At 71.8% G+C, this 56,193-nt stretch carries 52 protein-coding genes (1 of these 52 only partly in view); 32 read left to right on the top strand and 20 right to left on the bottom strand.

The features are described 5' to 3' along the window. Together ACIBUY_RS12740 and ACIBUY_RS12735 are read right to left on the bottom strand one after the other, a co-directional pair. Nucleotides 1-384 carry the start of a PH domain-containing protein gene (locus tag ACIBUY_RS12740; RefSeq protein WP_399152549.1) on the bottom strand. It extends 987 nt beyond the left edge of the window, so the window shows 384 of its 1,371 coding nt (coding positions 1-384); it begins with the start codon at nt 382-384; the stop codon falls past the left edge of the window. Beyond that, complete coding sequence (locus ACIBUY_RS12735) at nt 381-914, bottom strand: PH domain-containing protein (protein WP_365567547.1); 534 nt, start codon at nt 912-914, stop codon at nt 381-383. The genes ACIBUY_RS12740 and ACIBUY_RS12735 overlap by 4 nt, the downstream gene beginning before the upstream one ends. Nucleotides 915-945: 31 nt before the next feature. Between ACIBUY_RS12735 and ACIBUY_RS12730 the strand changes: the two genes are divergently transcribed. Next, nucleotides 946-2,097 carry an NADH-quinone oxidoreductase subunit D gene (locus ACIBUY_RS12730; RefSeq protein WP_399152548.1) on the top strand — a complete coding sequence of 384 codons (1,152 nt, stop codon included), beginning with the start codon at nt 946-948 and terminating at the stop codon, nt 2,095-2,097. Here the strand turns inward: ACIBUY_RS12730 and ACIBUY_RS12725 are convergent. After that, complete coding sequence (locus tag ACIBUY_RS12725) at nt 2,062-3,180, bottom strand: SAM-dependent methyltransferase (protein ID WP_399152866.1); 1,119 nt, start codon at nt 3,178-3,180, stop codon at nt 2,062-2,064. The two genes, ACIBUY_RS12730 and ACIBUY_RS12725, sit on opposite strands and share 36 nt — an antisense overlap. A gap of 142 nt (nt 3,181-3,322) precedes the next feature. On the opposite strand from ACIBUY_RS12725, the gene ACIBUY_RS12720 reads away from it, so the two are divergent. Together ACIBUY_RS12720 and ACIBUY_RS12715 are read left to right on the top strand one after the other, a co-directional pair. Then, the gene (locus tag ACIBUY_RS12720; RefSeq protein ID WP_365567543.1) at nt 3,323-4,522 is read left to right on the top strand and encodes a sensor histidine kinase; all 1,200 of its coding nucleotides are present in this window, start codon (nt 3,323-3,325) and stop codon (nt 4,520-4,522) included. Nucleotides 4,523-4,578: 56 nt separating this feature from the next. Continuing rightward, entirely contained in the window at nt 4,579-5,250 is a 672-nt protein-coding gene (locus ACIBUY_RS12715; RefSeq protein WP_365567541.1) for a response regulator transcription factor, read from the top strand. 16 nt (nt 5,251-5,266) lie between these two features. On the opposite strand, the gene ACIBUY_RS12710 is transcribed toward ACIBUY_RS12715, so the two are convergent. Beyond that, nucleotides 5,267-6,373 (bottom strand): DUF5937 family protein, encoded by a 1,107-nt coding sequence (locus tag ACIBUY_RS12710; RefSeq protein ID WP_365567539.1) that lies wholly within the window; start codon nt 6,371-6,373, stop codon nt 5,267-5,269. A 209-nt stretch (nt 6,374-6,582) separates the two neighbouring features. Between ACIBUY_RS12710 and ACIBUY_RS12705 the strand changes: the two genes are divergently transcribed. Beyond that, nucleotides 6,583-6,804: a hypothetical protein gene (locus ACIBUY_RS12705; protein WP_365567537.1), complete on the top strand. Its 222-nt coding sequence runs from the start codon at nt 6,583-6,585 to the stop codon at nt 6,802-6,804. Nucleotides 6,805-6,811: 7 nt separating this feature from the next. Here the strand turns inward: ACIBUY_RS12705 and ACIBUY_RS12700 are convergent, their stop codons facing one another. Next, complete coding sequence (locus ACIBUY_RS12700) at nt 6,812-7,960, bottom strand: threonine aldolase family protein (RefSeq protein WP_399152547.1); 1,149 nt, start codon at nt 7,958-7,960, stop codon at nt 6,812-6,814. Between the two features lie 134 nt (nt 7,961-8,094). Here ACIBUY_RS12700 and ACIBUY_RS12695 point away from each other — a divergent pair, with 134 nt between their 5' ends. From ACIBUY_RS12695 to ACIBUY_RS12650, 10 genes are all read left to right on the top strand, one after another. Then, nucleotides 8,095-9,024 (top strand): DUF2520 domain-containing protein, encoded by a 930-nt coding sequence (locus ACIBUY_RS12695; protein WP_365567533.1) that lies wholly within the window; start codon nt 8,095-8,097, stop codon nt 9,022-9,024. Continuing rightward, nucleotides 9,021-10,007, top strand: coding sequence for a pantoate--beta-alanine ligase (gene panC, locus ACIBUY_RS12690; RefSeq protein ID WP_365567531.1), 987 nt, complete (start codon nt 9,021-9,023; stop codon nt 10,005-10,007). Before ACIBUY_RS12695 ends, panC begins: the two co-directional genes overlap by 4 nt. Next, nucleotides 10,004-11,725: an L-aspartate oxidase gene (locus ACIBUY_RS12685; protein WP_365567529.1), complete on the top strand. Its 1,722-nt coding sequence runs from the start codon at nt 10,004-10,006 to the stop codon at nt 11,723-11,725. The genes panC and ACIBUY_RS12685 overlap by 4 nt, the downstream gene beginning before the upstream one ends. Further along, nucleotides 11,722-12,720, top strand: a complete 999-nt coding sequence (gene nadC / locus ACIBUY_RS12680) for a carboxylating nicotinate-nucleotide diphosphorylase (protein WP_365567527.1) — start codon at nt 11,722-11,724, stop codon at nt 12,718-12,720. The genes ACIBUY_RS12685 and nadC overlap by 4 nt, the downstream gene beginning before the upstream one ends. Then, a complete protein-coding gene (locus ACIBUY_RS12675) occupies nt 12,720-13,517 on the top strand; it encodes a type III pantothenate kinase (protein ID WP_365567525.1) in 798 nt (265 codons plus the stop codon). Before nadC ends, ACIBUY_RS12675 begins: the two co-directional genes overlap by 1 nt. Nucleotides 13,518-13,576: 59 nt before the next feature. Continuing rightward, complete coding sequence (locus tag ACIBUY_RS12670; RefSeq protein ID WP_365567523.1) at nt 13,577-14,182, top strand: hypothetical protein; 606 nt, start codon at nt 13,577-13,579, stop codon at nt 14,180-14,182. 13 nt (nt 14,183-14,195) lie between these two features. Continuing rightward, entirely contained in the window at nt 14,196-14,369 is a 174-nt protein-coding gene (locus tag ACIBUY_RS12665; protein ID WP_365567521.1) for a hypothetical protein, read from the top strand. Between the two features lie 129 nt (nt 14,370-14,498). Then, nucleotides 14,499-14,915 carry a BlaI/MecI/CopY family transcriptional regulator gene (locus ACIBUY_RS12660; RefSeq protein ID WP_365567519.1) on the top strand — a complete coding sequence of 139 codons (417 nt, stop codon included), beginning with the start codon at nt 14,499-14,501 and terminating at the stop codon, nt 14,913-14,915. Nucleotides 14,916-14,924: 9 nt separating this feature from the next. After that, nucleotides 14,925-15,485 (top strand): amino-acid N-acetyltransferase, encoded by a 561-nt coding sequence (locus ACIBUY_RS12655; protein ID WP_399152546.1) that lies wholly within the window; start codon nt 14,925-14,927, stop codon nt 15,483-15,485. Nucleotides 15,486-15,736: 251 nt separating this feature from the next. After that, nucleotides 15,737-16,072, top strand: coding sequence for an Lsr2 family protein (locus ACIBUY_RS12650; RefSeq protein WP_365567515.1), 336 nt, complete (start codon nt 15,737-15,739; stop codon nt 16,070-16,072). Here ACIBUY_RS12650 and ACIBUY_RS12645 read toward each other — a convergent pair. Beyond that, on the bottom strand, nt 16,051-16,692 hold the full coding sequence (locus tag ACIBUY_RS12645) for an SCO3374 family protein (RefSeq protein WP_365567513.1): 642 nt from the start codon (nt 16,690-16,692) through the stop codon (nt 16,051-16,053). The genes ACIBUY_RS12650 and ACIBUY_RS12645 overlap by 22 nt on opposite strands. A gap of 442 nt (nt 16,693-17,134) precedes the next feature. Between ACIBUY_RS12645 and ACIBUY_RS12640 the strand changes: the two genes are divergently transcribed. After that, nucleotides 17,135-19,666 (top strand): ATP-dependent Clp protease ATP-binding subunit, encoded by a 2,532-nt coding sequence (locus tag ACIBUY_RS12640; protein ID WP_365567511.1) that lies wholly within the window; start codon nt 17,135-17,137, stop codon nt 19,664-19,666. An 85-nt stretch (nt 19,667-19,751) separates the two neighbouring features. Here ACIBUY_RS12640 and ACIBUY_RS12635 read toward each other — a convergent pair whose 3' ends face one another. After that, nucleotides 19,752-22,820 carry an NACHT domain-containing protein gene (locus tag ACIBUY_RS12635; RefSeq protein ID WP_399152545.1) on the bottom strand — a complete coding sequence of 1,023 codons (3,069 nt, stop codon included), beginning with the start codon at nt 22,818-22,820 and terminating at the stop codon, nt 19,752-19,754. 500 nt (nt 22,821-23,320) lie between these two features. Between ACIBUY_RS12635 and ACIBUY_RS12630 the strand changes: the two genes are divergently transcribed. Continuing rightward, nucleotides 23,321-23,944 carry a M23 family metallopeptidase gene (locus ACIBUY_RS12630; protein WP_365567507.1) on the top strand — a complete coding sequence of 208 codons (624 nt, stop codon included), beginning with the start codon at nt 23,321-23,323 and terminating at the stop codon, nt 23,942-23,944. 28 nt (nt 23,945-23,972) lie between these two features. Here the strand turns inward: ACIBUY_RS12630 and ACIBUY_RS12625 are convergent, their stop codons facing one another. Next, nucleotides 23,973-24,557, bottom strand: coding sequence for a TetR/AcrR family transcriptional regulator (locus tag ACIBUY_RS12625; protein ID WP_365567504.1), 585 nt, complete (start codon nt 24,555-24,557; stop codon nt 23,973-23,975). A gap of 167 nt (nt 24,558-24,724) precedes the next feature. Here ACIBUY_RS12625 and ACIBUY_RS12620 point away from each other — a divergent pair, with 167 nt between their 5' ends. Next, entirely contained in the window at nt 24,725-26,413 is a 1,689-nt protein-coding gene (locus ACIBUY_RS12620; protein ID WP_365567502.1) for an MDR family MFS transporter, read from the top strand. 134 nt (nt 26,414-26,547) lie between these two features. On the opposite strand, the gene ACIBUY_RS12615 is transcribed toward ACIBUY_RS12620, so the two are convergent. Together ACIBUY_RS12615 and ACIBUY_RS12610 are read right to left on the bottom strand one after the other, a co-directional pair. Beyond that, nucleotides 26,548-27,708 (bottom strand): low temperature requirement protein A, encoded by a 1,161-nt coding sequence (locus ACIBUY_RS12615; protein WP_399152544.1) that lies wholly within the window; start codon nt 27,706-27,708, stop codon nt 26,548-26,550. 22 nt (nt 27,709-27,730) lie between these two features. Next, nucleotides 27,731-28,522 (bottom strand): SDR family oxidoreductase, encoded by a 792-nt coding sequence (locus ACIBUY_RS12610; RefSeq protein ID WP_365567498.1) that lies wholly within the window; start codon nt 28,520-28,522, stop codon nt 27,731-27,733. 148 nt (nt 28,523-28,670) lie between these two features. Between ACIBUY_RS12610 and ACIBUY_RS12605 the strand changes: the two genes are divergently transcribed. Beyond that, nucleotides 28,671-29,252 (top strand): TetR/AcrR family transcriptional regulator, encoded by a 582-nt coding sequence (locus tag ACIBUY_RS12605; protein WP_365567496.1) that lies wholly within the window; start codon nt 28,671-28,673, stop codon nt 29,250-29,252. A gap of 59 nt (nt 29,253-29,311) precedes the next feature. Here the strand turns inward: ACIBUY_RS12605 and cseC are convergent, their stop codons facing one another. The 5 genes from cseC to ACIBUY_RS12580 all read right to left on the bottom strand — a co-directional run bounded on the left by cseC (nt 29,312) and on the right by ACIBUY_RS12580 (nt 33,856). Continuing rightward, nucleotides 29,312-30,769: a two-component system sensor histidine kinase CseC gene (gene cseC, locus ACIBUY_RS12600; RefSeq protein ID WP_365567494.1), complete on the bottom strand. Its 1,458-nt coding sequence runs from the start codon at nt 30,767-30,769 to the stop codon at nt 29,312-29,314. Nucleotides 30,770-30,806: 37 nt separating this feature from the next. After that, entirely contained in the window at nt 30,807-31,523 is a 717-nt protein-coding gene (cseB, locus tag ACIBUY_RS12595) for a two-component system response regulator CseB (RefSeq protein ID WP_365567492.1), read from the bottom strand. 15 nt (nt 31,524-31,538) lie between these two features. Further along, nucleotides 31,539-32,177, bottom strand: a complete 639-nt coding sequence (locus ACIBUY_RS12590) for a hypothetical protein (protein ID WP_399152543.1) — start codon at nt 32,175-32,177, stop codon at nt 31,539-31,541. A 32-nt stretch (nt 32,178-32,209) separates the two neighbouring features. Next, nucleotides 32,210-32,752 (bottom strand): SigE family RNA polymerase sigma factor, encoded by a 543-nt coding sequence (locus ACIBUY_RS12585; RefSeq protein WP_365567490.1) that lies wholly within the window; start codon nt 32,750-32,752, stop codon nt 32,210-32,212. Between the two features lie 192 nt (nt 32,753-32,944). Further along, nucleotides 32,945-33,856, bottom strand: a complete 912-nt coding sequence (locus ACIBUY_RS12580) for an A/G-specific adenine glycosylase (RefSeq protein ID WP_365567488.1) — start codon at nt 33,854-33,856, stop codon at nt 32,945-32,947. A 578-nt stretch (nt 33,857-34,434) separates the two neighbouring features. Between ACIBUY_RS12580 and ACIBUY_RS12575 the strand changes: the two genes are divergently transcribed. Continuing rightward, nucleotides 34,435-36,012 carry a sensor histidine kinase gene (locus ACIBUY_RS12575; RefSeq protein ID WP_399152542.1) on the top strand — a complete coding sequence of 526 codons (1,578 nt, stop codon included), beginning with the start codon at nt 34,435-34,437 and terminating at the stop codon, nt 36,010-36,012. Nucleotides 36,013-36,088: 76 nt separating this feature from the next. Beyond that, complete coding sequence (locus ACIBUY_RS12570) at nt 36,089-36,739, top strand: response regulator transcription factor (protein ID WP_365567484.1); 651 nt, start codon at nt 36,089-36,091, stop codon at nt 36,737-36,739. A gap of 59 nt (nt 36,740-36,798) precedes the next feature. Here the strand turns inward: ACIBUY_RS12570 and ACIBUY_RS12565 are convergent, their stop codons facing one another. After that, nucleotides 36,799-37,428, bottom strand: coding sequence for a phosphatase PAP2 family protein (locus tag ACIBUY_RS12565; RefSeq protein WP_365567482.1), 630 nt, complete (start codon nt 37,426-37,428; stop codon nt 36,799-36,801). Nucleotides 37,429-37,635: 207 nt separating this feature from the next. Between ACIBUY_RS12565 and ACIBUY_RS12560 the strand changes: the two genes are divergently transcribed. Beyond that, a complete protein-coding gene (locus ACIBUY_RS12560; RefSeq protein WP_399152541.1) occupies nt 37,636-38,436 on the top strand; it encodes a hypothetical protein in 801 nt (266 codons plus the stop codon). A gap of 65 nt (nt 38,437-38,501) precedes the next feature. On the opposite strand, the gene disA is transcribed toward ACIBUY_RS12560, so the two are convergent. Together disA and radA are read right to left on the bottom strand one after the other, a co-directional pair. Beyond that, the gene (disA, locus tag ACIBUY_RS12555; protein WP_365567478.1) at nt 38,502-39,626 is read right to left on the bottom strand and encodes a DNA integrity scanning diadenylate cyclase DisA; all 1,125 of its coding nucleotides are present in this window, start codon (nt 39,624-39,626) and stop codon (nt 38,502-38,504) included. An 83-nt stretch (nt 39,627-39,709) separates the two neighbouring features. Further along, entirely contained in the window at nt 39,710-41,119 is a 1,410-nt protein-coding gene (gene radA / locus ACIBUY_RS12550) for a DNA repair protein RadA (protein ID WP_365567476.1), read from the bottom strand. A gap of 186 nt (nt 41,120-41,305) precedes the next feature. Here radA and ACIBUY_RS12545 point away from each other — a divergent pair, with 186 nt between their 5' ends. After that, nucleotides 41,306-43,033, top strand: a complete 1,728-nt coding sequence (locus ACIBUY_RS12545) for a hypothetical protein (protein ID WP_399152540.1) — start codon at nt 41,306-41,308, stop codon at nt 43,031-43,033. Nucleotides 43,034-43,048: 15 nt separating this feature from the next. Here ACIBUY_RS12545 and ACIBUY_RS12540 read toward each other — a convergent pair whose 3' ends face one another. After that, a complete protein-coding gene (locus tag ACIBUY_RS12540) occupies nt 43,049-43,966 on the bottom strand; it encodes a hypothetical protein (RefSeq protein WP_399152539.1) in 918 nt (305 codons plus the stop codon). Nucleotides 43,967-44,058: 92 nt separating this feature from the next. Here ACIBUY_RS12540 and ACIBUY_RS12535 point away from each other — a divergent pair, with 92 nt between their 5' ends. From ACIBUY_RS12535 to ilvD, 4 genes are all read left to right on the top strand, one after another. Next, on the top strand, nt 44,059-44,991 hold the full coding sequence (locus tag ACIBUY_RS12535; RefSeq protein WP_365567470.1) for a Ppx/GppA phosphatase family protein: 933 nt from the start codon (nt 44,059-44,061) through the stop codon (nt 44,989-44,991). Between the two features lie 797 nt (nt 44,992-45,788). Further along, nucleotides 45,789-46,613, top strand: coding sequence for a sugar phosphate isomerase/epimerase (locus ACIBUY_RS12530; protein WP_365567468.1), 825 nt, complete (start codon nt 45,789-45,791; stop codon nt 46,611-46,613). After that, nucleotides 46,610-47,230 carry a TetR family transcriptional regulator gene (locus ACIBUY_RS12525; protein WP_365567466.1) on the top strand — a complete coding sequence of 207 codons (621 nt, stop codon included), beginning with the start codon at nt 46,610-46,612 and terminating at the stop codon, nt 47,228-47,230. The genes ACIBUY_RS12530 and ACIBUY_RS12525 overlap by 4 nt, the downstream gene beginning before the upstream one ends. A 131-nt stretch (nt 47,231-47,361) precedes the next feature. Continuing rightward, entirely contained in the window at nt 47,362-49,215 is a 1,854-nt protein-coding gene (gene ilvD / locus ACIBUY_RS12520) for a dihydroxy-acid dehydratase (protein ID WP_365567464.1), read from the top strand. Between the two features lie 21 nt (nt 49,216-49,236). Here the strand turns inward: ilvD and ACIBUY_RS12515 are convergent, their stop codons facing one another. Continuing rightward, nucleotides 49,237-51,429 (bottom strand): serine/threonine-protein kinase, encoded by a 2,193-nt coding sequence (locus tag ACIBUY_RS12515; RefSeq protein WP_399152538.1) that lies wholly within the window; start codon nt 51,427-51,429, stop codon nt 49,237-49,239. Between the two features lie 186 nt (nt 51,430-51,615). Between ACIBUY_RS12515 and ACIBUY_RS12510 the strand changes: the two genes are divergently transcribed. From ACIBUY_RS12510 to proC, 6 genes are read left to right on the top strand one after another with little or no spacing between them, the layout of a single operon-like run. Continuing rightward, nucleotides 51,616-51,897: an SH3 domain-containing protein gene (locus tag ACIBUY_RS12510; protein WP_365567460.1), complete on the top strand. Its 282-nt coding sequence runs from the start codon at nt 51,616-51,618 to the stop codon at nt 51,895-51,897. A 55-nt stretch (nt 51,898-51,952) separates the two neighbouring features. Next, on the top strand, nt 51,953-52,474 hold the full coding sequence (locus tag ACIBUY_RS12505) for an EamA/RhaT family transporter (protein WP_365567458.1): 522 nt from the start codon (nt 51,953-51,955) through the stop codon (nt 52,472-52,474). Nucleotides 52,475-52,516: 42 nt separating this feature from the next. Next, nucleotides 52,517-53,293: a class I SAM-dependent methyltransferase gene (locus tag ACIBUY_RS12500; protein ID WP_365567456.1), complete on the top strand. Its 777-nt coding sequence runs from the start codon at nt 52,517-52,519 to the stop codon at nt 53,291-53,293. Nucleotides 53,294-53,328: 35 nt separating this feature from the next. Beyond that, nucleotides 53,329-54,153, top strand: coding sequence for an ABC transporter ATP-binding protein (locus ACIBUY_RS12495; protein ID WP_399152537.1), 825 nt, complete (start codon nt 53,329-53,331; stop codon nt 54,151-54,153). A gap of 34 nt (nt 54,154-54,187) precedes the next feature. Then, nucleotides 54,188-54,925 (top strand): ABC transporter permease, encoded by a 738-nt coding sequence (locus tag ACIBUY_RS12490; protein ID WP_365567452.1) that lies wholly within the window; start codon nt 54,188-54,190, stop codon nt 54,923-54,925. 60 nt (nt 54,926-54,985) lie between these two features. Then, nucleotides 54,986-55,819, top strand: coding sequence for a pyrroline-5-carboxylate reductase (gene proC, locus ACIBUY_RS12485; RefSeq protein ID WP_365567450.1), 834 nt, complete (start codon nt 54,986-54,988; stop codon nt 55,817-55,819). Nucleotides 55,820-56,193 lie beyond the last annotated feature (374 nt).

The following is a 56,193-nucleotide window of genomic DNA, read 5'->3' as shown; positions in this document are numbered from 1 at the left end:
AAGCGGCTGAGTGACGTCGACGGCCTGGATGCGGTCGAGCCGGATGTGGGCGGTGCGGCGGAACAACAGGCCGGTACGGATGCGCAGTTCGGTGTCCGTGACCGCGAAGTGCGTGAACCACCAGGTGAGGAAGCCGTACAGGGCGGCCGCCGGAACCAGCACGGCGAGCCCGATCGTCAGGGTGGTGGCGGTCAGCCTGGCCAGCTGGCGCTGCGCCTGGTCCATGTCGTGGACGGCCCAGCCGAGCAGCACGGCTATCGGCGCCCAGGCCCGGCGCAGCGGCGTCACGGGGTGCAGGCGCCGCTCTCGTACGCTCTCGGGGCCTGCCAGGTCCGTGACGTCCTCCGCGCCCTCTGCGTCCTCGGGGACGCGCGAGGCCGTCACAGGCCCGCCGATCGGGCCTCGCCGAGCTCGGTCAGCCGGTCGCGCAGCCGCTCCGCCTCGGCCGGTACGAGGCCGGGGATCGTCGCGTCGGAGGCGGCGGCCGCGGTGTGCAACTGCAGGCTGGCCAGGCCGAACTTCCGCTCCAGCGGGCCCGAGGTCACCTCGACCAGCTGCATGCGCCCGTACGGCACGATCGTTTCCTCACGCCACAGCACGCCGCGGCTGATCAGCAGGTCGTCGATGCGCTCCGCGTAGCGCCACGAGTGCCAGTTGCGCCCCAGCATCCGCCAGCCCCAGCCGAACGCGGCCAGCGGGACGAGCGCGAGGGCCGCCCACGCGGGACCGGCGAAGAGCCCCAGCAGGACGGCGAGCGCCAGCGCGGGCAGCAGCAGCCACAGCGCCAGCAGCAGCCTGCGCAGCTTCAGCAGACCCGGCGGCAGTCCCGTCCACTCCGGTCCGCCCCCGGACGCCGCGTCGCCGCTGTCCGTGGGCTCCGCGGCCCCCGCAGTCCCCGTTGCCCCTGTTCCCATGGACCCACCCTACGTAGGAGAGACTGTTCGCATGACGCCCACGACTCAGGCCACGGTCGGCATCGGTGGTGCCGCGGAGAGCACCGACATGGTGCTCAACATCGGTCCACAGCACCCCTCCACCCACGGTGTGCTGCGCCTGCGTCTCGTGCTCGACGGCGAGCGCATCCAGCACGCGGAGCCGGTCATCGGCTACATGCACCGCGGTGCGGAGAAGCTCTTCGAAGCGCGCGACTACCGGCAGATCGTGATGCTGGCCAACCGCCACGACTGGCTGTCCGCCTTCTCGAACGAGCTGGGGGTCGTGCTCGCCGTCGAGCGGATGCTGGGCATGGAGGTTCCCGAGCGGGCCGTCTGGCTGCGAACCCTGCTCGCCGAGCTGAACCGGGTGCTGAACCATCTGATGTTTCTGGGTTCGTACCCACTCGAACTGGGCGGAATCACTCCCGTCTTCCACGCCTTCCGTGAGCGCGAGGAACTCCAGAACGTCATGGAGGAGGTCTCCGGCGGGCGCATGCACTACATGTTCAACCGCGTCGGCGGCCTCAAGGAGGACCTGCCGCTGGGCTGGACCACGCGCGCGCGGGAGGCCGTCGCCTCCGTGCGCTCCCGGATGGACGTCTACGACAACCTCGTCCTCGGCAACGAGATCTTCCGGGGCCGCACGCGCGGCGTCGGAGTCCTGTCCGCCGAGGCCGCGCACGCCTACGGAGTCAGCGGCCCGATCGCCCGCGCCTCCGGCGTCGACTTCGACCTGCGGCGCGACGAGCCGTACCTCGCCTACGGGGAGCTGCAGGACACCCTGAAGGTCGTCACGCGGCAAGAAGGCGACTGCCTGGCCCGCTTCGAGTGCCTCCTGGAGCAGAGCCACAACGCGCTCGACCTCGCCGACGCCGCCCTCGACCGCCTCGCCGAACTCCCGCCGGGCCCGGTCAACCAGCGCCTCCCGAAGGTCCTCAAGGCGCCCGAGGGCCACACGTACGCGTGGACCGAGAACCCGCTCGGCATCAACGGCTACTACCTCGTCTCCAAGGGTGAGAAGACGCCGTACCGGCTCAAGCTGCGCTCCGCCTCCTACAACAACATCCAGGCGCTGACCGAGCTGCTCCCGGGCACCCTCGTCGCCGACATGGTGGCGATCCTCGGGTCACTGTTCTTCGTCGTCGGCGACATCGACAAGTAGGGCATCGACAAGTAGGGCATCGACACGTAGGGCATCGACACGTAGGGCATCGACACGTAGGGCGTCGACAAGCAGGGCATCGACAAGTGGGCCGTTCGCCGGGACGCCCACGGGTTCCAGCAGCCAGCCGAAGTCGCCGAGGCCGCCGCGCGCCGTCAGCTCCGCGGCCTCTCCCGCCCGCGCCAGCGCCCGCACGTACGCCGCCGGGTCCTGGGACGCCAGCGACAGCGGCGGGCGCCCCGCAGCGACGCCCAGGGCCCGCAGAGCGGCGCGCTGCGAAACGATCCGGGCCCCGGGTGTCACCGCGCACGCGTCCAGCGCCACATGGGCCGTGATGTCGCAGGAGCCGTCGGGCACCGGCGCCGTCTCGCGGCCCTTGCGGAAGCCGGTGAGCGTGCCGAACGGCGGGCGCGACCCGCGCGCGTGGGCGTAGTCCACGGCGACCGCGAGACCGCGCTCCAGCGTGCCGACCGCCGCCGCCCACGCCTCGTCGCGCGGCAGGCCGACCTCGGCGCGAAGGCCCGACCGGCCCGACCGGTCCGGCCGGCCCGACTCGTCCGGCAGCGGCCACCAGGCGTCCAGCCACTGCCGCAGCGGGGCGTCGAGCGGCCCGGGAGCGAGCGCCTCCGTGCCGTCCTCCTGGACGAGGACGAGGCGGGCGGCGCCGTCCTCGTCGGTCTCGACGACCTCCAGGGGCACGTTGTCGAGCCACTCGTTCGCGAAGAGGAGGCCCTGGATCCCGGCGGGCGGCTCGGCCCGCCACTCGATCCGGTGGTCGAGTCCGGCTGGAGGCCCGGCCACCTCCACCGCGTACGCACGCACGCGTGCCGCCACTCCTTCGGGCAGCACCTGAAGGACGCCGGAAACGAGTTCTCCGCGGCCCGCCGCCATGTCGACGAACGCCAGCTCCGCGGGGGCCCCGAGCGCAGCGTCGACCCGGCACAGCAACGCGGCCACGGCCTGCGTGAACAGCGCCGACGCGTGCACCGACGTACGGAAGTGACCGGCGGGTCCCTCGGGCCCGCGGTAGAAGCCGCGCGGGCCGTACAGCGCCTCTTGTGCGGCCTCGCGCCACCCGCGCATCTCGCCCTCTCGTACGTTCTCCACGGCCGAAGGCTATGCGTAGGGGGCGCAGGCGCCTCCACCTTGGGGAGTACGCGCGCCGGGCGCGGATCGGTCCTCCGGTTGACCCCTGCACGCTGCAGGCTTCCCTACTCTGGGTTACGTGCAGCGTCTCTACGACTTCCTCCGCAGACACCCGACATGGGTCGACGGCTTCTGGGCCGTGATCCTGTTCGGGATGTCCGTGGTGGGCGCGGCCGGAACCGGTGGCCCGCCGCGGGGGAACGCGGCGGCGACGCTCGTCTTCGCCGCCCTGCTCAGCGTGGTCGTCACGCTGCGCCGCCGGATGCCGGAGCGGATGCTGATCCTCGCGCTGGTCGCGGGCCTCGGCCAGCTGGTCCTCGACGCGGAGACCAACCCGTCGGACTTCGCGATGCTGGTCATCGTCTACACGTGCGCGGCGAACGGGGCGCGGTGGTCGTCCCGGCTCGCCCTCGCCGGCGGCCTGTGCGCGGCGCCGCTCGCGCAGCTGCGCTGGCCCGAGGAGCAGGCCGGCGGTGCGGGCCAGATCGCCATCACGGTCTTCACGATGGTGCCGTTCGTCCTCGCCTGGGTCCTCGGCGACTCGCTGCGCACCCGCCGCGCCTACCTGGCGCAGCTCGAGGAGCGCGCCGCCCGTCTGGAGCGCGAGCGCGAGGCCCAGTCGAAGGTCGCGGTCGCGGCCGAACGGGCGCGCATCGCCCGCGAGTTGCACGACGTCGTCGCGCACAACGTGTCGGTGATGGTGGTGCAGGCCGACGGCGCCGCCTACGTCCTCGACCAGGCGCCCGACCAGGCCAAGAAGGCCCTGGAGACCATCTCGGGCACCGGCCGGCAGGCGCTCGCCGAGATGCGCCGCCTGCTCGGCGTGCTGCGCACCGGCGAGCACGAGGAGGGCGGCGAGTACGTGCCGCAGCCCGACGTCGAGCAGATCGAGGACCTCGTCGAGCAGGTGCGCACCGCGGGCCTCCCGGTCGACTTCAAGGTCGAGGGCACCCCGCGCCCGCTGCCCAGCGGCGTCGAGCTGACCGCGTACCGCATCGTCCAGGAAGCCCTCACCAACACCCGCAAGCACGGCGGCGCGAACGCGGGCGCGAGCGTCCGCCTCGTCTACTTCGACGACGGCCTCGGCCTGCTCGTCGAGGACGACGGCAAGGGCGCCCCGCACGAGCTGTACGAGGACGGCGGAGCGGACGGCCGCGGCCACGGGCTCATCGGGATGCGCGAGCGCGTCGGTATGGTCGGCGGCACGCTGGACGCGGGCCCGCGCCCCGGCGGAGGCTTCCGCATCAGCGCCCTGCTGCCGCTCAAGCCCGCGCACTGACACGTTCCAGTGCACACAAAGCCACCAGCCGCCCACGAGATGTGAGGACCCGCCCGATGTCGATCAAGGTCATGCTCGTCGACGACCAGGTGCTGCTGCGCACCGGCTTCCGGATGGTGCTCGCCGCCCAGCCGGACATGGAGGTCGTCGCCGAGGCGGGCGACGGCGTCGAGGCCCTGGAGGTGCTGCGCGCGACCTCGGTGGACGTGGTCCTCATGGACGTACGCATGCCGAAGCTGGACGGCGTGGAGACGACCCGGCGCATCTGTCAGGACCCGAACGCGCCCAAGGTGCTGATCCTGACCACGTTCGACCTCGACGAGTACGCGTTCTCCGGGCTGAAGGCGGGCGCCTCCGGGTTCATGCTCAAGGACGTGCCGCCCGGCGAGCTGCTCACCGCGATCCGCGCCGTGCACAGCGGCGACGCGGTGGTCGCGCCGTCGACGACGCGGCGGCTGCTCGACCGGTTCGCGCCGATGCTGCCCTCCGGCACGAAGGAGCCGCAGCACAAGCAGTTGGAGCGGCTCACCGAGCGCGAGCGCGAGGTGATGATCCTGGTCGCCCAGGGCCTGTCGAACGGCGAGATCGCGGCCCGCCTCGTGCTGTCGGAGGCCACGGTGAAGACGCACGTCGGCCGCATCCTCACCAAGCTGGAACTGCGCGACCGCGTCCAGGTCGTCGTCCTCGCCTACGAGACGGGGCTCGTCCGCGCGGGCGGCCACGGCTGAGAGGCCGCGCGGGCGCTCAGCGCAGCACCCCCTCGATGAAGTCGCCGCCCAGGCGCGAGACGACGCTCAGATCCAACTGGTGCTGTACGTAACGCCCTTGGCGGCGCGTCGTGATCAGGCCCGCCTTCTTGAGCACCGAAAGGTGCCGGGATATCTCAGGTGCCGTCATGCCGTGCGCGTCGGCCAGCTCGCTCGTCGTGTACGAACCGCGCGCCAGGTGGCGGCAGAGCCGCATCCGCACCGGGTGGGCCAGTGCCGACATGCGCCGCGTCAGCTGCTCGACGGACGGCGGCGCCGTGGGGCCCGGCGAGGAGACCGGGTACATGATCACCGGCTGCCAGTCCGCCCGGTGCAGCACCCACAGGTGCGGCCAGCCCAGGCTGGTCGGCGTCAGTACGAGGATGCCGTCCTCCGTCGCCGTGAAGCCTTCGGTGATCTTGTCCACGACGACGGTGTGCCCCGCCTCGTCGAGCGAGACCGCCGCGGACGTCTCCTGAAGGGCGGCACCGAGCCCCTTGCGGCGCACCAGCTCCGTCTTGTGCCGCGCGTCGGCCGCCAACTGGTGCTGCACGCGCGCCCATACGTCCGAGAAGAACGCCTCGTCGCAGTCCTGCAGCAGCTCGCGGAACCAGGACCTGACGGCGGGCGGATCGTCCAACAGGCGCTGGGTGAACCGCACTTGGTGCGCCCCGCGCGTGGCCGCGAGCTCCAGGGCGCGCTCCCGGGTCCGCGGGTCGTCGAGCCGGCTCACCGTCCGGCTCGCATAGGTCGACTGGCAGGTGAACTCCAGGGCCGCGTCCACGAACTGCTCGTCCGACAGCTTGTCGAGCAGGTCGAGCTCCTCGGCCAGCGTCGCCCCGGGAGCCGTCCGCCGCCCGGGGATCCCGGCCGACGGCGTGAAGACGTCCGAGAACGTCGTGCGCCACAGGAAGTCCGCGTCGCACAGCCGGTCCGCCAGGCACGGATCCAGGCGTGTGGACACGCTCGTCGTCCACCCCTGCAGCCCCGGGTGGTGCGCGGGCTCGGCCAGCGCGTGCAGCGCCATGCCGAGCTCGGCCAGGGGCGAGGGCACGACCTTGACCTGCTCGGGCGCCAGGCCCGCGATGTCGATGCGCACGCTCATGACCCCATGGTGCACGCCGCCACTGACAGCCGGGGCGTCGATTGACGGCTCCCGTCAATCGACGTGACCGGGCCGCGGCCGCCGGAGCACTCTCGTTGTCGTAGGCCCCGAAGCGCAGCAAAAGAGCGCGCAGTGAAGCAAAAAAGGCAGATAAGCAAATAAGGCAGATAACGGGGCTCAGCGCGACAATCAGGGGAGAGGTGTTCGCCATGAACGTCAACCAGCAGTACGCCCTCGACGTCTACCGGGCCGCACAGCGCGGCGAGCAGCCGGGACCGGCGCCCGGTCTGCACGACTGGGCCGCCGTCCGTGAACTGCGCGACTACCGCCGCTTCGAGGCGGTCCTGGCCGGCCGCCCGGCCCGCGGCCGGATCCGGGAGGCGCTCGCCCGCCGCTTCTCCGCACACCGCGGCCACACCGCGGGCTGCTGACCGGCGGCTATGCCAGACGCCGCACGAAGTCCGCGACGGCCGCGCGGACGTCGTCGGCGCTCCACGAAAGACCCGGCCCGCCGACCGTCACCTCGGTGACCGCGAGACCGGGCGGACCGTCCGCGAACCAGCGCCCGAACAGCGACGTCTTCGTCTCCTCGGCCTGCTCGACGGCGGCCTGCGTCAGCACCTGGGCGTCCTGGGCCAGCCACACCTGGAACTGGTGGGTGTGCGGCGCCTCGGGATGCACGCGGAAGAACGGCATCCCGGCCTGCGCGAACCCGTCCCGCAGTGCCTGCGCGACCACGCGCGCGTGCGCCACGTACTCCGGCAGCCGCGGCAGCTCCCGCTGCAGGCCCGCAAGGGCCGCGATCGCCGCGGGGAACTGCTGGAAGACCTGCCCTCCGTAGCGGTGCCGCCACGCTCGCGCCTCGTCGATCACCGTCTGCGGGCCCGCGAGCACCGCGCCGCTGATGCCGCCGAGCGACTTGTAGAACGACACGTAGACGCTGTCGGCGAGCGCCGCGATCTCGTCCAGCGGCCGGCCGAAGTGCGTCGTGCACTCCCACAGCCGGGCCCCGTCGAAGTGCACCACCGCGTCACGCGCGCGTGCCGCCTCGCAGACCTCCTCGAGCTCCTCCCAAGTAGGAAGCACGAAACCGGCGTCCCTGAGCGGCAGTTCGAGCATCAGCGTGCCGAACGGCTCGTCCAGGGCGTGCACCTCGTCCGCCGTCGGCAGCCGCGGCTCGGTCGTCGGGTGCACCGTGCGCAGGCCCGACACCGTGGTGAGCGCTTCCCGCTCGTGCACCTCCGGGTGACCCAGCGGATGCAGCGCCACCGTCGCGTTGCCGGTGCGGCCCGCCCAGCAGCGCAGCGCGACCTGCTGCGCCATCGTGCCGGTCGGGAAGAACGCGGCCGCCTCCTTGCCGAGCAGCCCGGCGACCTTCGCCTCCAGGTCGGCGACGATGCCGTTCCCGTAGAGGTCGATGTCGGCCTCCGGGTCGGCCACCTCCCGCGCCTCCTGGGCGAGCTGCGCGAGCCGCTCGCCCAGCGTCGTCACCGGCGGCCGGTGCGCCAGCGAGCGCTCCGCGCCCCGCCACGCGGCAAGGCGCCGAGCGGTCTGCCGCTCTTCCTCGGTCTCGTACGTTCCGCTCATCCTCGGATCATGTCGTACGGGCGTGCGCTTGCCCACAGCATTCAGGCGGCCGGGGCCCCCGCACCCAGATAGCGTTAACATGACGAGAAATCGTCCGGTACCCCGAGCGGACTGGAACGGAAGGCCCTCGCCTCGTGACACCTCCGAACCCGCGATCCGAACCCACCGATCCCAGCGAACGTCCCGCCCGCCTCACGGTCGGCGTCGTCGGCGCGGGCCGTGTGGGCCCCGCGCTCGCCGCCTCGCTGCAGCTGGCGGGGCACCGCCCCGTCGCCGTCTCCGGGGTCTCCGACGCCTCGGTGCGCAGAGCGGCCGCACTGCTGCCCGACGTGCCCCTCGTGCCGCCCGCCGAGGTCCTCGCCCGCGCCGAGCTGGTGCTGCTGACCGTCCCGGACGACGTGCTGCCGAGCCTCGTCGAAGGCTTCGTGGAGACCGGCTCGATCCGCCCGGGACAACTGCTCGTGCACACCTCGGGCCGGTACGGCACCAAGGTCCTCGACCCGGCCCTGCGCGCGGGCGCCCTGCCGCTGGCGCTGCACCCCGCGATGACGTTCACCGGCACCGCGATCGACGTCCAGCGGCTGGCCGGCTGCTCGTTCGGGGTGACCGCGCCCGAGGAGCTGCGGCTCGCGGCCGAGGCCCTGGTCATCGAGATGGGCGGCGAGCCCGAGTGGATCGCAGAGGAGATGCGGCCGCTGTACCACGCGGCCCTCGCGCTCGGCGCGAACCACCTGGTCACGCTGGTCGCCGAGGCCATGGAGCTGCTCCGTGACGCGGGCGTCTCCGCACCCGACCGGATGCTCGGCCCGCTGCTCGGCGCGGCCCTCGACAACGCGCTCAGGTCCGGCGACGCAGCCCTGACGGGACCGGTCGCGCGCGGCGACGCCGGCACCGTCGCCGCCCACGTGAGCGAACTGCGCAAGCACGCCCCCGGCACCGTCGCCGGATATCTCGCGATGGCCCGCGCGACCGCCGACCGCGCCCTCGCGCACGGCCTACTCAAGCCGGAGCTCGCCGAGGACCTGCTCGGCGTCCTCGCGACCGGCGCGGAGGACCACCGATGACGACGGCTCTGCTGCACAAGGGCGAGGAACTGCGGGCACGCGCGCGTAGCGGGCAGCGCGTCGTCGTCATGACGATGGGCGCCCTGCACGAGGGCCACGCCACCTTGATCCGTACGGCACGCGAGCGCGCGGGCGCGGACGGCGAAGTGGTCGTCACCGTCTTCGTGAACCCGCTCCAGTTCGGCGCGGGCGAGGACCTCGACCGCTACCCGCGCACCCTCGACGCCGACGTCAAGATCGCCGAACAGGCGGGCGCGGACGCCGTGTTCGCGCCGTCCGCGGACGAGGTCTACCCCGGCGGGCAGCCCCAGGTGCGCATCACGGCGGGCCCGATGGGCGAGCGCCTCGAAGGCGCCGTGCGCCCCGGCCACTTCGACGGCATGCTCACCGTCGTCGCCAAGCTGCTGCACCTCACGCGCGCGGACGTCGCCCTCTTCGGCCAGAAGGACGCCCAGCAACTCGCCCTGATCCGCCGCATGGTGCGCGACCTGAACTTCGACGTGGAGATCGCCGCCGTCCCCACGGTCCGCGAGGACGACGGCCTGGCCCTGTCCTCCCGCAACCGCTACCTCTCCGCGGACGAGCGCCGCAGCGCACTCGCCCTGTCCCGCGCCCTGTTCGCGGGCCGCGACCGGCACGCCGCACAGGAAGCACTCCGCGCGCGTGCCGCCGAAAACCCCACCACGCGCGCGCGTGCCGAGGCCCTGGGCGCGCTCGGCGAGGCCCGCGCCGCCGCCGACGCCCACGCCGTCGCGTCCCCGGGCCGCCCCGCCGCCGTCCTCGCCGCGGCCCGCCAGGTCCTGGACGGGGCCGCGCGCCTGCAACCCCCGGTCGAACTCGACTACTTGGCCCTGGTCGACCCGGCCGACTTCACCGCCGTACGCGACGACTTCGAGGGCGAGGCCGTCCTCGCCGTCGCCGCGCGCGTGGGCACGACCCGGCTGATCGACAACCTGCCTCTGACCTTCGGAGCCCGCTCATGAACTCCACCGGTACCGGTATACGTCTGCACGCCCCCGCCCCCGGCTGGTCCATCGCCGCCGATGTCGTGGTCGTCGGCTCCGGCGTGGCCGGGCTGACCGCCGCTCTGCGCTGCGAGGCCGCGGGCCTGAAGACGGTCGTCGTCACCAAGGCCCGCCTCGACGACGGCTCCACGCGCTGGGCCCAGGGCGGCATCGCGGCCGCGCTCGGCGACGGCGACACCCCCGAGCAGCACCTGGACGACACCCTGGTCGCGGGCGTGGGCCTGTGCGACGAGCACGCCGTACGCACCCTGGTCACCGAGGGCCCCGACGCCGTACGCCGCCTGATCGCGACCGGCGCCCGCTTCGACGAGGCCGAGGACGGCTCGCTCGACCTGACCCGCGAGGGCGGTCACCACCGCCGCCGCATCGCGCACGCGGGCGGCGACGCCTCGGGCGCCGAGGTCTCCCGCGCCCTGGTCGAGGCGGTACGGGCGCGTGGTCTCGGCACGGTCGAGAACGCCCTGGTGCTCGACCTGTTGACGGACGCCGACGGCCGCACCGCCGGTGTCTCCCTGCACGTCATGGGGGAGGGCCAGCACGACGGCGTCGGCGCGGTCCTCGCCCCCGCCGTCGTCCTCGCGACCGGCGGCATGGGCCAGGTCTTCTCCGCGACCACCAACCCCCACGTGTCGACCGGCGACGGCGTCGCCCTCGCCCTGCGCGCGGGCGCCGAGGTCAGCGACCTGGAGTTCGTCCAGTTCCACCCGACCGTGCTCTTCCTGGGCGCGGACGCCGAGGGCCAGCAGCCGCTCGTCTCCGAAGCCGTACGCGGCGAAGGCGCCCACCTCGTGGACGCGGACGGCGTGCGCTTCATGGTGGGCCAGCACGAACTCGCCGAACTGGCGCCCCGCGACGTCGTCGCCAAGGGCATCACGCGCCGCATGCAGGAACAGGGCGCCGACCACATGTACCTCGACGCCCGGCACTTCGGCGCCGACATGTGGGAGCACCGCTTCCCCACGGTCCTCGCCGCCTGCCGCGCCCACGGCATCGACCCGATCACCGAGCCCATCCCGATCGCCCCTGCCGCGCACTTCGCCTCCGGGGGCGTCCGCACCGACCTGCACGGCCGCACCACGGTGCCCGGCCTGTACGCGTGCGGCGAGGTCGCCTGCACCGGCGTCCACGGCGCGAACCGCCTGGCCTCCAACTCCCTTCTGGAGGGCCTGGTCTACGCGGAGCGCATCGCGGACGACATCAAGCGGCAGCACGAGGAGAACCACCTCCACGCGCGCGTGCCCGCGCCCGTCCCGCACCCGCAGACCCCGACGCACCCGCTGCTGCCCGCCGAGGCCCGCTTCGCGATCCAGCGCGTGATGACGCGGGGCGCGGGCGTGCTGCGCTCCGCCGACTCGCTCGCGGAGGCGGCCGCCCAGCTCGGCCGCATCCACGCCGAGGCCGCGGGCGCCCTCGCGGAGAACGGCAAGACGGCGGAGCCCGGCGTCGACACCTGGGAGGCCACGAACCTCCTGTGCGTGGCCCGCGTCCTGGTCGCCGCGGCCCGCCGCCGCGAGGAGACCCGCGGCTGCCACTGGCGCGAGGACCACGCGGACCGCGACGACACGAACTGGCGCCGCCACATCGTCGTACGCCTGAATCCCGATCGCACTCTGGCCACACACACCACACCGACCGCAGACTTCCCGGCAACGGCTACCACCCCTCAGGAGCAGTGACCGACGTGAGTGCCACTTCCGACCTTCCCCTGGCCGACGCAGACGGCGCCGGCTGCGGCGACAACTGTGCCTGTGCGCACGGGGATTCCGACGACGCCATGGAGTGCGGCCTCGACCCGTCGCTCGCCAAGCTGCTGCTCGAGGCGGGCCTGCACCCGGTCGAGGTCGAGGACATCGCCCACCTGGCGATCGCCGAGGACCTCGACGGCGGCGTGGACGTCACGACGGTCGCCACGATCGCCGAGGACGCCGTCGCCACCGCGGACTTCACGGCCCGCGAGGCGGGCGTCGTGGCGGGCCTGCGCGTCGCCGAGGCGATCATCTCCGTAGTGGCCACGGACGAGTTCGAGGTCGAGCGCCACGCGGAGGACGGCGACCAGGTGGAGGCCGGCCAGAAGCTGCTGTCCGTCACCACCCGCACCCGCGACCTGCTCACCGCCGAGCGCAGCGCACTCAACCTCCTGTGCCGCCTCTCCGGCATCGCGACGGCCACGCGCGCGTGGGCGGACGCCCTGGACGGCACGAAGGCGAAGGTCCGCGACACCCGCAAGACCACCCCGGGCCTGCGCTCCCTGGAGAAGTACGCGGTCCGCATGGGCGGCGGCGTCAACCACCGCATGTCCCTGTCGGACGCGGCCCTGGTCAAGGACAACCACGTCGTGGCGGCGGGCGGCGTGGCCCAGGCCTTCCAGGCCGTACGCGACCGCTTCCCGGGCCTCGCGATCGAGGTCGAGGTCGACACCCTCCACCAGCTGCGCGAGGTCCTCGACGCGGGCGCCGACCTGATCCTCCTGGACAACTTCACGCCGGGCGAGACGGAAGAGGCGGTCGCCCTCACGGACGGCCGCGCCCTCCTGGAGTCGTCGGGCCGCCTCACCCTCGAGAACGCCGCTACGTACGCGAAGACGGGCGTCGACTACCTCGCGGTCGGAGCCCTGACGCACTCGTCCCCGATCCTGGACATCGGCCTGGACCTCCGTGAGGCGACGGCCTGATGCTGCTCACCATCGACGTGGGCAACACCCACACCGTCCTCGGCCTGTTCGACGGCGAGGACATCGTCGAGCACTGGCGCATCTCCACGGACGCGCGCCGCACCGCCGACGAACTCGCGGTCCTGCTCCAGGGCCTGATGGGCATGCACCCGCTGCTCGGCGACGAACTCGGCGACGGCATCGACGGCATCGCCATCTGCTCGACCGTCCCCTCCGTCCTGCACGAACTGCGCGAGGTGACCCGCCGCTACTACGGCGACGTCCCCGCCGTCCTGGTCGAGCCCGGCATCAAGACCGGCGTCCCGATCCTCATGGACAACCCCAAGGAGGTCGGCGCCGACCGCATCATCAACGCGGTCGCGGCCGTCGAGCTGTACGGGGGCCCCGCGATCGTCGTCGACTTCGGTACGGCGACGACGTTCGACGCGGTGTCCGCGCGCGGCGAGTACACCGGAGGTGTGATCGCCCCCGGCATCGAGATCTCCGTCGAGGCGCTCGGCGTCCGCGGCGCGCAACTGCGCAAGATCGAACTGGCCCGCCCGCGCAGCGTCATCGGCAAGAACACGGTCGAGGCCATGCAGTCCGGCATCGTCTACGGTTTCGCGGGCCAGGTCGACGGCGTCGTGCACCGGATGGCCAAGGAGCTCGCGGCCGACCCGGACGACGTCACCGTCATCGCGACGGGCGGCCTCGCGCCGATGGTCCTCGGCGAGGCCTCGGTCATCGACGAGCACGAGCCGTGGCTGACCCTGATCGGGCTGCGGCTCGTGTACGAGCGGAACGTCAGCCGGCTGTAGGCGCGCCCGGGAATTGCCGGTTAAGCCGATTTGTCCGTAATAGGCCGTATCGTCACCCCATGCCCACGCCCTACGGAAACCGCGGCGGCATGGCGTTCGGTGCAGAAGAGCTGCGTGTGCTCCGACGCGCCCTCGCCCTCGCCCTCCACCCCAGCCCCGCCTCGGACGAGGACGTCCGGGACTGGCTCCGACTCGCGGAGTCGGTCGACGAGACCGTGCAGGAGGGCGCCCGCCTGCGGGCCTTCCTGCTGGCCGACCTCGACCGGTACCGGGCCGCCCTGCCCGGCTCCGTCACCGGCTATCTGAGCCTGCTCGAAGAGGCGCTCGCTGCGGGCCACAAGCCCGGCGCCGACGACCTCGCCGCCCTGCGCGCACTGCGCGGCAACCCGGCGGCGGCGACGCTGCTCGACCGCTGCCGCACCCTGGCCGAACAGGGCGTGCGGGACCGGCTCGAGGCCCGTCACCTGAGGCGCGTCCCCGCCTCCCGTACGCACCTGCTCGCGCTGCCCGGCGGCCTCGCGGACGCCGGACAGCAGCCCGCGCAGCCGAGGCCCGGCACCCCGCCCAAGCCGGTGCCCACCCCGGCCGAGGTGTTCCCGCCCAAGCGGCGCCCGGTCCAGCCGGCTGAGCCCCCGGCCCCGCCGCAGCAACTGGCCGCGGGCTAGCTACTCTGGGGGCATGGACTACGTCTCCGCGCTCGTGCCCCCGGTAGTGATGGCCGTGTTCTTCATCGGTCTGATCGTGACGATCGTGAAGTCGCAGGGCGGCGACAAGAAGGCCAAGGAGGACGCGGCCGTGGATGCCGCGATCGCCCGCGCCGAGGCCGCCCGTCAGGGCGGCGCCGCGCAGTAACCGGCGCAGGCCGGCACTGGACCGAAGCGACAGACAGGGGCGCCCACCGGGCGCCCCTTTTGTCATTGATTACAACCGTTCGCCACGTCCGCCGTTGAATTACCGACTTCTCCCACTATTGTGCTGCTCGTGCCGCGCCCCTTGGGAGAACTCGAAGACGCAGTCATGACGCGGGTGTGGAAGTGGAACCGCCCGGTGACGGTGAGGGAAGTCCTGGAGGACCTCCAGCAGGAACGGTCCATCGCCTACACGACGGTCATGACCGTATTGGACAATCTCCATCAGAAGGGCTGGGTGCGCCGCGAGGCGGAAGGCCGGGCCTATCGATATGAAGCCGTCTCCACCCGCGCCGCCTACTCGGCCGCACTGATGAACGAGGCGTGGGCGCAGAGCGACAACCCCGCCGCCGCGCTCGTCGCCTTCTTCGGCATGATGTCGCCCCAGCAGCGCGAAGCGCTCAGAGACGCGATGCGCATCGTTCAGCCCGAAGTGCCGGCCGAAGTCCCGTCAGGACCCGGGCAAGCGGCCGAGGAGCCCGGGCGATAGCGTCCGCTCATGCCAGCAGAGCCCCGCGAAGTCTTCACAAGCTCCGAATCGCCCGGTAAAGCACTCACCGTACGCAGGGCACGGACCGCCGATGTCCCCGCGGTGCGCCGACTGCTCGACGCGTACAGCCGACAGGGCATCCTGCTCGACAAAGCCACCGTCACGCTTTACGAGTCCATCCAGGAGTTCTGGGTCGCGGAACGTGACGACAACGCGGAGGTCGTCGGCTGCGGCGCGCTGCACGTCATGTGGGAAGACCTGGCGGAAGTCCGCACTCTCGCGGTGAATCCACAGGTCAAGGGTGCCGGTGTCGGTCATCAGGTCCTGGAGAAGCTGCTGCAGACCGCGCGCTGGATCGGCGTTCGCCGGGTTTTCTGTCTCACCTTCGAAGTGGAGTTCTTCGCCAAGCACGGCTTCGTGGAGATCGGTGAGACGCCCGTCGATACCGTTGACACCGATGTCTACAGCGAGCTGCTGCGTTCCTATGACGAGGGTGTCGCGGAGTTCCTCGGTCTCGAACGAGTGAAACCGAACACCTTGGGCAACAGCCGGATGCTTCTGCATCTGTGATCGCCGCCGTCCGGTATTCCGGCAAGCACCCGCGACCCGGCCCCTATGTCCGAAACGCGCATGTTTTCGGCCCGAACGGGCAGCGTTCAACTCCGGGATCTCTCCGGATCTCAGCCAGGGGTTTGTGTTTTTCCGGGAAAAGCGGTTTGCTTTCCGACGTACTGCAGTACTGCATATAACAAGGGGACGGCGAAACAGCGGCCGTGGTCGCAGGGGGGCCGGCCCTTCAGATATCGATGAAAGGAAATCCGGTGGCACAGAAGGTTCAGGTCCTTCTTGTCGATGACCTCGACGGCGGCGAGGCGGACGAGACCGTGACGTTCGCGCTCGACGGCAAGACGTACGAGATCGACCTCACCACCGCCAACGCGGACAAGCTCCGTGGGCTCCTCGATGCGTACGTCAAGGGTGGTCGGCGCACCGGTGGCCGCACCGCCGGCGGCCGGGGGAAGGCGCGCGCCGCGTCCGGTGGCAACCAGGACACCGCGCAGATCCGCGCCTGGGCGAAGGAGAACGGGCACGACGTGAACGACCGTGGCCGCGTTCCCCAGGCGATCCGCGAGGCCTACGAGAAGGCCAACGGCTGATTCGTCGGCGCCATTTGTGCGCGGCGCAGTCGGGCCCGGTGGCAGTGGGTCGCCGCCGTGTCCACGAGTCGTACGAGATCGGGGGCGCCCCCACCGCCCCCCACGACCGACCAGGTCGAGGCGTCGGCCATGCCCGTCATGCCGGTCATGGCGGACACCGTCGTCAGAGCCGGCAGCACCGGCTCCACCTCGCGTCCGGGCTCCGGGGGCCGCACCCACACAGCGGCCTCCTGCGAGCCGGTCCAGCCCGGAGGCGTCGGCGCGTCGATGAATGCGCCCGCCCCGACGGCGACGAGGTCCAGGGGCAGTGAGCCCCACTCCAGCCAGTCGAGCAGACCCGGCAGTTCGTCGGCGCTGCCCGCGGCGACCAGCAACTGCATCGTTTCCCCGTGTACGGCCACCGGTGACCGGGGATCGAGTCTGCGCAGCATCGCGAAGCCGGCGTCGGCCGGCACCTCCAGGACGTCGAACCGCAGGCCCGTGCACAGCCGTGCGCCGTCGGGGCCGCTCGTCGTGGCCCAGCCGAGTTCATCCTCGTACCACTGCTGAACCGGATCGGATCCGGCCCCGTCGACGGGCCGCCGCGGTGCCGGGAAGGTGGTGCCGGAGGTGGGGACCATGCCAGGAGCAACCGCCGCGAGCACTCCGGGGTTACGCACTGTGGCACTGTGGAAGCACAGCGTGTCCGGAATAGGGGCGTACGGGGGTGTTGGGCGGCGCAAGGGTGTTCGCCCGTAGCGGAGGGAACCGGCGCGCGCCGCATGGAGTGTCAGTCCGTGCGGGTAAGACATCCCTAGTGGGAGGGGCGACACGTGCGGGTCGGGCATCTTGCGTTCGCCATCGGCGTAGTGATGGTGAGGGTATCTGCCTGGCCTGCGGGAACATCGTCTCGCACCATCGGGTTGAGCAGGTTGTCGGCGTTCGGGGGCAGGAGACTGGCCAGGAAGGGGTCCGGGTGTCGGCAGTTGGAATGAGCGGTCCCCGCTTGCGGGACTAAGCTGCGGAAGGACAGGGAGGGGACCGACCCCTTTACTGCCTGACCGCTCTGAGGAGCGATTAACGATGTTCGAGAGGTTCACCGACCGCGCGCGGCGGGTTGTCGTCCTGGCTCAGGAAGAAGCCCGGATGCTCAACCACAACTACATCGGCACCGAGCACATCCTCCTGGGCCTGATCCACGAGGGTGAGGGTGTCGCCGCTAAGGCCCTGGAGAGCCTCGGGATTTCGCTCGAGGCGGTCCGCCAGCAGGTGGAGGAGATCATCGGCCAGGGCCAGCAGGCCCCGTCCGGGCACATCCCCTTCACCCCCCGTGCCAAGAAGGTCCTGGAGCTGTCGCTCCGCGAGGCCCTTCAGCTGGGCCACAACTACATCGGCACGGAGCACATCCTGCTCGGCCTGATCCGCGAGGGCGAGGGCGTCGCCGCCCAGGTCCTGGTCAAGCTGGGCGCCGATCTCAACCGGGTGCGGCAGCAGGTCATCCAGCTGCTCTCCGGTTACCAGGGCAAGGAGACCGCCACCGCCGGCGGTCCTGCCGAGGGCACGCCCTCCACGTCCCTGGTGCTCGACCAGTTCGGCCGCAACCTCACGCAGGCCGCTCGTGAGTCCAAGCTCGACCCGGTCATCGGGCGCGAGAAGGAGATCGAGCGCGTCATGCAGGTGCTGTCGCGCCGCACCAAGAACAACCCGGTCCTGATCGGTGAGCCCGGCGTCGGCAAGACCGCCGTCGTCGAGGGCCTCGCGCAGGCCATCGTCAAGGGCGAGGTGCCCGAGACCCTCAAGGACAAGCACCTCTACACCCTCGACCTCGGTGCGCTGGTCGCCGGTTCCCGCTACCGCGGTGACTTCGAGGAGCGCCTGAAGAAGGTCCTCAAGGAGATCCGCACCCGCGGCGACATCATCCTGTTCATCGACGAGCTCCACACGCTCGTGGGTGCGGGTGCCGCCGAAGGTGCCATCGACGCGGCCTCCATCCTCAAGCCGATGCTGGCCCGCGGTGAGCTCCAGACCATCGGTGCGACCACGCTCGACGAGTACCGCAAGCACCTGGAGAAGGACGCCGCTCTCGAGCGCCGCTTCCAGCCGATCCAGGTCGCGGAGCCGTCGCTGCCGCACACGATCGAGATCCTGAAGGGGCTGCGCGACCGGTACGAGGCGCACCACCGTGTGTCCATCACCGACGAGGCCCTCGTGCAGGCGGCCACCCTGGCCGACCGGTACATCTCGGACCGCTTCCTGCCGGACAAGGCGATCGACCTGATCGACGAGGCCGGTTCCCGGATGCGCATCCGCCGGATGACCGCGCCGCCGGACCTCCGCGAGTTCGACGAGAAGATCGCGGGCGTGCGTCGCGACAAGGAGTCGGCCATCGACTCCCAGGACTTCGAGAAGGCGGCGTCTCTCCGCGACAAGGAGAAGCAGCTGCTCGCGGCGAAGGCCAAGCGCGAGAAGGAGTGGAAGGCCGGCGACATGGACGTCGTCGCCGAGGTCGACGGCGAGCTGATCGCCGAGGTCCTCGCGACCGCCACCGGCATCCCGGTCTTCAAGCTGACCGAGGAGGAGTCCTCGCGTCTGCTGCGCATGGAGGACGAGCTCCACAAGCGCGTCATCGGCCAGAAGGACGCCGTCAAGGCGCTCTCGAAGGCGATCCGTCGTACGCGGGCCGGTCTGAAGGACCCGAAGCGTCCCGGTGGTTCGTTCATCTTCGCGGGCCCGTCCGGTGTCGGTAAGACGGAGCTCAGCAAGGCTCTCGCCGAGTTCCTCTTCGGTGACGAGGACGCGCTGATCTCGCTCGACATGTCGGAGTTCTCCGAGAAGCACACGGTCTCGCGTCTCTTCGGTTCGCCCCCCGGTTACGTGGGCTACGAAGAGGGCGGCCAGCTGACCGAGAAGGTGCGCCGCAAGCCGTTCTCCGTCGTGCTCTTCGACGAGGTCGAGAAGGCCCACCCGGACATCTTCAACTCGCTGCTGCAGATTCTGGAGGACGGTCGTCTGACCGACTCCCAGGGTCGTGTCGTGGACTTCAAGAACACGGTCATCATCATGACGACCAACCTTGGAACCCGTGACATCTCGAAGGGCTTCAACCTGGGCTTCGCGGCGCAGGGCGACACGAAGTCCAACTACGAGCGCATGAAGAACAAGGTCTCGGACGAGCTCAAGCAGCACTTCCGCCCCGAGTTCCTCAACCGTGTGGACGACGTCGTCGTCTTCCCGCAGCTGACCCAGGAAGACATCCTCGCGATCGTCGACCTGATGATCGGCAAGGTGGACGAGCGCCTCAAGGACCGCGACATGGGCCTCGAGCTCTCGCAGTCCGCGAAGGAGCTGCTGTCGAAGAAGGGTTACGACCCGGTTCTCGGCGCGCGGCCGCTGCGTCGCACGATCCAGCGCGAGGTCGAGGACACGCTCTCGGAGAAGATCCTCTTCGGCGAGCTGCGTCCGGGCCACATCGTGGTCGTCGACACGGAGGGCGAGGGCGAGAACAAGACCTTCACCTTCCGCGGCGAGGAGAAGTCGGCACTGCCGGACGTTCCTCCGATCGAGGACGCGGCCGCGGGCGGCTCCGCGGGGCCGAACCTGAGCAAGGAGGCGTAGCCCCTTTGGGGTGAGCCCGAGTACGGGTGGGCCCGCACTGTCCTGATGGACGGTGCGGGCCCACCCGTTTGTCGTGCGGGGCGGTTCAGCGCTGGTCGATCGTGATCTCGGCGTCCGGGAACAGCGGCGCGTACCGGTCGGCCGGGAACGTCCTGCCCGGGGCCGTCTGCAGGACCACGTGGCGTACGTACGGGAAGCGCGCGGGCAGGGCGGACAGGTCTTCGGTGCCGTGCAGGGACGCCAGGCGGAGGACCTCGATGCGGGGGAGCGCGGGCAGGGTCGTGAGCGAGGCCGGGTGGTCGTGCAGCAGGACGCCGTTGAGGTAGAGGTGGGTCAGGGCGGGGAGTTCGGCGACGTACTCCCAGTCGGAGGCGGTCGGTGCGGTGGTGAGGCGGCCGAGGCTGAGTGTGGTCAGGGTCGGCCAGTGGTGCAGGCCGCGCAGGCCCGTCCGGTCGGTGGTGCCCCGGCCCAGGAACAGGAACTCCAGCGGGGCCTCGACGGGCAGGCCGTCGGCCAGGGAGTCACCGGGCAGCTCCTGGTCGAGGGAGAGGCGCTTCAGCTTGCGGAGTCCGGTCAGTCCCGTGAGGTCCGCGGTGCGGGAGAACGCCAGGTCGGTGAGGGGGAGTTCGGCGAGGCGGCCGAGCCCCGTGGCGTTCGGGCAGTCACTCATCCACAGCCCGCCCAGCGCGGGGAACGCGGTCAGGGCTCCGAGGTCGCGGAGCTCCGCGTTGTCCCGCAGGTCGAGGAGCGTCACCGCGGCGCGGTCCGGGAGCGCGGCGGCGAAGTCGGCCAACCGGTGCGGGCCGTGGAGGGTCAGCTCGTGCCAGGGGCGCATCCGGCGCAGTGCCGCGTACTGCTCGGTGGTCTCGATCCGGAGGACCAGGTCGGTCCGCCCGAGGTGGTCCAGGACCTCGGCCGCGTACTCCACGGGGTTGAACCGGGGCCAGGTGCCCGCCAGTTGGCGTCGTACGTCCAGGGACGGGTGGGCGCGCAGGCGGCGCAGGACGCCGAGGGCGCCCGCGGGTTCCGTCGCACCGAGGATCGACGCGGTGATCGCCACGCCGTGCGCCTCCTCGTCCGTCAGGCCGTCCGGGCCCGGCAGCAGCTCCAGGACGAGGGGGCCCGCCTCGGCGAGCGCCTTCGCGTCGTCGGCGGTGCGCGGGGGGATCAGGCGGGCCGCGCGGTCCTCGACGTGGGTGCGCACCGACGGGGCCAGCGTCGTCGCGTGCTCCAGGCACGCCAGGGCCAGCAGGGTCAGGCGCGGACGGTCGTGGGAGAGGAGTTCGCGCAGCATCGCGTCGCGTTCGGCGGGGCGGGCGTGGGCCACGGCCAGGCGGATCGCGTCCTCGCCCGACGGATCGTCGGCCAGGTTCTGGACGAACGGCAGGGCGTGGCCCTCGTCCACCGCGTACCGGGCGCCCAGGTAGTCCTGGAACGTGCGGTGCACGAAGTCGACGACTCCCTCGGCGGGCTGGCGCAGCAGGCCGCTGCGCAGCAGGAGCGTGGCGAGGACCGTCGTGGCGTCGCCGAGCGCCGCGGCCGCCGCCACCGCCGGGAGGCGGCGCTCCAGGAGGGCCGTGGCGTTGTCCCGGCTCATCTCGCTGCGGCCGCTGAGGATGAGCGCGTACGCGAGGTGCTGGAGGAGCTCCAGTTGGACCGCCTCGCCCAACTCGGGCCCTGCGGTGCCGCGTTCGCGGTCGCGGCGGGTGAGCAGCATCGACAGCGCGGCGTCGTACAGCTCCACGCGGTCCGTGGGCAGATAGCTGTGGCGCTCGCGGTGCAGGGCGCAGATCAGGCCGCACATCAGGGGGTTGGTGGCGAGCCGGGCCAGATCGCGTTTGGTGCGCAGGGCGTCGAGGAGCGGCGGCGCGTACGCGGCGGCGTCGGCCGCGGTGTGCCAGCGCTCGACGAACGTGGTGACGTCGGCGGCCCGCATCGGCGGCAGCAGCAGTTCGCGAAAGCCCTGGTCGGCGAGGTAGCCGGGGCGTACGGCGGTGGGCCGGGAGGTCAGCAGCCAGCGGTTGCCCGGGTGGGCGGCGATCAGGCCGGTCAGCCAGTCGCGGGCCCGGTGCCGGTCGACCGTCGCGATCTCGTCGAGGCCGTCGACGAGGACCAGGGCCCGGCCGGCGTCGAGCACGCGCTCGGCCCAGCCGTCCGGGGCGGTCAGCGGGCAGCCGACGGCCGACAGGAACGCGGCGGGCGCGGGCAGCTGCCCGGCACGTATGAGCGTACGCAGGGGGAGCACGAAGGGGATGCGGTCGCGGGCGGCCGCGGCGGTGACGGCGAGCCACTGCACGAGGGTCGTCTTGCCGGATCCCGCCTCGCCGCGCAGCAGTACGCGGTCGTGTCCCTGCTCGAAGGCGTCCTCGGCGCGCAGCCGCTCGGGCATCGTGCCGCGGCCGTCGTCGTCGAACGTGTCGCCGAGGCCGCCGAAGGAGTGCTGCGGGGCGGCCGCGGTCGCCTCCAGGCTCAGATACGCCACCTCCAGCGGCCAGCGGTCGGGTGCGTCCCGCAGGTCGATGCCGTAGATGGTGAGATGCCGGTGGCGCTGGGCGACGTAGCGGAGATAGCGCTCCTCGAAGGCGCCGTCCCTGGCGCCGGCCGGTGGCAGGCGGCGGATCAACTCATCGGTCCTGGCCAGTAGTTGGGCCAGGTCGCGACTCTGCTCCACGAGCGTGCGGGCCACGAAGGGCGACCGCTGCGTGAAGAAGTGCAGGATGTGCAGGCACGCCCACTCGGTGAGCGTGGCGAGGAAGAGGTCCGCGTCCGTGGACAGGCCGAGGGCGGGCGCCGCGCGGCGCAGGGTGCGGGCGAGCTCGCGGTGGCCGAGCCGGACGGCCTGGACGTCGTCCATGTCGAGGTCGCCCAGGGAGTGCAGGGTGCGGGCGAGCGCGAGCACGACCGCTTCGCTCTCGTCGTACGGGAACGGGGGCTCGCCGGGGCCTTCGAGGGCGGCGCCCACCAGTTTCCGGGCGAGGCGCTCGACGTCCCGGTCGGTCAGGGTGCGCTTCTCGCCCCGGAAGGAGACCAGGGAGGAGAGCCGCACGGCCCGGTCGGTGAGGCCCGCGCCGGGGCCCTCCTGGACGAAGAGTCTGCGCAGCGCAGGGACGAGGACGCTCGATGCCAGCCGAGTGCCGAGGACAGCGGGATCCATGGCCCGGGAGCGTAGCCCCGATCACACCCGCCGGGGGTTCGATCTTGCCCACCGGTGACATGAGGCACAGGCGATTTGTCCGGTACTAGGGGAAATAGTGGATCGGGGGGCTCGCTGGGGAGTCGTTACGTGGTCGATGGGTTCTGGTGATTTGTCCGAATTGGGTTGGGTGGGGTCCGGGGGCGCGTGCGAGGCCTCGGGGCAAGCCCGTGATGTGGGCTTAAACGAGAGATCAGGGGATAAATCCGGCGGACCAAGGTCTCGGTCGTCCCGGTGTCAAGGGACCGCGATCCCCGCGCGGAGGTACGAGTCCGCGTAGTAGATCGGCGTTTTGGGGCCGGGTGGGGGTGGGGGTTACCAAGGGATGGCCGACCCGGTGCCACGAGGACGTGTGCCGGGTCCCTTCATGTCCACCGGGTCCGCTCGAAACACCCGGAGGGCGGCAGGGCCCCCAGGCCCGCAGGACCCCCTTGTCCCCGAAGCTCTAAGAGGTCTCCCGCATGTCAAAGCGCACCACGTCCCACCATTCCGGTACGTCGATCCTCCGCAAGCGCGCCGCTGTCGTGGCCGCGGGCCTCGGGGTGTCGGCGGCGCTGGGGACCGGGGCCGCGTTCGCCGCAGACACCGCGTCGACGTCCGCCCTGCCGGGCGTGGCCGCCGCCTCCATAGAGGCGCAGGCCACCGCGCAGGCGAAGAAGTCCGCTTCCTGGATCGACCCGGTCAAGAACTACACGCTCTCCGCGGGCTACGCCCAGGGCGGCAGCATGTGGGCCACCGGCAAGCACTCCGGCCAGGACTTCGCCGTCCCGGTCGGCACGAACGTGATGGCCGTGCACGGCGGCACCGTCGTCAAGGCAGGACCGAACGGCGCCGGTGACGGCCCGGCGTACGGCAACGCCGTCGTCATCAAGCACAGCAACGGCACGTACTCGCAGTACGCGCACCTGTCGCGGATCGACGTGCGGGTCGGCCAGACCGTCGCCACGGGCCAGCACATCGCGCTGTCCGGCAACACCGGCAACTCCAGCGGCCCGCACCTGCACTTCGAGATCCGTACGACGCCGAACTACGGCTCGGCCGTGAACCCGGTGGCGTTCATGAACTCCAAGGGCGTCCGCGTCTGACGGACCCCCTGTGGGACGACCCCGGTGCTCAGCCCTCGTGGGCCTGGGTGACCAGCTCGGTGGCGACCTCGAGGACGGCCTTGCGCTTCTCCTCCAGGTCGCCTTCGACGTCCTTGAGCACGAACATCCCCGCGTGCATGGAGAACAGGGCGCTGAAGCAGCGCACCCGGTTGGTCATCGTCACGTCCTCGGGCAGCAGGTGGTCGAGGAGGGCCTTCATCCGGTCCTTGAAGTTCTCGCCGATGCTCAGCTCGCGCATCTGCGCCTGGTTCTCCTGCATGAAGCGGAAGAGCGGGGCCGCGTTGGCCAGCGCGATGCCGTAGCGGGTGAGGATCTCCTGCTTGGTCTCCAGGGTCCTGGGCTGCTCGCCCGCCCACGTGATCAGCTCGTCGATCGGCGTCATCAGGTCCTCGAAGAGGCTGACGACGATGTCTTCCTTGGTCTTGAAGTGGTAGTAGAGCGCGGCCTTGGTGACCCCCAGGCGCTCCGCGATCTCCCGCAGCGAGGTCTTCTCGTACCCCTGCTCGGAGATCAGCTCGAGGGCCACGTCCTGGATGCGCTGGCGGGTGTTCCCGCGCCGCTGCTGCGGCTTGCTGCTGCTGCCCGTGACCATCGCATGCCCCGTTCCTGGGAGTTCCCTTGGAGTGGCCCCCCTGGGAGAAAACTTACTTGACGCCCGGCTAGTTACCGCTCTACCTTCCTCATTGTAAGCAACTAGCCGGGCGGCAAGTAAGTCCCGGATCGCTTTCTCCGAACCGGCTATAGGGGGAGTTGAGGGTCATGGCGCAGGCAGCGGCGACAGCGGCGAAACAGGACCAGGGGCAGGCGAACGCGAAGCAGCCGCGCAGTGTGCGCGTGGTGCTCATGGCGCTGATGATGGCCATGCTGCTCGCCATGCTCGACAACATGATCGTGGGCACTGCGATGCCGACGATCGTCGGAGAGCTCGGCGGGCTCGCGCACCTGTCCTGGGTGGTCACCGCCTATACGCTCGCCACCGCCGCCTCCACTCCCATCTGGGGCAAGGTCGGCGACATGTACGGCAGGAAGGGCGCCTTCCTGACCTCCATCGTGATCTTCCTGGTCGGCTCCGCGCTCAGCGGCATGGCCCAGGACATGGGGCAGCTGATCGGCTTCCGCGCCATCCAGGGTCTGGGTGCCGGCGGTCTGATGGTCGGCGTCATGGCGATCATCGGTGACCTGATCCCGCCCCGGGAGCGCGGCAAGTACCAGGGCATGATGGCCGGCGTCATGGCGCTCGCGATGATCGGCGGACCGCTGGTCGGCGGCACCATCACCGACCACCTCGGCTGGCGCTGGGCGTTCTACATCAACCTGCCGATCGGTGCCGTCGCGCTGATCATGATCACCGCGGTCCTGCACCTGCCGAAGAAGCGCTCCGCGGCCAAGATCGACTACTTCGGCGCCGGGCTGCTCACCGTCGGCATCACCTCGATCGTGCTGGTCACGACCTGGGGCGGGTCCGAGTACGCCTGGGGCTCCGCGATGATCATGGAGCTCATCGGCATCGGCGTCGCCGCGCTCGTCGGGTTCGTGTTCTGGCAGACCAAGGCCGCCGAGCCGATCCTGCCGCTGCACATCTTCCGCAGCCGCAACTTCACGCTGATGTCCCTGATCGGCTTCATCACCGGCTTCGTGATGTTCGGCGCCGTGCTCTTCCTGCCGCTCTACCAGCAGGCCGTGCAGGGTGCGTCCGCGACCAACTCCGGTCTGCTGCTGCTCCCGATGCTGCTCGCGATGATGGTCGTCTCGCTGGTCGCGGGCCGGGTCACCACGAACACCGGCAAGTACAAGGTCTTCCCCGTCGTCGGCAGCGTGCTGATGGTGGCCGGCCTGTTCCTGCTCGCGCAGATGGACACGGGCACCTCGCGCTTCACCTCCGGCGTGTACATGGCCGTGCTCGGCGCCGGCATGGGTTGCCTGATGCAGATCACGATGCTGGTCGCGCAGAACAGCGTGGAGATGAAGGACATGGGCGTCGCCTCGTCCTCGACGACGCTCTTCCGCACCCTCGGCTCGTCGTTCGGCGTCGCCATCATGGGCGCGCTGTTCAACAACAGGGTGACCGACGTCATGACCGAGCGGGCCGGGGCGCTCGGCGGGAAGGTCACCGAGCAGTCGGCGCAACTGGACGCGGAGCACCTGAAGATGCTCCCGGCGCCGGCCCGCGAGGCCTACCAGTTCGCGGTCTCCTCCGGTACGCACTCCGCGTTCCTGCTGGGCTCGATCGTGGCGATCGGCGCGATGGTCGCGGCGTGGTTCGTCAAGGAGGTCACGCTGCGCGGTGCGGGTCCGCAGAAGCAGGACGGTGACGGTGCCGAGCCGGGTCGGGGCGATGCGGCCGCCGCCGAGTCCGGCCGCGGTGAGGTGGCCGACAACAAGCCGGTCGAGGGTGGTGCGGCTGGGGACGCCGCGCGGAGTGGTGAGACGGTGACAGAGTCCGTCTGAGCGGACCGCTCCCTCAACCGCCCTCGGCTCTTTCGGCCCCGGCGCCCCTGCGCGCCGGGGCCGTTGCCTTTTCCGCTACGTGCTTTTCCTCTACGCGTATTTCCTCTACGTGCATTTCATCCGGTACGTGCATTTCATCCGGCTTGCTGGAACGCGAGCCGCCTGCGGTGCCCCGGAGTCTCTGCCGCGACCGAGGCCGCGAGCAGCGCCGCGGGGATCGCAAGGGTCGCCGCCACCGGGAGCGTCCCCGCGAGGGGCAGCAGGCACAGGGTGAGCGCGGCCGTCGCGAGCCGGATCAGGACGACCTGCTCCCGTACGCCCGTGAAGGACGCCCGGACGAGGGCCGTCGCGGCGAGGAAGACGCCGGTGCCGCCGAGGACGCAGGCGGCGAGCGCGCCGTTGAGGTGGTGGCCCGTGGTGGAGACGGCCGTGCCGACCGCGCCGCCGGTGACGGCCAGGGCCAGTTGGATGGGCAGGTGCCCGAAGACGTACGCGTGCATGTGGCGGCCGCCCGAGGCGAGCGCCTCGTGGGCGCCGGGCCGCGTGCTCGACGCGCTGAAGTACGACCACCACAGGCCGGCCGAGAGGGCGAAGGCGGCCGCGGCGTTGAGCGCCGCCATGGGGGCGGTGTGCGCCTTGACCAGGCCGTTGGTGAAGCCGAGCACGCTCTCGCCGATGACGATGATGGTGAACAGGCCGAACCGCTCGCGCAGGTGCTCCGCGTCGCCCGTGCTGTCGCCGAGCCGCCGCCCGGCGAGCAGCGGCAGGATCAGCTCGCCCGCCATGGCGACGCCCCAAGTGACGTAGCGCGCGGTCCCGTTGAGGGCGAAGGTCGCCGTGAGCCAGATCGATCCGGTGAGCGCCGAGCCCGTCAGGTACGCCGTCGTGATGCGGCGCAGGCGGGGCTCGCTGCGCAGGTCCCAGAGGTAGAGCGCGGCGACGCCCGCCCGCGCGCCCAGGTACGCGACGACGAACCCGGCGTCGGCGCCGCGCCCGTGGCCGACCCCGCCCAGGAAGACGGCCATCCCGGCCACCGCGGCGAGCCCCGCCGTGGTGAGCAGGCGCTGGACGGTCCGGTCGCGGTCCGCGCGGTTGGCGCGGACCGCGTACAGGACCCAGGTCCACCACAGCGGTACGAACAGCGCGGCCGCGGCGGCGATCGACGCCGCGTGCGGATGGCTGCCGATGCGGTGGGTGGTCTGGCCGACGGCCGCCACGAACACCAGGTCGCCGAAGAGCTCGAACCAGGTGGCGCGGCGGGGCAACTCCTGCTCAACGGCTGACAGTTGGGTCATGGCGGGAGAGTAACCCGGCCGGTCAGCGGCCCGTCGGGAGATTCGCCCCGCCCGTGCAGTCCAGGACCACGCCCGTGATGAAGCCGTTCGTGGCAAGGGAGTTGATGGCCTGCGCCACCTCCTGCGGCCTGCCGACCCGGCCCACCGGGGTCGTCGCCGCGAGCCCCGCGAAGAGCTCCTTGCGCTGCTGCTCGGGGACCCGGTCCCACCAGGGGGTGTCGATGACGCCGGGCGACACCGCGTTGATGCGGCGGGGGGCGAGCTCGACGGCGAGGGGCGGGATCATCGCCTCCAGTGCGCCGTTGATCGCGGCCAGGCCCGAGGTGCCGGCGAACGCGGCGCGGGCCGAGGCGGCGGTGATGAGCGTGACCGAGGCGTGCTCGGTCAGATGCGGCAACGCGGCCTGGAGGATGCGCAGTTGGGGCCAGAACTTGGCGTCGAAGCCCTGCGCGAGCTCGGCCAGGTCGAGCCCGTCGAAGGGGCCGCTGCCCGCGGCGCCGCTGACCGCGAGGACCAGGTGGTCGATCGGGGCGGTGTCCGCGAAGAAGGCCTCGACGTCCTGCTGGTCCGTGGCGTCCATGCGGTACGTGGCGGTCTTGCCGCCGATCCGGGCGGCCGCCTCGTCGAGCTTGGCCTGGTCGCGGCCGGTGATGGTGACCTCGGCGCCGCCGTGTGCGAAGAGGGCGGCGGTGGCCTCGCCGATGCCGGAGGAGCCGCCCATGACGACGGCGTGGCCGGTGGTGGTGTCAGTGGTGTCAGCGGTGCTGGGAGTGCTGGAGGTGCTGGGGGTGCCGGAAGGTGTTGCAGCAGCCATGGTGACTCTGTCCTTTTCCCCTTGCGGGCTCTTGAGTTGTCGTGAGGCGCTGTGAGTGCCTTGTCGAGACTGCCGGTCTCGGTAAGTAGAGTATTGTCGAGACTCACGGTCTCGTCAATGGGATTCTCGGGGAATTGAGGTGGCAGCGATGAGCGCTGAGCGGGCCCATACGGGCCGCCGTCGCAACGAAGAGGCACGCCGCGCGGTGCTCGACGCCGCGCTGCGCCTGCTCGCCCAGGCGGACGGCACCCCGGTCGGGGTCGACGCCATCGCCCGCGAGGCAGGCGTCGGCAAGCAGACGCTGTACCGGTGGTGGCCCTCCAAGGGGGCGGTGCTCCTCGACGCGCTGACGGACCAGGCGGAGAGGCAGGTGCCGTCGGCGGCGTCCGGGTCACTGCGCGAGGAACTGCGGGCGGTGGTGGCCGCCACGTTCGAGGCGGCGCACTCGGAGCCGACCGGGCCCGCGCTGCGCACGCTGGTCAGGGAGGCGGCCCGCGACCCCCATCTCGCCGAACTGATGCGGGAGTTCACCGGGCTGCGCAGGGCCGCGCTGCGCGAGGTGCTCGCGCGCGGGCAGGCCAGGGGCGAGCTGGCGGCCGACGGCGACCTGGATCTGATGGTGGATCAGATCTACGGGGTGTTCTGGTACCGCTTCCTGCTCGGGCACGCCCCGCTGGGCGCCGAGGAGGCGGAGCGGCTCGCCGACTCCCTCGTACGACAAGGGAGTTGAGGCGCTACCGGAAGGCGCTACCGGAAGGCGGTCACCGGAAGGCGGTCACCGGAGGTCCGTCACCGAGGGTCGGGCAGCTGCAGCATCGGGAAGCTTCCGGTGTTCGTCGGCGCGTGCTCGGGCAGCCACAGCACGGCGACCGCGCCCTCGGCCGGGGTCTCCTGATCGGCGCCGGGCGGCCGTACGTTGCGGAACGTCAGGCGGGCGCCGAGCACCTGCGCCTGCCCCGCCGCGATCGTCAGGCCGAGGCCGTGGCCGTGGCCCGCGCGGTCGGCGGCGCCGGTGCGGAAGCGGCTCGGGCCGTCCTCGAGGAGGTCCTCGGGGAAGCCGGGGCCGTGGTCGCGTACCCGTATGACACGGCCCTCGACGCTGACCTCGATCGGCGGCCGGGCGTGCTTGGCGGAGTTGGCGAGGAGGTTGAGCAGGATCCGCTCCAGGCGGCGCGGGTCGGTGGTCACCTCGGACTCATGGATGACGCGCACGGAGACGCCGTCGGCGGCGCGGGCCGCGATCCGGCGCTCCACGAACTCGCCCAGCATGATGTCCTGCAGCTCGGCCCGCTCGGCGGCGCTGTCGAGCCGCGCCACTTCGAGCACGTCCTCGACGAGGGTGCGCATCGCCTGCGCACGGTCCTTGACCAGCTCACTGGGGCGCCCCGGCGGCAGCAGCTCGGCGGCGGTGAGCAGCCCGGTGACCGGGGTGCGCAGCTCGTGCGCGATGTCGGCGGTGACCCGTCTCTCGGCCTCGAGGCGCTGCTTGAGCGCGTCCGCCATGGCGTCCACGGCGAGCGCCAGATCGTCGGTCTCGTCGCGCACGACACCGCCGATGGCCTCCCGGACGCGCACCTCGGTGCGGCCCTGCGCGACCTCGCGGGCGGCGCCGGCCGCCTTGCGCAGGCGGCGCGAGAGCTGGCCGCCGATGAGCACGCCGAGCGCGCTGCCGCCGAAGACGACCGAGATGGAGCCGATGAGCAGGGCCTGGTCCAGGTCGTTCATGACGGTGGCGCTGCGGTCGGTGAAGCGGGTGTGCACCGAGAGCAGGTCGCCGTTGCTCAGCGGGACCGCGGCCCAGATGTCGGGCACGCCGCTGGACGACTCCGAGACGTAGGTGGCGCGGCGCCCGTCGAGTGCCTTGGCGCGCAGGGCCGCGGGCATCGTCGGATCGTTGACCTTGAAGCCGACGGGCAGATTGCCGCCGGGCCGCCCCTGGTACTGGCGCTGCACGAACTGGATCCGCTCGTCCTGTACGTCGCGTGCGTTGTCCAGCATCGAGACGCGTGCCGCGTTGTGCACGACGAGGCTGAGGGCGATGGCGACGAGCGCGCCGACCAGCGCGATCGCCACGCTGATCTTCCAGCGCACTCCGGTCCGCAGGCTGCGCCGCAGCCGCCGGGGCAGCAGCGTGCGCAGGGTGGTGCGGGGGCGTGCGGCGACGTGGTCCACGCCGGGCGCGCCGGGAGTGCGCGTGACCGTGGCGCGGGTACCCCCGGCCGCAGCGTCGTCCACGGTCCCCCTCATGTCCACTTCTCCATCAGACCCACCCGAGTCGACCCGCTCAAGCCTTCAGTTTGTAGCCGAAGCCACGGACCGTCTCGATCCGGTCCTGGCCGATCTTCGTACGCAGTCGCTGCACGTGGACGTCGACGACGCGGGTGTCCCCGCCCCACCCGTAGTCCCACACGCGCTCCAGGAGCTTGTCACGCGAGAGCACGGTGCCGGGGGCCGAGGAGAACTCCAGGAGCAGCCGCATCTCGGTCGGCGTCAGGGCCACCGGGGCACCGTCCTTCCTGACCTCCATGCCCTCCGTGTCGATCTCCAGATCGCCGAAGTTCAGGACGCCGCCCGCCGCCGATGGCGCTTCCTCGGTGGCGCCGGAACCCGCCGCCGACGGCCCGCCCGCGTGGCCGAAGCGGCGCAGCACGGCGCGGATCCGGGCGACGAGGACGGCCCCGTCGAACGGCTTGGTCACGTAGTCGTCGGCCCCGGCCTCCAGGCCGAGGACGACGTCGATGGAGTCGGCCCGTGCGGACAGCATGATCACCGGCACGGTCGACTCGTCCCGGATGCGACGGCACAGGGAGACCCCGTCCAGGCCCGGCACCATGACATCCAGCAGGGCGATGTCGGGCCGGTCGGCGCGGAACGCCTCGAGGCCCGCGAGCCCGTCGGGCATGGCGGTGACCACGAAGCCGTCGCGCTCCAGAGCGAGCTGGGTGGCCTCGCGGATGACGTCGTCGTCCTCGACGAACAGCACGTGGGTCTGCTCACCCATGGGTTCTCCGTCCGTTCATGGTGCGCTCAGCGCGCCGTCGCTGGGGACGGGGGAGGCCCCGTCGACGGCATGGCTGTAGTCGGTGTGTATGCGGTTCTGCAGGGCGAAGCGGTCCGTGCTCCAGCGGTACGTGAGGACCTCCTCGCCCGACGGAGAGGCCACCGAGTCACCCTTCTCGTACACCTGCTTGGTGACCACGAGATCACCCCGGTCGATCTCCGCGTAGACCGGGGGTTCCTCGGCCTGGAAGACATTCTGGTACTTTCCGCCCTCGTCGCGATACACGTACGTACCGATGCCGACGGCATCACCGCAGGTCATCACGTTGACCACGACATCGTTCGCCGCACCGCCAGTCAGGTTGCCGTACGACACGTCGACCGGGTACTCGTTGGCCACGCAGGGCTTGAGGTCGCGCTTGATGTCGGTGCTGACCTTGGGGTCGTCCTGCACCAGACGCACCGCGTTCACCGACTGCGGGGTCTTGGTGGGTGCGGGGCTCGCGGTCGCGGCCGGCGCGGTCGACGCCACCGGATCCGAACGCGCGGGCCCTTCGTCCCGGGCGCCCGTGCCCCCGGCCGAACAGGCCGCGAGCACACTGGCAAAAAGCCCGAGGGCGGCGAGCCCGGCGATCGCCGAACTCCCCGCCTTCAAGACCCGCAGGGCCCTACGAGAGGCACGTATGCCTAGGCCGCGCAACGCTCCCGCTCCTCACGTTCGAGCGCGCGGGCGTCCAGGTCACGGCTCTCCAGCTCCTCACGGAGCCGGGCCAGGGCCCGGTGCAGCGTGCTCTTCACGGTTCCGGCCGACATTCCGAGAGCGGCGGCCGTCTCCTCTGTGGACATCTGCTCCCAGTGTCGCAGCACCACGACACTGCGCTGCTTCGGAGCCAGCACCTTCATCACGTCCATCAGCAGGGCACGGTCCGCGTGCTGCTCCGTGGAGTCGTCCACGACGGACTCCGGCAGCTGCTCGGTCGGCACCTCGTCCAGCTTCCGCGCCCGCCACCACTCGGTCCGCGTGTTGATCATGACCCGACGCAGGTAGGCATCGGCGAGCCGCTTGTCCGCTATGCCGTCCCAGCGCCCGTACGTCCGCACGAGCGCGGTCTGCAGCAGGTCCTGGGCGTCGACGGGGTCCGGGACCAGTCGCCGGGCGCTGCGCAGCAGAGCGTCCTGCCGCGTCCTGACGTACTCCTCGAACTCGAGCACCTCGCCGCCGTGCGCCATGATCAACCGCCTCCCGTTTTCTGCCAGTCCCCGTTTGTGTGTCCGCACCGGTCGTGTGCGGCTACGAGGAAAAAGCTACGGAGGCGTTGTCACGGCGTTGTCCGCTCCAGCCTTCGACGAACGCACGGCTGTCCGTCGGTTGTGTAACGAACCTGGGGGCAGCCGTGGAAGAGCCTGAGAAACAGGGCCGGTTCAGCTCGTCGGCAACCGGTAGAGCCCGCCCGCGAGCGGCTCCACCAACCCGTCGCTGACCAGCCCGTCCAGCGCACGGGCCCGCTGCACCGGCTCGTCCCATACGCGGTCCAGCGCGGCCTGCGGAACCGGAGCGACCGCCTCCCGCAGGACGGCCAGCAACTTGCCGCGCACCTGACGGTCCGTCCCGGCGTACGTCTGCCCGCGCCGCGCGGGACCGTCGTGCGCGGGCTTGCCGGCGAGCCGCCACGCGCACATGGCGGCGATCGGACACCGATGGCACTGCTCGTTCTTCGCGGTGCACACCAGAGCGCCCAACTCCATCGAGGCGGCGGCCCACTTGGCGGCGACGCCCTCGTCCTCGGGCAGCAGCGCGCGGGCCAGCTTGCGCTCGGCGGCGGTGGTGGCGTTCGGCGGGTACTGGGCGCCGGCCACCGCGCGGGCCAGGACCCGCCGCACGTTCGTGTCGAGCACGGCGTGCCGCTGTCCGTACGCGAACGAGGCGACGGCCGCGGCCGTGTACTCGCCGATCCCGGGCAGCGCGAGCAACTGCGCATGGCTCGTCGGCACGTCGCCGCCGTGCCGTTCCGTTATGGCGACGGCGGCACCGTGCAGGCGCAGGGCGCGGCGCGGGTAGCCGAGCCGGCCCCAGGCGCGTACGGCCTCGCCGGGTGCTTCCTTGGCGAGGTCCGCGGGGCGCGGCCACCGGGCGATCCACTGCTCGTACACGGGCAGGACCCGGCTCACCGGGGTCTGCTGGAGCATGAACTCGCTGACCATCACGCCCCACGGGCCTGCGTCGGGGCGGCGCCAGGGCAGGTCTCGGGCGTGGTCGTCGAACCAGTCGATGACGGGTTCGTGAAGATCGGAGCGGCCGGGGACGTTCTCGGGGGTCTTCGTGAGCGCAGTCATGGCACCCCAAATCCTGCCACGCCGACGCTCCGCTGAGCGCGCACCGCCCTGGGGCCTGTTCCTGCGGTGAGCCGGGGGTACGGGTTTCTGACCGGGGTTGGGCTGGGCGCCTGTTTGAAAGGTGACCCGGCGCTTGTGTCTTCGACCGGGGTCGGGCTGGGCCCTTGTTGTATCGCGCACCCGGCGCTCGGGGGCCGCCTTGCCCACCCGTGCCGCCCCAAGGCGGCAGACTGCCCAAGGCGGGGGCGGGGTGACCGGATGCCCAGGGGCGGGGGCGCCCCGCAGCCGGAGGCGGGGCGGGCGCAGCCCGCATCGAAGGGTGCGGTCCCACCGGCGGTTGGCCGCTCGGCGACCTGAGGGGACGTGTCGGGGTGCCCCCGCAGGACACCGCAGGGACCGTACCCGGGATGCCGCGCCGTAGGCGCACGAGCAGCAGTAACCGGAGCCCGGCCGAGGAGGTACCCCGACACGGCCCCGCCCCACGACGAAAGCAACAGCGCACCGAACCCGGCCAAGCCCCACAACCCCTGACGATCGGCAGGGGCAGGGGGGTCGTGGGCGCTTGTACCGTCGGTGGGGTGACCATCCGACGCCGAGCAGTCCTCGCGGATCTGGCGCTCTGGGCTGCGCTGGCCCTGCCGGTGCTCGCCGTCCGGCAGCTGCGTCTGCACGAACCCGGCCCCGCCTGGCAGCAGCTCACCGGCCTCGCCGTACTCGCCGCCGCCACCGCGGCACACCGCCGCCACCCCGCCACCGCCTTCGTCCTGGCGGCCACCCCGGCCCTGGCCATCGCGTCGTCCCTGTTCACCCTCTCCTACGGCCCCGCCCTCGCCGCCTTCGCGTACCTGATGGGCCTGCGCTCCCCGGCCGTACGCCCCGCCCTGCTCGCCTTCGCCGCCCTCGCCACCACCGGCACGGCCAAGATCGTCCTCCGCCAGGTGGACCCGGCCGCGGAGTGGCTCGTCCTCATGGGCACGCTCCTGTTCGGCGCGGTCTTCCCCTGGCTCATCGGCCGCTACTGGCGCCAGAGCCGCGAACTGACCGCCGCGGGCTGGGCCAGAGCCGAGCAACTGGAGCGCGAGCACCGCATCGTCGCCGACCGGGCCAGGCTGCGCGAACGGGCCAGGATCGCCCAGGACATGCACGACTCCCTGGGCCACGAACTGAGCCTGATCGCCCTGCGCGCGGGCGCCCTCCAGGTCACCCCGGGCCTCGCCGACAAGCACCGCACGGCCGCGGCCGAACTCCGCTCCGCCGCCTCCGACGCGACCGACCGGCTGCACGGCATCATCGGCCTGCTGCGCGAGGAGGACGACGAACAGGCCCCGCTCGCCCCACCCGGCGAGAGCATCGCGGACCTCGTGGAACGGGCGGCGGGTTCGGGCCTCCCGGTCCGCCTCCTCGGCACCCCGGCCCCCACCGACCGCACCGCGCACCGCACCGCCTACCGCGTCGTCCAGGAAGCCCTCACGAACGCCGCCAAGTACGCGCCGGGCGCCCCCGTCACCGTAGAGGCGACGGACACGACGCTCACGGTCACCAACTCCCGCCCGCCACACGCACCCCCGCCCGGGGACGGCACCGGCAGCGGCACAGGGCTCCTGGGCCTGCGCGCGCGGATCACCGCACTCGGCGGCACCTTCGACGCGGGCCCGCACAAGGGCGGCTTCCGGGTCAGGGCCCACCTGCCCGCACCAGGCACGACGCCGCCCCCCGCGCGAAACGGCGCGGGCTTCGTGCAGGCCCGCCGCACCGCAAGACGCCGCGTGGGCCTGGCGTTCGGCGCGGCGGCGGTCGCGGGAACCGTGCTGATCGGCGGGGCGTTCACCTGGTACGCGTACTCGAAGACCCACGCCGTCCTCACTCCGCACGCGTACGCGCAGCTGCGCATCGGCATGCCCCTGGCCGACGCGGAGCCGAGCCTGCCCGAGCGCGAGATCAGCGACCCGCCCGTCGAGCGCGCCCCCACGCCACCGCCCGCGCACGCGGACTGCCGCTACTACCGGGCGAGCGGCGAACTCTTCGTGACCGTCGACCACTTCAGGCTCTGCTTCGACACGACGGGCACGGACCACGAACTGGTCGACAAGGCCGTCATCCCCAAGGCGGGCACGTCGGACCAGGTGCAGGAGGAGGAACGGGAATGGGCGCGATGACAAGGATGACAAGGACGGGAACGGGCGCGATGAGAAGGATGACAAGAACGGGAACGGGCGCTGTGAAGTGGGCTCGGTGATCAGGGTCCTCCTCGCCGACGACGAGGCGATGGTCCGCGCGGGCGTCAGCGCGATCCTCGCGGCGGGCGGCGACTTCGAGGTCGTCGCCGAGGCCGCCGACGGCCGCGAGGCGGTGACGCTCGCCCAGGCACACCGCCCCGACGTGGCCCTGCTCGACATCCGCATGCCACGCCTGGACGGCCTCGCGGCGGCCGAGGAGATCACGGCCACGGTGCCGGGCACGGCGGTGGCGATGCTGACGACGTTCTCCGAGGACGCGTACGTCGCGCGGGCGCTCGGCGGCGGCGCGACCGGCTTCCTGCTCAAGTCGGGCGACCCGCACGAACTGATGGCAGGCGTAAGGGCGGTGGCCGACGGCGCCGCGTTCCTGTCGCCGAAGGTGGCCCGGCACGTCATCGACGGCCTCGGCGGCGGCCGCCTCACGCGCGAGGCCTCGGCCCGCAGCCGCGTCGAGTCGCTGACGCCGCGCGAGCGCGAGGTCCTGGCCCTGGTCGGCGCGGGCCTGTCGAACCCGGAGATCGCCGGGCGCCTGCACCTCGTGGAGGGCACGGTGAAGGCGTACGTCAGCGCGGTCCTCGACCGCTTGGAGGTCAAGAACCGCGTACAGGCGGCGATCGTGGCGTACGAGGCGGGCTTGCTGACGTAGTGCTGAGCTGATGTCAGGAACCGCCTCGCGCCGCCCCGTTCACCGCTGGTGCGCCCCGTTCAGCGCCGGTGCGCCCCGCCCCCGGACGGCCCGGGCCCCGCGAACCACCGCGCGAGCCCGTTCCCCGACCCCCGCATCGCCTCCGCGACCCGCGCCCCCGGACGCGTACACAGTCGTACGACGACGAGGGCGACCAGCGTGCCGAGCAGCAGGCCGACGGCGACGTCGTGCGGGTAGTGGACGCCTACGAAGACGCGCGAGAACGCCATCAGGATCGCCATCGGCACGGTGAACCAGCCGATCTTCGGCCAGGCGAGCGCGAGCCCGACGGCTGCCGCGGCGGCGATCGTGGCGTGGTTGCTGGGGAACGACCAGTCGCCGTAGGCCGGGCAGTCCACCAGTGACGGCAGCGCGCCAGAGACGGCCCGGCAGGGGCGTTCCTCGTCGATCCCCGATTTGATCAACTCGCTGCACACGTACGCCACCGCGGTGGCCAGCGGCGCGAGCACCGCGACGGCGAGGGCCCGCGGGTCGCCGCGCCGCGCCCGCCACCAGGCGGCGACGAAGAGCACGGCGAACAGCAGCAGCCCCAGTTCCGTCCACACCTCCATCAGGTGCTGGAACCACGAAGGAGTGTCGTGGGCGAATTCGGTGATGTCGCGATAGAGATCGGAGTCGATGGTTCCCATGGTGACGGACAGTACGCAATCACCGGGGGCCGTCACATCCCGCGATGGTCGCGACCCGCACCTGACGAAAGACAGGGGTCAACGGGCCGCCCGCGCCCTGCGCGACCACTGCACGACGCCTGCGCGTGATGATGATCCGGAAAACTTGATGGGCGAGGCGGCGGGTGGGGACCGGACAACGGCCCGATCTCTCGTAAGGTTTGAGCCGTGGGATCTCTGCGCAATCCGATCGGGCCGCTTCCCTCCTCCATCTACTGGCGTAGGAGGGTCGTTCTGGCGTCCGTCGTCGCGCTCCTCGCACTGCTGGTCGTATGGATCGTCAACTTGGGCGGTGGCGGCGGGAAACCCGGCGCCGACGGCTCCAACGGCAAGCATCCGACCGACGCCATCACGCCGGGTCCGTCCGGCACGGGCCCCGCGATCAGCGAACACCCGGGCGGGCGCGACGAGTCGGGCGGTTCGGCATCGGGTGACGGCTCGTCCTCCGGTTCCGGCGACGGCTCGGGCGACTCCGCGGGATCCGGCTCCGACGACTCGGCGGGCGGCGACGCGGGCGACGGCAGCGGCACCTCGTCCGGCGACCAGGTCCCGGCGGGCTCGAGCCTGCCCGACTGCACGGCGGGCGGGGTGAGTCTCGCGGTGCGCAGCCTGCACAACTCGTACGCGCCCGGGGACAAGCCCCAGTTCGAACTGGCCGTCAAGAACACGACGGACAAGACCTGCAAGGTCGACCTCGGCGCGAAGACCGCGGTCGTGACGATCACCAAGGCGGACGGCGACACGAAGTACTGGTCGTCCGAGGACTGCCCGGCCGGGTCCGGCAGCCTGCTGCTCCGGGTTCCCGCGGGCGGCAAGGTCACGCACACGCTGACGTGGGACCGCAGGCCGAGTGCTCCGCAGTGTGCGACTCCGCCCGCGGGGTCCGCGGGGCCGGGGACCTACCTGGTCGAGGTCAAGGGGGCCCAACTGGCCGGGACCCAGACGTCGTTCGTGCTCAAGGCGGACTAGAGGCGGGCCAGTGGGGTGAGCCCGGGCCGGGCTCACCCGGGCTGGATCTGCTGGATCTGCTGGGTCTAGACGTACCGCTCCAGGATCGAAGACTCCGCCAGTCGTGACAGGCCCTCGCGCACGCTGCGCGCCCGCGCCTCGCCCACCCCGTCCACCGTCTGCAGGTCGTCCACGCTCGCGGCGAGCAGCTTCTGCAGGCCGCCGAAGTGCTCCACCAGGCGGTCGATGATCGCGCCGGGCAGCCGCGGGACCTTCGCGAGCAGCCGGAAGCCGCGCGGGGAGACCACCGAGTCCAGTGCCTCGGGGGAGCCGGTGTAGCCCAACGCCCGCGCCACGATGGGCAGTTCGAGCAGTTCGGCGTGGGTGAGGGAGTCCAGCTCGGCCAGCGCCTCGTCGACCGTGCGGGACCGCTTGGCCGTGGGCTCGGGCACGTAGTCCCGGACGACGAGCTCGCGCTCGGGCTCGACGCCGGCGATCAACTCGTCCAGCTGCAGCGCCAGGAGCCGCCCGTCCGTGCCCAACTCGACGACGTACTCGGCGATTTCGGTGGCGATGCGGCGCACCATTTCCAGGCGCTGCGCGACCGCGGTGACGTCGCGGACCGTGACCAGGTCCTCGATCTCCAACGCCGACAGCGTGCCCGCGACCTCGTCGAGGCGGAGCTTGTACCGCTCGAGCGTCGCCAGGGCCTGGTTCGCACGGGACAGGATCGCCGCCGAGTCCTCCAGGACGCGGCGCTGTCCGTCCACGTACAGGGCGATCAGGCGCATCGACTGGGAGACCGAGACGACGGGGTAGCCGACCTGCTTGCTGACCCGGTCCGCGGTGCGGTGGCGGGTGCCGGTCTCCTCGGTGGGGATCGTCGGGTCCGGGACCAGCTGGACGCCGGCCCGCAGGATCTTGTCCAGGTTCGACGAGACGACGATGCCGCCGTCGAGCTTGCACAGCTCGCGCAGGCGCGTGGCCGTGAACTCGACGTCGAGGACGAAGCCGCCCGTGCACATCGACTCGACCGTCTTGTCGGAGCCGAGGACGATGAGCCCTCCCGTGTTCCCCCGGAGGATGCGCTCGAGGCCGTCGCGCAGGCCGGTACCGGGCGCCACCGCGCTCAGTGCGGCGCGCATCAGCGCGTCCGCACCGGAGCTCCCCGAGGACTTGCCGGGAGCTGCCGCCCGGTCATTGGCTGCCACTGCACTCCTCCGGATCGCAGACTCTTCAGGCGCCGCCCTGGAGTCCGTCGCGTTCGTACGCACGGGCGAGACCAGGGCAAAGTCTACCGGCGCTCCTCCGTCTCCCGTGGGGCCTCTCGGCGACGGCTCTTCGGCAGCACCCGCAGCGCGTCCCCTATATCGGCGACTTCCAGGACCTTCATACCGGGCGGGATCTTGCCGGGGTCGCCCGGGACCAGGGCGTGCGTGAACCCGAGCCGGTGCGCCTCGGCGAGCCGGCGCTGGACGCCCGTGACCCGTCTGACCTCGCCCGCGAGGCCTACTTCTCCGATCGCCACCAGGTTCTTCGGCAGCGGGGTGTCGCTCGCCGCGCTCGCCAGGGCCAGCGCGATGGCGAGGTCCGCGGCCGGCTCGGAGAGCTTCACGCCGCCGACCGTCGCCGAGTAGATGTCCCGCTTGCCCAACGCGCTGATCCTGCCGCGCTGTTCGAGCACGGCCAGCATCATCGAGACGCGGGAGGTCTCCAGGCCCGAGGTGGTGCGCCGGGGGGAGGGGATCTGCGAGTCGACGGTGAGGGCCTGCACCTCGGCGACGAGCGGGCGGCGGCCCTCCAGGGTCACCGTCAGACACGTGCCGGGCACCGGCTCGTCGCGCCGGGTCAGGAACAGGCCGCTCGGGTCGGCCAGGCCCGTGATGCCCTCGTCGTGCAGCTCGAAGCAGCCGACCTCGTCCGTCGTCCCGTACCGGTTCTTCACGCCGCGGACCAGGCGCAGGCGCGCGTGGCGGTCGCCCTCGAAGTTCAGGACGACGTCGACCAGGTGCTCCAGGAGGCGCGGGCCCGCGATCGTGCCCTCCTTGGTGACGTGGCCCACGAGGAGGGTGGACATGCCGCGCTCCTTGGAGGCGCGGATGAGGGCCCCGGCCACCTCGCGGACCTGGGCCATGCCGCCGGGCGCCCCGTCGATCTCCGGAGAGGCGACCGTCTGGACGGAGTCCATGATCAGCAACGACGGCTTCACCGCGTCCAAGTGCCCGAGAACGGCGGAGAGATCGGTCTCGGCCGCCAGGTACAGGTGGTCGTCGATGGCGTGGATGCGGTCCGCGCGCAGCCGCACCTGGGACGCCGACTCCTCGCCCGTCACGTACAGCGTCTTGTGCTCCTCGCTCGCCGACTTGGCGGCGACGTCGAGCAGCAGCGTGGACTTGCCGACGCCGGGCTCGCCCGCGAGCAGCACCACCGCGCCGGGGACGAGGCCGCCGCCGAGCACGCGGTCCAGCTCGGGCACGCCGGTGGAGCGGGCCGTGGCCTGTCTGCCGTCGACCTCGCCGATGGGCACGGCGGACGTCGTGACGCGGCCGGGGGCCGTCGTGCGCACCGCGGGCGCGCCGTACTCCTCGATCGTCCCCCACGCCTGGCACTCGGCGCAGCGGCCCAGCCACTTGGCCGTCTGCCAGCCGCACTCCGTGCAGCGGTACGACGGACGGTCCTTCGCGGATTTCGTGCGGGCAGCCATGGACGGAACCGTAACCGCCGCCACTGACAATCCAGGCGGCGCGATCGCCGACGGTCGCCCCGCGTAGCCGCACTGGCCACGGAATATGAGGTTCCTGTCCCCTTTTGAGGGATCGTTTCACCCGTAAGGATTAAAAGTGCTCAAGGGGGCGGAAGGGGCCCATGCCCGCCGCCTACGGTCGCACGGGTGATGAGCAGCAGGCCGGAATCCCCCACGCACACCACCGGCGCACACCGGGCGCACCGCGCCGGGGCGAGGCGGTCGGTACCGCGCGCTGTGCCGCAGCGCCCGCCCGCTCGCTACGAGCCGTATCTGGACGGCCTGTTCACGTACTGCCTCTCGGTGCTCTGCGACCACGAGGAGGCGACCGCCGCTCTCGGTGACGCCCTCGCCCTCGCCGAGCGCCGCGGCTCGCGCGCCCCCGACGCCGAAGGGGACCGCAGGGCCTGGCTGTACGCGCTCGCCCGCTGGTCCTGTCTGCGCCGCCTGGCCGAGGCCAAGCGCAGGCGGCAGGGGGCGCACGCCACCGGCAGGAGCGCCCCCGAGCCCGCGCCGAGCCCCGCCTCCGAGGACGCGCTGCTCAAGGAGGAGCGCCGCCGCCAACTCGCCCTGCTCGCCTGGCCGGAGGCCGCCGGCACCACCCCCGAGCAGCGCGAGGCGCTCGAACTGGCCGTGCGGCACCAGCTCCCCGCGCGCGAGGTCGCCGCCGTCCTCGGCACCGACCCCGGCATCACGCGCGAACTGCTGTCGGCCGCGGCCTGCGAGGTCGAGCGCACGCGCGCGGCCCTGGCCGTCGTCGAGACCGGCACCTGCCCCGCCGTCAACCGGCTCACCGGCGACAACCAGCTGCTCCTGTCCGCCGCCCTGCGCCGTGAGCTCGTCCGGCACGTCGACGACTGCCCGCGCTGCCGGCGCACCGCCGAGCGCGCCGTCCCCGGCGCCTGGCCCGGCACCTCCGTGACGCCCGCCGCGCTGCCCCTCGTCGAGGCCCCGCGCCCGGCCCTGCACCACGCGATGCACGCCCCGCACCCCTCCGGCGCGCCGCGCTTCGACCGGAGCGGCTTCCCGATGGACCCCAAGGACCGCGCGGCCCGGCGCGACCGGCTGCGCGCGCGTGCCGTGACGACCACGGTGGTCGCCACCGTGGTCGCCGCCCCCGTGCTCGCCCTGTGGGCCGCCTACAGGGGGGCGCCGCACACCGGAGAGGGCACGGACGGGCGCACGATCAGCGCCGGCGAGCTGGGCGGCCCCGACGGCATGAGCGGGGAGCACGCGGGAGACGCGTACGAGAACGCAGGCAACGCCAGCACCACCCCCGACCCCCGCTTCACGGCGGGCAGCCGCTCACCCGACGTCTCCGTAGAGGTGATTTCGCCGCCCACGCGCGCGGGGACGGGCCCCGGCCGGCTCACCGTGGAGGCACAGCCCAGTGGCGACACGACGCTCATCACGCTGACGGCGTCCGGGAGTTCGGCCGTGCACTGGTCCGCGTACACCGGAGCGGACTGGCTGTATCTGAGCAGCTCGTCGGGAACGCTGCAGCCCGGTGAGTCGTTCACGATCCAGGTGTACGTCGATCACGACCGCGAACCGGAGGGGCACTGGGGCGCGCGCGTCGCCATCGACCCGTCCGGTGCTGTCATCTCCATTGAGGGGTACGGGAGTTCGGGCCATGGCCATCCCGGCCCCGGGCCTGGTACGGGCGGCCCCGATCCGGATCCGACGCCGTCCGACTCCGCGCCCTCCGCGCCCTCTACGCCGACCGATCCGAGTACCGGCCCGAGCGATCCGGCCACCCCTACGGACCCCGACCCCTCGACGTCCGAGCCCGAACCGACGCCGAGCGACTCCACGCCCGCGCCCTCGGACTCGACGGGGTCCGGGGACCCGACGTCGCCGCCGCAGTCCCCGTAAGCCGTCGGTGTGTTCTCAGACGTTCGGGTCCGCCGGGTGCGGGGCGACGAGGGGCAGGCCCTTGGGCAGGGCGGCGAGGCGCTCCTCGCACAGCTCGACCAGCTTGTCGTAGCCGGCCTGACCCATCAGCTCGGTCAGCTCCGGGCGGTACGAGACGTAGACCGGGTCGCCCGCGCCGTGCGCCGAGGTCGCCGACGTGCACCACCAGTGCAGGTCGTGGCCGCCGGGGCCCCAGCCCCTGCGGTCGTACTCGCCGATCGAGACCTGCAGGATGCGGGTGTCGTCGGGGCGGTCGATCCACTCGTACGTCCGCCGGACCGGCAGCTGCCAGCACACGTCCGGCTTGGTCTCCAGCGGCTCCCGGCCTTCCTTGATCGCGAGGATGTGGAGCGAGCAGCCCGCGCCGCCCTTGAAGCCGGGGCGGTTCTGGAAGATGCACGAGCCGTTGTACGGGCGGGTCTGGCGCTCCCCGTCCTCGTCCTTCGACACCCAGCCGGTCTCCGTACCGACGTCGTGGTGCTGCCAGATGTCGGGAGTCAGCCGCGCGACGTATCCGGCTACGCGCTTCTCGTCGTCCTCGTCCGAGAAGTGCGCCCCGAGCGTGCAGCAGCCGTCGTCCGCGCGGCCCGCCTGGATGCCCTGGCAGCCGCTGCCGAAGATGCAGGTCCAGCGAGAGGTCAGCCAGGTCAGATCGCAGCGGAAGACCTGCTCGTCGTCCGCCGGATCCGGGAACTCGACCCAGGCGCGCGGGAAATCGATCCCCTTCTCGTCCGAGGACGGCGGCCGTGACTGTTGCGCCTGCTGCGCCTGCTGCTTCTGCTGCGTTTGCTGAGTCTGCTGGTTCGTCTGCTTCTGCTTTGCCTGCTTCGTCTGCTTTGCCGACTTGGACTTCTTGTCGCTCTTGTCGGCCTTGGCCTTTTTCGTCTTTGGCACGGCTCCAGAGTACGGGCGTCGCGGCTCCCGGGAGGACTCCCGCTGCCCTCTCGGCGCAGAGGCGGTCGCGTGGGCGCAGTAGCGTTCCCTATATGAGACTCGGTGTCCTCGACGTGGGTTCGAATACGGTTCATCTGCTCGTGGTGGACGCGCACAGGGGTGCCCGTCCGCTGCCCGCGCACTCGCACAAGGCCGAGCTGCGACTCGCCCAACTCCTCGACGAGCGCGGGGCGATCGGGCCCGAGGGCGTCGAGCGGCTGGTCGGCACGGTTCGGGGTGCCCTGGAGGCCGCCGAGGACAAGGGGGTCGAGGATCTGCTGCCGTTCGCCACGTCCGCCGTGCGGGAGGCGAGCAACGCGGACGAGGTGCTGGCCCGGGTGAAGGCCGAGACCGGGGTCGAGCTGCGGGTGCTGAGCGGGGCGGAGGAGGCGCGGCTCACGTTCCTCGCGGCGCGGCGCTGGTTCGGCTGGTCCGCGGGCAAGTTGCTGGTGCTCGACATCGGTGGCGGCTCGCTGGAGATCGCGTACGGGATCGACGAGGAGCCCGACGCGGCGGTGTCGCTGCCGCTCGGGGCCGGGCGGTTGACGGCCGCGTGGCTGCCCGCGGATCCGGCGGAGCCGGAGGATGTGCGGGCGTTGCGGCGGCATGTGCGGGCGCAGATCGCGCGGACGGTGGGGGAGTTCAGCCGGTTCGGGGCGCCCGACCATGTGGTGGCTACGTCGAAGACGTTCAAGCAGTTGGCGCGGTTGGCCGGGGCGGCGCGCTCGACCGAAGGGCTTTATGTCCAGAGGGAGTTGAAGCGGAAGTCGTTGGAGGACTGGGTGCCGAGGCTGGCGGCGATGACGGTCGCGGAGCGGGCCGAGCTTCCCGGGGTCTCCGAGGGGCGGGCGGGGCAGCTCCTGGCGGGGGCGCTCGTCGCGGAGGGGGCGATGGACCTGTTCGGGGTTGAGACGCTGGAGGTCTGTCCCTGGGCCCTGCGGGAGGGCGTGATTCTGCGCCGACTCGATCACTTGCCGGGGGTGTGAGGTCCTGGCTGGGTCGGTGGGCTGTTGCTCTGGTGGTGGGGCCGGGGGGTTGACTGCTGATACCCGGCCGGGTTCGATGCGCTGCCGGTCTGATGGTGGGGCGGGGTTGGGCTGCTGATACCCGGCCGGGTTCGTTGCGCTGCCGGTCTGATGGTGGGGCGGGGCCGGGCTGCTGATATCCGGCCGGGTTCGGTGCGCCGTCGCTGGGATCGTGGGGCGGGGCCGTGTCGGGGTACCTCCTCGGCCGGGCTCCGGTTACTGCTGCTCGTGCGCCTACGGCGCGGCGTCCCGGGTTGGGTGCCTGCGGTGTCCTGCGGGGGCACCCCGACACGTCCCCTCCCGTCGTCGAGCGTCTGACCCCCGGTGGGGCCGCACCACCGGTCCGGGCTGCGCCCGCCCCGCCTTCGGCTGCGGGGCGCCCCCGCCTCTGGGTATCCGGTCACCCCCGCCCCCGCCTTGGGCAGTCTGCCGCCTGGGGCGGCAGGGTGGGCAAGGCGGCCCCCGAGCGCCGGGTGCGCGATACAACAAGGGCCCAGCCCGACCCCGGTCGGAGACACAAGCGCCGGGCAACCGTTCAAACAGGGGCCCAGCCCGACCCCGGTCGGAGACACAAGCGCCGGGCAACCGTTCAAACAAGGGCCCCGTCCCGACCCCGGTCGAAGACTCGAACTCCGGGTGACCGTTCAAACAGGGGGCCGCCCCCACCCCGGTCGAACCGACACCGCGTTCCGGCCAAGCCTCCGAGGCCCCCAGGGACCACCTCCCCGTGGTCGCGCGAGGGACCGTACTCTGTGTCCGTGGCAGAACCAGTGGTGCGCATCCCGGATGCGAAGGTCGCCCTGTCCACGGCCTCCGTGTACCCGGAGTCGACAGCAACGGCCTTCGAGATCGCCGCGCGCCTGGGTTACGACGGCGTAGAGGTCATGGTGTGGACCGACCCCGTCAGCCAGGACATCGAGGCGCTGCGCCGGCTCAGCGACTACCACCAGATCCCGATCCTGGCCGTACACGCGCCGTGTCTGCTGATCACGCAGCGGGTCTGGTCGACCGACCCCTGGGTGAAGCTGCAGCGCGCGCGAGCCGCGGCGGAGAAACTCGGGGCGTCGACCGTGGTCGTCCATCCCCCCTTCCGCTGGCAGCGCCAGTACGCCCGGGACTTCGTCAGCGGCATCTGGCGCATGGCGGACGAGACGGATGTGCGGTTCGCCGTGGAGAACATGTACCCGTGGCGCTACCGGGACCGGGAGATGCTCGCGTACGCCCCCGACTGGGACGTCACGAAGGACGACTACCGGCACTTCACGGTCGATCTCAGCCACACCGCGACGGCCAGGACCGACGCGATGCAGATGATCGACCGGATGGGCGACCGCCTCGGTCACGTCCACCTCGCCGACGGGAACGGGTCGAACAAGGACGAGCACCTGGTCCCCGGGCGCGGCACCCAGCCCTGCGCCGAGTTGCTGGAGCGCCTCGCCACCAGCGGGTTCGACGGCCACGTCGTCATCGAGGTCAACACACGCCGCGCCATGTCCAGCGCAGAACGCGAGGCCGATCTCGCCGAGGCCCTCGCCTTCACCCGCCTGCATCTCGCCTCGGCGGTCCGGGTCCCGCGTTCATGAGCGAGCCCGTACGACGGCGCGGCCGCCCCGCCCGGGCGGAGCACGCGGACGGCCCCGGCACCCGGGACCGCATCCTCGCCGCGGCGCGGGTGGAGTTCGCCGAGCGCGGCTACGAGAAGACCTCGGTGCGCGGCATCGCCAAGGCCGCCGGGGTCGACTCCGCCCTGGTGCACCACTACTTCGGGACCAAGGAGCAGGTGTTCGCCGCGTCGATCGAGGTGGCGTTCGCGCCCGCGCTCGATGCTCCCGCCGCGGTCGAGGACGGCCCGCTGGACGACGTGGGGGAGCGCCTGACCCGGTTCATCTTCGGCATCTGGGAGAACCCGGCGACCCGCGCCCCGCTGCTCGCCATCGTGCGCTCGGCGGTCAACAACGAGGCGGCGGCCGCGGTCTTCCGCAAGCTCATCACCGCCCAGTTGCTCGGCCGGGTCGCCCGCCGCCTCGACGTGCCGGACGCGGAGGCCGACCTGCGGGTCAGCCTGGCGGCGGCCCAGCTGGTGGGCACCGCCATGCTGCGCTACGTGATCAAGGTGGAGCCCCTGGCATCGGCCGAGCCGGAGGACGTCATCTCCCGGATCGCGCCCGTGGTGCAGGGGCATCTGACTGGCCGGACCTGAGACGGCCGTCCCGCAATCCGGACACCCTGTCCGGATCTTGGAGCCGCGGCGTACGCTCGTACACGGTCTTCACCGACCTACGCAGTCAGCCCTACGCAGTCATTCCGAACTGCCCGAAGGAGCGAGCGACGATGCCCGAGCTGAGGTCCCGCACAGTCACCCACGGCCGCAACATGGCGGGCGCACGCGCCCTTATGCGCGCCTCCGGTGTACCCGGTGCGGACATCGGCCGGAAGCCGATCATCGCCGTCGCCAACTCCTTCACCGAGTTCGTCCCCGGCCACACGCACCTGGCACCCGTCGGCCGCATCGTCAGCGACGCCGTGCGCGAAGCGGGCGGCATCCCGCGCGAGTTCAACACCATCGCCGTGGACGACGGCATCGCGATGGGCCACGGCGGCATGCTGTACTCCCTGCCGTCCCGCGATCTGATCGCCGACTCCGTCGAGTACATGGTCGAGGCCCACTGCGCGGACGCCCTCATCTGCATCTCGAACTGCGACAAGATCACCCCCGGCATGCTGATGGCGGCGCTCCGCCTCAACATCCCGACGGTCTTCGTCTCCGGCGGCCCGATGGAGGCCGGCAAGGCCACCCTCGTCGACGGCACGGTCCGCAAGCTCGACCTGGTCAACGCGATCAGTGACGCGGTGAACGAGAACATCTCGGACGAGGACATCCTCCGTATCGAGGAGAACGCCTGCCCGACCTGCGGCTCCTGTTCCGGCATGTTCACCGCCAACTCGATGAACTGCCTGACCGAGGCCATCGGCCTCTCCCTGCCGGGCAACGGCTCGGTGCTCGCCACGCACACCGCCCGCAAGGCCCTGTACGAGCGCGCGGGCGCGACGGTCGTCGAGCTCACCAAGCGGTACTACGACGAGGACGACGACTCCGTCCTGCCGCGCAGCATCGCCACCCACGCGGCGTTCGAGAACGCGATGGCGCTCGACATCTCCATGGGCGGCTCCACGAACACGATCCTGCACCTGCTCGCCGCCGCCCAGGAGGCCGAGGTCGGCTACGACCTCACCGACATGGACGCCGTCTCGCGCCGCGTCCCGTGCCTGGCCAAGGTCGCCCCGAACGCGGCGCCCACGACCACGTACTACATGGAGGACGTGCACCGCGCGGGCGGCATCCCGGCCCTCCTCGGCGAGCTCTACCGCGGCGGTCTGCTCAACGAGGACGTGCACACCGTCCACAGCCGCTCGATCAAGGAGTGGCTCGACACCTGGGACATCCGCGGCGGCAGCGCCAGCGACGAGGCCGTCGAGCTGTGGCACGCGGCCCCCGGCTGCGTCCGCTCCGCCGAGGCGTTCTCCACCTCCGAGCGCTGGGACACCCTCGACACGGACGCGGCGGGCGGCTGCATCCGCGACGTCGCCCACGCGTACTCCAAGGACGGCGGCCTCGCGGTCCTCAAGGGGAACCTGGCGGTGGACGGCTGCGTCGTGAAGACCGCCGGCGTCGACGAGTCCATCTGGACCTTCGAGGGCCCGGCCGTCGTCTGCGAGTCGCAGGAGGAGGCCGTCGAGAAGATCCTGCTCAAGCAGGTCAAGGAGGGCGACGTCGTCGTCATCCGCTACGAGGGCCCCAAGGGCGGCCCCGGCATGCAGGAGATGCTGTACCCGACCTCGTACCTGAAGGGCCGGGGTCTGGGGAAGGCCTGCGCGCTGGTGACCGACGGCCGTTTCTCCGGCGGCACTTCGGGCCTGTCCATCGGCCACGCCTCGCCCGAGGCGGCCGCGGGCGGCACGATCGCGCTCGTCGAGGACGGCGACCGCATCCGCATCGACATCCCGAACCGCACCATCGAACTGCTCGTCGCGGACGAGGAGTTGGCGGCCCGCCGCGACGCTCTCGACGGGGTGTACGCGCCGAAGAACCGTCAGCGCAAGGTCTCCGCGGCCCTGCGTGCGTACGCGGCGATGGCCACCAGCGCCGACAAGGGCGCGGTCCGCGACGTCTCGAAGCTCGGCTGAACCACCCTCCGGACAAAGGGCCTACCAGTCTTCGGGGTGGCTTCCGTCCACCCCGAAGACCGTCCCGTCCGGCGCGCTCGCGTACACCCGCCCGTCGGCCACGACCGGCACCGGCAGTCCCGGCACCACCCGGTCGTGCCGGGCGGCCGGACGCAGCCGGGTCTGCCCGAGGGCCGTGCCGGTGCGCAGGTCCGTGGCGATGAGGCGGCCGTCGGGGGACGTCACGTAGACCCGGCCGCCCGTGTCGACCGCGGGCGCCGAACCCCGGCTCACCGACGTCTCCGAACGCCACACCTGCTTGCCCGACACCAGATCCTGCGCCACCAGGGCCCCGCCCGCGGCCAGCAGATAGGCCTTGCCCTGACGTACCGTCACTGCTGCATCGGACAGCGGCAGTTGGAGCGGTACGCGCCGTGCGGCCGCTCCGTCCTTCACTCGGTGCCCGACCAGCGCCACGGCCCGGTTCTCCGTGTCGAGCCGCGTGCACCACAGCACCCCGTCGGTCACCCCGACCGGCGTCACCGAACCTGCTGACCGCTGCTGCCAGCGGACCGTGCCGGTCCGCGGATCCACCGCGGTCACCACGGAGTCCACGCCGTCCGCCGCCACCGTCGTCGCGTAGGCCAGGTCCCCACCCACGTACGAGAGCGCCGGCTGGTCCAGTCGGAGCGGGCGCTGCCAGCGCTGCTCGCCCGTCGCGCCGTCGACCGCGGTCACCGTCCCGTCGGGCGCGGCGAGCAGCACGGTGTCACCCACCGGCTGCACCTGCCCCTGGTACGCCGAGATCCCCATCGACCAGCGCGTCCTGCCCGTCGCCGGGTCGAGCGCGAGGAGACGGGAGCTGTCCGGCGTGACGACCTGGAGCAGGCCGCCCGACAGGACCGGCGCGGGCGCGGGTGCGTCACCTGCCGTGCCCTCCGCCGCCTTGCGCAGCCACAGCACCGTGCCGTCCAGCGGATCGACGGACGCGGCGAGCACCCCGGGCGCGGTGCAGAGCAGGGCCTTCTTCCCGTACGAGCACACGGGCGCGGCCCCCGAACCGAGCAGCCGGTTCCAGGCGTGGAACGCGCCGGGCGCGGCGGCCGGTGTCTCCTGCCCGCCCGCGCTGTCGTCGGCGGTCGGCAGCAGGACCGGAGTCAGCGCGAGCGCCCCGGCAAGGACCAGGGCACCGGTGAGCGCGACGGCGACGCGACGGCTGATGCGGATCCGGGACCGTACCGGTTCCGGTTCGGGTTCGCTTTCCGGTTCCGGTTCCGGTTCCGTCTTCACTGAACTACCCGGCACACCCGCGGACTTGGACGCCTCCCACAACGGCTCCGACGGCTCCCGCTGCGCAGGTATGAACGCCCCGGACGTCGTGGCGTCGAACGCCTGCGTGTCGTAGCGCCCCGCCATCCGGCGCACCTCGGCCATCAACTCGTCGGGCGTCGGCCGGTCCTCCGGCTCCTTGGCCAGACAGCGCAGCACCAGCGGAGCCAGCTCGCCGGGCACCCCGGTCACATCGGGCTCGTCGTGCACGACCTGGTACGCGACCAGGTACGGGCTGTCGGAGTCGAAGGGCCCGCGCCCGGTCGCCGCGTGCACCAGGACCGAGCCGAGCGCGAACACGTCGGCGGCCGGGCCGACTTCGCGCGGGCGACGGAACTGCTCCGGTGCCATGAACGGCGGCGTACCGATCAACTTGCCGGTCTCCGTGCGCAGTTCACTGTCCTTCGGCCGCGAGATCCCGAAGTCGATCACCTTCGCGCTGTCCTCGGCGAGCAGTACGTTGCTCGGCTTCAGGTCGCGGTGCACGACCCCGGCGCGATGGATGTCCCGCAGCGCCTCGGCGAGCCCCGCCGTGAGGTGCCGCAGCTGTGCGGGCGTCAGCGGCCCGTTCCGCTTGACGTGGTCGGCGAGGGTGAGTCCCGGGATGAACAGCGTGGCCATCCAGGGCCGTTCGGCATCCGGGTCGGCGTCCACGACGGGCGCCGTGAAGGCCCCGCTGACCCGCCGCGCGGCCGCCACCTCCTGCCGGAACCGCCCCCGGAACTCGGGGTCCCGCGCGAACTCGGCGTGCACCACCTTCACCGCGAGGGGCAGCCCCGCCGCCGACCGTGCCAGATGGACGACTCCCATGCCGCCCGCGCCCAGACGTTCCTCGAGCCGATAGTGCCCGGCATACTCCGGAAGTTCCGCTTCCGCACCGGGTCCGCTCCTTGGCCGAGACGGCATGTCCACCCCCGTGGATCTCTGTGCACGCGCGAAGCACGGAGCCTAGTCGATGGTTCGTACGAGACAGGCGAGGCTTGCTAGCCTCCGAGCCGAACGCGAACCGGCTCGGCCAAGCTGAGCACAGTGATTTCAACGGGACCTCAACGAACGCTGAACGAGGCCCCGTTCGACGGGGGAGCCCACCACATGAACGCAGATGGCATAGCAACGAGCACGGCAGCGACCACGTACCCGGTCGCCCCCGGCTACAACGTGAACGTACGCAGCGGCCCCGGCACCCAGTACCGCCTGATCCGCAAGCTGCCCCTGGGCGCGCGCGTCACGATCGGCTGCCAGAAGCCGGGCGAGACGGTCACCGGCCCGTACGGCACCACGAAGATCTGGGACTGCATCGGCGCGGGCGAGTACATCTCGGACGCGTACGTGAAGACGGGCAGTGACGGCTACGTCGCACCCCGCTGCTCCTGAGCCCGCCCGAGCCCGCCTGCCCGAGGACACCGCCCGCCCCGGTGATAATCGAAGGGTGAGCGACGAAACCGGCACCGGCACCCCCAGCACCACGCCCGCCCCCGGCCCCCGCCCCGAAGAGATCCGTTTCTTCGGGACGACCTGGCTGGACCACAGCGGGAACTACGCGCTGCGCCGCGTCGGCGTCGGCATCGGCGCGCTCGTCGCCGCCGCGGCGGGCTGCTTCGTGCTGCGCTTCGCGTACCAGGGCCTGGCGATCGCGGACGTCGGCTCGTTCGTGAACGTCCTGGTCGTCGTCATGTTCGCCGTGTGCAGCGCCTTCGCCTTCAGCCGCACCCTGTCGGGCTTCTCCGAGCGCCCCGACCCGGAGCGCCAGGCGTCCCTGCGCGGCTTCCTCGCCATCGGCTTCGTCGGCGTCCTGGTCGCGTACGCGCTGCGCTGCCTGACGGAGGCCCCGGGCGAGAAGCTCCGCAGGAAGGAGTACGAGACCGCGGTCGAGCAGTACGAGCGGCGCACCACCCGGCGCACGGGCAACCCGTCGAAGAAGGCCGCGGCCAAGAAGAAGCGCAAGGCCTGACGGCCCCCTGACAGCCGGTCCCGCCCCGGTCAGGATGGGGCCATGACGGACGATCCCCGGGGCGCCGACTTCGCCCTCTCCTTCGACTCGGTCGCCGCCGAGTACGCCACGGCCCGGCCCAGCTACCCGCCCGCGCTCTTCGACGCCGTCGAGGAACTGGCGGGCCTGCCGCTCCAGGGCGCCCGCACCGTCGACGTCGGCGCGGGCACCGGCATCGCCACCCGCCTGCTGCGCGAGCGCGGCGCCGACGTCATCGCCGTCGAACCGGGCCCCGGCATGGGCGCCCAGCTCCGCCGTGACCTGCCCGACGTCCCCCTCCTGCGTGCCCTCGGCGACGCGCTCCCGCTCGCCGACGCCACCGCCGACCTCGTCACGTACGCCCAGTCCTGGCACTGGACGGACCCGGCCCGCTCGGTCCCCGAGGCGCTGCGCGTCCTGCGGCCCGGCGGCGCCCTGGCCCTGTGGTGGAACGTGCCCGACCCGGACGTCGACTGGACCTCCGCCCAGGAGGCCCGCCTCCAGGACCGCCTGCCCGGCTACCACCGCCACGGCATATCCGCCGACGCCTCCCGCATCATCACCGAGCTCGGCCTCACCTCGGCGCCCGTGCCCGCCTTCCGCACGCTGCACTGGACCCGCCGCATCACCGTCGACCAGCACCTGGCCCACCTCGCCAGCCGCTCCTACTTCGTCGTGATGGGCCCCGACGCGTCGAAGCCGGTCCTGGAGGACGAGCGAGCCCACCTGCTGCGCCACTTCCCCGACGGCATGGTCGAGGACGCGTACGCCGTGCACCTCACGGTGGTCCGACGCCCTTGACGGGTCCTGCCCCCGGGAGCAATATTCATCATGTGATGAATAAAACCTCGGGCTCTCCTGAAGAATCCGCCAGGGAACCCGTCACCACCGGACCTGCCGCCACGGGACCCGTCACTACTGGTCCCGCCGTCCACGCCGCGGGCCTCACCGTCGTCCGAGGCCCGCGCGCCGTCCTGCGCGGCCTGGACTTCACCGTCCCGCGCGGCCGGATCACCGGCCTGCTGGGCCCGTCCGGCTGCGGCAAGTCGACCCTGATGCGCGCCCTCGTCGGCACCCAGGCCAAGGTCACCGGCACCCTCCAGGTGCTCGGCCGCCCCGCGGGTCACCCGTCCCTGCGCTCCCGCGTCGGCTACGTCACCCAAGCCCCGTCCGTCTACCTCGACCTGACGGTGCGTCAGAACATCGACTACTTCGCTGCGATCCTCGACCCGGGACGCGCCGCGGCCGAGCGCCGCCGCACGGACGTCGACCGCGTCCTCACCGACGTAGACCTCGCATCCCACGCCGACGCCCTCGCCGGAAACCTCTCCGGCGGCCAACTCGGCCGCGTCTCCCTCGCCGTCGCCCTCCTCGGCACCCCCGAACTCCTCGTCCTCGACGAACCCACCGTCGGCCTCGACCCGGTCCTGCGCCGAGACCTGTGGAACCTCTTCCACGACCTCGCCACCACCCGCGGCACCACCCTCCTAATCTCCTCCCACGTCATGGACGAGGCCGAGCGCTGCCACCGCCTGCTCCTCATGCGCGAGGGCGAACTGCTGGCCGACGACACCCCCGACGCCCTGCGCGACAGCACCGGCTCGCCCACGGTCGAAGGCGCCTTCCTCCACCTCGTGGACGCGGCGAACGCCACCCACTGAAGTCCGACGAGCCCGACGGGACGGACCGACCGCCATGAACACCCACCGCACCACCGCCACCGCGACCCGCGTCCTGCGCCAGCTCCGCCACGACCCGCGCTCGATCGCGCTCATGCTCCTGGTCCCCTGCGTGATGCTGCTCCTCCTGCGCTACGTCTTCGACGGCAGCCCGCAGACCTTCGACTCCATCGGCGCCTCGCTCCTCGGCATCTTCCCGCTGATCACGATGTTCCTGGTGACCTCGATCGCCACCCTGCGCGAACGCACCAGCGGCACCCTGGAACGCCTCCTCGCGATGCCCCTCGCCAAGGCCGACCTGATCGCGGGCTACGCCCTGGCCTTCGGCGTGCTCGCCGTCATCCAGTCGGCCCTGGCCACGGGCCTCGCACTCTGGGTCCTCGACCTGCACGTCACGGGCTCCGCCTGGCTCCTCCTCCTGGTGGCGCTCCTCGACGCCCTGCTCGGCACGGCCCTCGGCCTCTTCGTCTCGGCCTTCGCGGCATCCGAGTTCCAGGCGGTCCAGTTCATGCCGGCGGTGATCTTCCCCCAGCTCCTGCTGTGCGGCCTGTTCACCGCCCGCGACAAGATGCAGCCCGTCCTGGAGGCGATCTCGAACGTCCTCCCCATGTCCTACGCGGTCGACGGCATGAACCAGGTCCTACGCCACACGGACCTCACCGCGACCTACCTCCGCGACGCCCTGATCGTCGCGGGCTGCGCCGTCCTCGTCCTGGCCCTGGGAGCGGCCACCCTGCGTCGCCGCACGGCCTGACCCCGTCCGACCGGCGGACACCCCGGCGGGGCGGGGCCGACCCGGTGCGAGGATGCCTCCATGAGCCAGACGAGCCAGCAATCGCGCCACAAGGTCGCCGTCCTCGGCACGGGCAAGATCGGTGAAGCCCTGCTCAGCGGAATGATCCGCGGCGGCTGGGCCCCGGCGGACCTCATGGTCACGACCCGCCGCCCGGAGCGCGCCGAGGAACTCCGCACCCGCTACGGCGTCACCCCGGTGACGAACCAGGAGGCGGCCAAGCAGGCGGACACCCTGATCCTCACGGTCAAGCCCCAGGACATGGGCACGCTCCTCACGGAACTGGCCCCGCACGTCCCGGCCGGCCGCCTGATCATCAGCGGCGCGGCCGGCATCCCGACCACCTTCTTCGAGGAGAAGCTGGCACCGGGCACCCCCGTGGTCCGCGTCATGACGAACACGCCCGCCCTGGTCGACGAGGCGATGTCCGTCATCTCGGCAGGCACCCACGCCACGGCGGCCCACCTCACCCACGCCGAGGAGATCTTCGGCTCGGTCGGCAAGACGCTCCGCGTCCCGGAGTCCCAGCAGGACGCCTGCACGGCCCTGTCCGGCTCGGGTCCCGCCTACTTCTTCTACCTGGTCGAAGCGATGACGGACGCCGGCATCCTGCTCGGCCTGCCCCGCGACAAGGCCCACGACCTCATCGTCCAGTCCGCCATCGGCGCGGCCACGATGCTCCGCGACAGCGGCGAACACCCGGTCAAGCTCCGCGAGAACGTCACGTCCCCCGCGGGTACGACCATCAACGCCATCCGGGAGCTCGAGAACCACGGCGTCCGCGCCGCCCTCATCGCCGCCCTCGAAGCGGCCCGCGACCGCAGCCGCGAACTGGCCTCCGGCAACAACAGCTGACCCGCCGCACGGCCCGGGGCTGAAGTTGACACGCACCGGGCTGATCCGTAGTGTTCTCCGAGTTGTCCGGCGTGAGCGCCGACCCCGGTCGGTCCCCGGACAGCCATTCCGCAAGACCACTCAATCGCCTGACGGCTTATGCACATCTGTCGTCATGCCGTTTGCGCGCGCTTTTGCGAAATGAGGAATCCACGTTCGAAAGAGCGGGACCCCGATTAGGTCGGGGGCCAGGAATCCGCTAACGTCTCACTCGTCGGAACGGCCCAACAGCCGGGAAGACAAAGCCCCCTGACTGGGAATCAGGCCCGAAAGGATCTGATAGAGTCGGACTCGCCGGAAAGCCGAAAGGCCGGAAAGCGAAGCAAGACCCCGAG

The sequence above is a fragment of the Streptomyces sp. NPDC050085 genome (assembly GCF_044460595.1).
In the GTDB taxonomy this organism is placed as follows: Bacteria; Actinomycetota; Actinomycetes; order Streptomycetales; family Streptomycetaceae; genus Streptomyces.
The sequence above is the reverse complement of the archived record's forward strand: the minus strand, read 5'-3'. Positions and strand labels throughout refer to the sequence as shown.

Bases quoted from the DNA above. Each gene is read 5' to 3' on its own strand.
- ACIBUY_RS12735 (WP_365567547.1), bottom strand. From the start codon at position 914: ATGGGAACAGGGGCAACGGGGACTGCGGGGGCCGCGGAGCCCACGGAC.
- ACIBUY_RS12730 (WP_399152548.1), top strand. From the start codon at position 946: ATGACGCCCACGACTCAGGCCACGGTCGGCATCGGTGGTGCCGCGGAG.
- ACIBUY_RS12725 (WP_399152866.1), bottom strand. From the start codon at position 3,180: ATGCGCGGGTGGCGCGAGGCCGCACAAGAGGCGCTGTACGGCCCGCGC.
- ACIBUY_RS12715 (WP_365567541.1), top strand. From the start codon at position 4,579: ATGTCGATCAAGGTCATGCTCGTCGACGACCAGGTGCTGCTGCGCACC.
- ACIBUY_RS12710 (WP_365567539.1), bottom strand. From the start codon at position 6,373: ATGAGCGTGCGCATCGACATCGCGGGCCTGGCGCCCGAGCAGGTCAAG.
- ACIBUY_RS12705 (WP_365567537.1), top strand. From the start codon at position 6,583: ATGAACGTCAACCAGCAGTACGCCCTCGACGTCTACCGGGCCGCACAG.
- ACIBUY_RS12700 (WP_399152547.1), bottom strand. From the start codon at position 7,960: ATGAGCGGAACGTACGAGACCGAGGAAGAGCGGCAGACCGCTCGGCGC.
- panC (WP_365567531.1), top strand. From the start codon at position 9,021: ATGACGACGGCTCTGCTGCACAAGGGCGAGGAACTGCGGGCACGCGCG.
- ACIBUY_RS12685 (WP_365567529.1), top strand. From the start codon at position 10,004: ATGAACTCCACCGGTACCGGTATACGTCTGCACGCCCCCGCCCCCGGC.
- ACIBUY_RS12675 (WP_365567525.1), top strand. From the start codon at position 12,720: ATGCTGCTCACCATCGACGTGGGCAACACCCACACCGTCCTCGGCCTG.
- ACIBUY_RS12670 (WP_365567523.1), top strand. From the start codon at position 13,577: ATGCCCACGCCCTACGGAAACCGCGGCGGCATGGCGTTCGGTGCAGAA.
- ACIBUY_RS12665 (WP_365567521.1), top strand. From the start codon at position 14,196: ATGGACTACGTCTCCGCGCTCGTGCCCCCGGTAGTGATGGCCGTGTTC.
- ACIBUY_RS12655 (WP_399152546.1), top strand. From the start codon at position 14,925: ATGCCAGCAGAGCCCCGCGAAGTCTTCACAAGCTCCGAATCGCCCGGT.
- ACIBUY_RS12645 (WP_365567513.1), bottom strand. From the start codon at position 16,692: ATGGTCCCCACCTCCGGCACCACCTTCCCGGCACCGCGGCGGCCCGTC.
- ACIBUY_RS12640 (WP_365567511.1), top strand. From the start codon at position 17,135: ATGTTCGAGAGGTTCACCGACCGCGCGCGGCGGGTTGTCGTCCTGGCT.
- ACIBUY_RS12635 (WP_399152545.1), bottom strand. From the start codon at position 22,820: ATGGATCCCGCTGTCCTCGGCACTCGGCTGGCATCGAGCGTCCTCGTC.
- ACIBUY_RS12630 (WP_365567507.1), top strand. From the start codon at position 23,321: ATGTCAAAGCGCACCACGTCCCACCATTCCGGTACGTCGATCCTCCGC.
- ACIBUY_RS12625 (WP_365567504.1), bottom strand. From the start codon at position 24,557: ATGGTCACGGGCAGCAGCAGCAAGCCGCAGCAGCGGCGCGGGAACACC.
- ACIBUY_RS12620 (WP_365567502.1), top strand. From the start codon at position 24,725: ATGGCGCAGGCAGCGGCGACAGCGGCGAAACAGGACCAGGGGCAGGCG.
- ACIBUY_RS12615 (WP_399152544.1), bottom strand. From the start codon at position 27,708: ATGACCCAACTGTCAGCCGTTGAGCAGGAGTTGCCCCGCCGCGCCACC.
- ACIBUY_RS12610 (WP_365567498.1), bottom strand. From the start codon at position 28,522: ATGGCTGCTGCAACACCTTCCGGCACCCCCAGCACCTCCAGCACTCCC.
- ACIBUY_RS12605 (WP_365567496.1), top strand. From the start codon at position 28,671: ATGAGCGCTGAGCGGGCCCATACGGGCCGCCGTCGCAACGAAGAGGCA.
- cseC (WP_365567494.1), bottom strand. From the start codon at position 30,769: ATGAGGGGGACCGTGGACGACGCTGCGGCCGGGGGTACCCGCGCCACG.
- cseB (WP_365567492.1), bottom strand. From the start codon at position 31,523: ATGGGTGAGCAGACCCACGTGCTGTTCGTCGAGGACGACGACGTCATC.
- ACIBUY_RS12585 (WP_365567490.1), bottom strand. From the start codon at position 32,752: ATGGCGCACGGCGGCGAGGTGCTCGAGTTCGAGGAGTACGTCAGGACG.
- ACIBUY_RS12580 (WP_365567488.1), bottom strand. From the start codon at position 33,856: ATGACTGCGCTCACGAAGACCCCCGAGAACGTCCCCGGCCGCTCCGAT.
- ACIBUY_RS12565 (WP_365567482.1), bottom strand. From the start codon at position 37,428: ATGGGAACCATCGACTCCGATCTCTATCGCGACATCACCGAATTCGCC.
- radA (WP_365567476.1), bottom strand. From the start codon at position 41,119: ATGGCTGCCCGCACGAAATCCGCGAAGGACCGTCCGTCGTACCGCTGC.
- ACIBUY_RS12535 (WP_365567470.1), top strand. From the start codon at position 44,059: ATGAGACTCGGTGTCCTCGACGTGGGTTCGAATACGGTTCATCTGCTC.
- ACIBUY_RS12525 (WP_365567466.1), top strand. From the start codon at position 46,610: ATGAGCGAGCCCGTACGACGGCGCGGCCGCCCCGCCCGGGCGGAGCAC.
- ilvD (WP_365567464.1), top strand. From the start codon at position 47,362: ATGCCCGAGCTGAGGTCCCGCACAGTCACCCACGGCCGCAACATGGCG.
- ACIBUY_RS12515 (WP_399152538.1), bottom strand. From the start codon at position 51,429: ATGCCGTCTCGGCCAAGGAGCGGACCCGGTGCGGAAGCGGAACTTCCG.
- ACIBUY_RS12510 (WP_365567460.1), top strand. From the start codon at position 51,616: ATGAACGCAGATGGCATAGCAACGAGCACGGCAGCGACCACGTACCCG.
- ACIBUY_RS12500 (WP_365567456.1), top strand. From the start codon at position 52,517: ATGACGGACGATCCCCGGGGCGCCGACTTCGCCCTCTCCTTCGACTCG.
- ACIBUY_RS12495 (WP_399152537.1), top strand. From the start codon at position 53,329: ATGAATAAAACCTCGGGCTCTCCTGAAGAATCCGCCAGGGAACCCGTC.
- ACIBUY_RS12490 (WP_365567452.1), top strand. From the start codon at position 54,188: ATGAACACCCACCGCACCACCGCCACCGCGACCCGCGTCCTGCGCCAG.
- proC (WP_365567450.1), top strand. From the start codon at position 54,986: ATGAGCCAGACGAGCCAGCAATCGCGCCACAAGGTCGCCGTCCTCGGC.